Origin of the sequence: Riemerella anatipestifer (assembly GCF_009670965.2) — a bacterium.
In the GTDB taxonomy this organism is placed as follows: domain Bacteria; phylum Bacteroidota; class Bacteroidia; order Flavobacteriales; family Weeksellaceae; genus Riemerella; species Riemerella anatipestifer_B.
The window spans coordinates 576,715-634,385 of sequence record NZ_CP073239.1; the positions used below are offsets into that span (position 1 = coordinate 576,715).

General features: G+C 36.1%; 38 protein-coding genes and 1 pseudogene (2 of these 39 only partly in view). 8 read left to right on the plus strand and 31 right to left on the minus strand.

The genetic code is table 11. From position 1 onward, the window contains the following. From D1J36_RS02725 to rpoB, 4 genes are all read right to left on the minus strand, one after another. Nucleotides 1-2,725, minus strand: partial view of a T9SS type A sorting domain-containing protein gene (locus D1J36_RS02725; protein ID WP_154137863.1) — the 5' portion only. Its footprint begins 62 nt before the window's first position; only the first 2,725 of its 2,787 coding nucleotides appear in the window; the start codon lies at nt 2,723-2,725; its stop codon lies off the left edge, out of view. A gap of 81 nt (nt 2,726-2,806) precedes the next feature. Beyond that, nucleotides 2,807-3,115, minus strand: coding sequence for a DUF3467 domain-containing protein (locus D1J36_RS02730; RefSeq protein ID WP_004916801.1), 309 nt, complete (start codon nt 3,113-3,115; stop codon nt 2,807-2,809). A gap of 80 nt (nt 3,116-3,195) precedes the next feature. Continuing rightward, on the minus strand, nt 3,196-7,464 hold the full coding sequence (gene rpoC / locus D1J36_RS02735) for a DNA-directed RNA polymerase subunit beta' (RefSeq protein WP_154137862.1): 4,269 nt from the start codon (nt 7,462-7,464) through the stop codon (nt 3,196-3,198). Nucleotides 7,465-7,546: 82 nt separating this feature from the next. Next, the gene (gene rpoB, locus D1J36_RS02740; RefSeq protein ID WP_154137861.1) at nt 7,547-11,374 is read right to left on the minus strand and encodes a DNA-directed RNA polymerase subunit beta; all 3,828 of its coding nucleotides are present in this window, start codon (nt 11,372-11,374) and stop codon (nt 7,547-7,549) included. An 873-nt stretch (nt 11,375-12,247) separates the two neighbouring features. Between rpoB and D1J36_RS02745 the strand changes: the two genes are divergently transcribed. The 3 genes from D1J36_RS02745 to pth all read left to right on the plus strand — a co-directional run bounded on the left by D1J36_RS02745 (nt 12,248) and on the right by pth (nt 15,227). Continuing rightward, the gene (locus tag D1J36_RS02745) at nt 12,248-12,631 is read left to right on the plus strand and encodes an HU family DNA-binding protein (protein ID WP_154137860.1); all 384 of its coding nucleotides are present in this window, start codon (nt 12,248-12,250) and stop codon (nt 12,629-12,631) included. A gap of 162 nt (nt 12,632-12,793) precedes the next feature. Beyond that, complete coding sequence (locus D1J36_RS02750; protein ID WP_154137859.1) at nt 12,794-14,524, plus strand: hypothetical protein; 1,731 nt, start codon at nt 12,794-12,796, stop codon at nt 14,522-14,524. A gap of 139 nt (nt 14,525-14,663) precedes the next feature. Further along, nucleotides 14,664-15,227 (plus strand): aminoacyl-tRNA hydrolase, encoded by a 564-nt coding sequence (gene pth, locus D1J36_RS02755; RefSeq protein WP_154137858.1) that lies wholly within the window; start codon nt 14,664-14,666, stop codon nt 15,225-15,227. A 9-nt stretch (nt 15,228-15,236) separates the two neighbouring features. Here pth and D1J36_RS02760 read toward each other — a convergent pair whose 3' ends face one another. The 13 genes and pseudogenes from D1J36_RS02760 to D1J36_RS02820 all read right to left on the minus strand — a co-directional run bounded on the left by D1J36_RS02760 (nt 15,237) and on the right by D1J36_RS02820 (nt 28,850). Continuing rightward, entirely contained in the window at nt 15,237-16,361 is a 1,125-nt protein-coding gene (locus D1J36_RS02760) for a hypothetical protein (RefSeq protein ID WP_154137857.1), read from the minus strand. After that, nucleotides 16,346-17,236: a phosphatase PAP2 family protein gene (locus D1J36_RS02765; RefSeq protein WP_252339420.1), complete on the minus strand. Its 891-nt coding sequence runs from the start codon at nt 17,234-17,236 to the stop codon at nt 16,346-16,348. Before D1J36_RS02765 ends, D1J36_RS02760 begins: the two co-directional genes overlap by 16 nt. A 118-nt stretch (nt 17,237-17,354) precedes the next feature. After that, nucleotides 17,355-18,959, minus strand: coding sequence for a SulP family inorganic anion transporter (locus D1J36_RS02770; RefSeq protein ID WP_154137855.1), 1,605 nt, complete (start codon nt 18,957-18,959; stop codon nt 17,355-17,357). Nucleotides 18,960-19,099: 140 nt separating this feature from the next. After that, the gene (locus D1J36_RS02775; protein ID WP_154137854.1) at nt 19,100-19,396 is read right to left on the minus strand and encodes a hypothetical protein; all 297 of its coding nucleotides are present in this window, start codon (nt 19,394-19,396) and stop codon (nt 19,100-19,102) included. Nucleotides 19,397-19,407: 11 nt separating this feature from the next. Continuing rightward, entirely contained in the window at nt 19,408-20,091 is a 684-nt protein-coding gene (locus D1J36_RS02780) for a carbonic anhydrase (protein WP_154137853.1), read from the minus strand. A gap of 133 nt (nt 20,092-20,224) precedes the next feature. Further along, the gene (locus D1J36_RS02785; RefSeq protein ID WP_154137852.1) at nt 20,225-20,776 is read right to left on the minus strand and encodes a serine O-acetyltransferase; all 552 of its coding nucleotides are present in this window, start codon (nt 20,774-20,776) and stop codon (nt 20,225-20,227) included. Nucleotides 20,777-20,986: 210 nt separating this feature from the next. Then, the gene (locus D1J36_RS02790) at nt 20,987-22,135 is read right to left on the minus strand and encodes a glycosyltransferase (protein WP_154137851.1); all 1,149 of its coding nucleotides are present in this window, start codon (nt 22,133-22,135) and stop codon (nt 20,987-20,989) included. A 2-nt stretch (nt 22,136-22,137) separates the two neighbouring features. Further along, complete coding sequence (locus tag D1J36_RS02795) at nt 22,138-23,070, minus strand: hypothetical protein (RefSeq protein ID WP_154137850.1); 933 nt, start codon at nt 23,068-23,070, stop codon at nt 22,138-22,140. Nucleotides 23,071-23,075: 5 nt separating this feature from the next. After that, a pseudogene (locus D1J36_RS02800) lies at nt 23,076-24,522 on the minus strand (MBOAT family O-acyltransferase). Nucleotides 24,523-24,528: 6 nt separating this feature from the next. Further along, nucleotides 24,529-25,671: a glycosyltransferase gene (locus tag D1J36_RS02805; protein ID WP_154137849.1), complete on the minus strand. Its 1,143-nt coding sequence runs from the start codon at nt 25,669-25,671 to the stop codon at nt 24,529-24,531. Nucleotides 25,672-25,673: 2 nt separating this feature from the next. After that, the gene (locus D1J36_RS02810; RefSeq protein WP_154137848.1) at nt 25,674-26,594 is read right to left on the minus strand and encodes a glycosyltransferase family A protein; all 921 of its coding nucleotides are present in this window, start codon (nt 26,592-26,594) and stop codon (nt 25,674-25,676) included. A gap of 12 nt (nt 26,595-26,606) precedes the next feature. Beyond that, nucleotides 26,607-27,773, minus strand: a complete 1,167-nt coding sequence (locus D1J36_RS02815; protein WP_154137847.1) for a glycosyltransferase — start codon at nt 27,771-27,773, stop codon at nt 26,607-26,609. Next, nucleotides 27,774-28,850: an acyltransferase family protein gene (locus tag D1J36_RS02820; protein WP_154137846.1), complete on the minus strand. Its 1,077-nt coding sequence runs from the start codon at nt 28,848-28,850 to the stop codon at nt 27,774-27,776. 143 nt (nt 28,851-28,993) lie between these two features. Between D1J36_RS02820 and D1J36_RS02825 the strand changes: the two genes are divergently transcribed. The 3 genes from D1J36_RS02825 to D1J36_RS02835 all read left to right on the plus strand — a co-directional run bounded on the left by D1J36_RS02825 (nt 28,994) and on the right by D1J36_RS02835 (nt 34,279). Next, nucleotides 28,994-30,331 (plus strand): dihydroorotase, encoded by a 1,338-nt coding sequence (locus D1J36_RS02825; protein WP_154137845.1) that lies wholly within the window; start codon nt 28,994-28,996, stop codon nt 30,329-30,331. A 36-nt stretch (nt 30,332-30,367) separates the two neighbouring features. Next, the gene (locus tag D1J36_RS02830; protein ID WP_154137844.1) at nt 30,368-33,292 is read left to right on the plus strand and encodes a M16 family metallopeptidase; all 2,925 of its coding nucleotides are present in this window, start codon (nt 30,368-30,370) and stop codon (nt 33,290-33,292) included. 108 nt (nt 33,293-33,400) lie between these two features. Continuing rightward, nucleotides 33,401-34,279 carry an SDR family oxidoreductase gene (locus D1J36_RS02835; RefSeq protein ID WP_154137843.1) on the plus strand — a complete coding sequence of 293 codons (879 nt, stop codon included), beginning with the start codon at nt 33,401-33,403 and terminating at the stop codon, nt 34,277-34,279. 66 nt (nt 34,280-34,345) lie between these two features. On the opposite strand, the gene D1J36_RS02840 is transcribed toward D1J36_RS02835, so the two are convergent. Beyond that, nucleotides 34,346-36,337 (minus strand): hypothetical protein, encoded by a 1,992-nt coding sequence (locus D1J36_RS02840; protein ID WP_154137842.1) that lies wholly within the window; start codon nt 36,335-36,337, stop codon nt 34,346-34,348. Nucleotides 36,338-36,507: 170 nt separating this feature from the next. Beyond that, the gene (locus D1J36_RS02845) at nt 36,508-36,891 is read right to left on the minus strand and encodes an HU family DNA-binding protein (RefSeq protein WP_154137841.1); all 384 of its coding nucleotides are present in this window, start codon (nt 36,889-36,891) and stop codon (nt 36,508-36,510) included. Between the two features lie 697 nt (nt 36,892-37,588). Here D1J36_RS02845 and mtaB point away from each other — a divergent pair. Then, nucleotides 37,589-38,935 carry a tRNA (N(6)-L-threonylcarbamoyladenosine(37)-C(2))-methylthiotransferase MtaB gene (gene mtaB / locus D1J36_RS02850; protein ID WP_154137838.1) on the plus strand — a complete coding sequence of 449 codons (1,347 nt, stop codon included), beginning with the start codon at nt 37,589-37,591 and terminating at the stop codon, nt 38,933-38,935. 53 nt (nt 38,936-38,988) lie between these two features. Here mtaB and argS read toward each other — a convergent pair whose 3' ends face one another. The 3 genes from argS to D1J36_RS02865 form a co-directional block, all read right to left on the minus strand. Beyond that, nucleotides 38,989-40,752, minus strand: coding sequence for an arginine--tRNA ligase (argS, locus tag D1J36_RS02855; protein ID WP_154137837.1), 1,764 nt, complete (start codon nt 40,750-40,752; stop codon nt 38,989-38,991). 85 nt (nt 40,753-40,837) lie between these two features. Next, nucleotides 40,838-42,439: a SusD/RagB family nutrient-binding outer membrane lipoprotein gene (locus D1J36_RS02860; RefSeq protein WP_154137836.1), complete on the minus strand. Its 1,602-nt coding sequence runs from the start codon at nt 42,437-42,439 to the stop codon at nt 40,838-40,840. A gap of 7 nt (nt 42,440-42,446) precedes the next feature. Beyond that, nucleotides 42,447-45,371, minus strand: coding sequence for a SusC/RagA family TonB-linked outer membrane protein (locus D1J36_RS02865; RefSeq protein WP_154137834.1), 2,925 nt, complete (start codon nt 45,369-45,371; stop codon nt 42,447-42,449). 130 nt (nt 45,372-45,501) lie between these two features. Here D1J36_RS02865 and D1J36_RS02870 point away from each other — a divergent pair, with 130 nt between their 5' ends. Next, nucleotides 45,502-46,086, plus strand: a complete 585-nt coding sequence (locus D1J36_RS02870) for a ribonuclease HII (protein ID WP_154137832.1) — start codon at nt 45,502-45,504, stop codon at nt 46,084-46,086. A 103-nt stretch (nt 46,087-46,189) separates the two neighbouring features. Here the strand turns inward: D1J36_RS02870 and yidC are convergent, their stop codons facing one another. The 9 genes from yidC to D1J36_RS02915 all read right to left on the minus strand — a co-directional run. Next, nucleotides 46,190-47,980 carry a membrane protein insertase YidC gene (yidC, locus tag D1J36_RS02875; protein WP_154137830.1) on the minus strand — a complete coding sequence of 597 codons (1,791 nt, stop codon included), beginning with the start codon at nt 47,978-47,980 and terminating at the stop codon, nt 46,190-46,192. Nucleotides 47,981-48,064: 84 nt separating this feature from the next. Then, nucleotides 48,065-49,681 (minus strand): CTP synthase, encoded by a 1,617-nt coding sequence (locus D1J36_RS02880; protein ID WP_154137829.1) that lies wholly within the window; start codon nt 49,679-49,681, stop codon nt 48,065-48,067. 144 nt (nt 49,682-49,825) lie between these two features. Next, nucleotides 49,826-50,857, minus strand: a complete 1,032-nt coding sequence (gene recA, locus D1J36_RS02885) for a recombinase RecA (RefSeq protein WP_014938051.1) — start codon at nt 50,855-50,857, stop codon at nt 49,826-49,828. A gap of 96 nt (nt 50,858-50,953) precedes the next feature. Next, complete coding sequence (dinB, locus tag D1J36_RS02890) at nt 50,954-52,036, minus strand: DNA polymerase IV (RefSeq protein WP_252339421.1); 1,083 nt, start codon at nt 52,034-52,036, stop codon at nt 50,954-50,956. Nucleotides 52,037-52,119: 83 nt separating this feature from the next. Then, entirely contained in the window at nt 52,120-52,890 is a 771-nt protein-coding gene (locus D1J36_RS02895) for a succinate dehydrogenase/fumarate reductase iron-sulfur subunit (protein ID WP_004918231.1), read from the minus strand. A gap of 23 nt (nt 52,891-52,913) precedes the next feature. After that, nucleotides 52,914-54,926: a fumarate reductase/succinate dehydrogenase flavoprotein subunit gene (locus tag D1J36_RS02900; RefSeq protein ID WP_014938048.1), complete on the minus strand. Its 2,013-nt coding sequence runs from the start codon at nt 54,924-54,926 to the stop codon at nt 52,914-52,916. Between the two features lie 64 nt (nt 54,927-54,990). Beyond that, nucleotides 54,991-55,659 (minus strand): succinate dehydrogenase cytochrome b subunit, encoded by a 669-nt coding sequence (locus tag D1J36_RS02905; protein ID WP_013446918.1) that lies wholly within the window; start codon nt 55,657-55,659, stop codon nt 54,991-54,993. Between the two features lie 123 nt (nt 55,660-55,782). Further along, nucleotides 55,783-57,555, minus strand: coding sequence for a ComEC/Rec2 family competence protein (locus D1J36_RS02910; protein ID WP_252339422.1), 1,773 nt, complete (start codon nt 57,553-57,555; stop codon nt 55,783-55,785). An 88-nt stretch (nt 57,556-57,643) separates the two neighbouring features. After that, a protein-coding gene (locus D1J36_RS02915; RefSeq protein ID WP_154137826.1) for a hypothetical protein crosses the window boundary here: on the minus strand, nt 57,644-57,671 show its 3' portion. Its footprint extends 410 nt past the window's final position; the window shows 28 of its 438 coding nt (coding positions 411-438); its start codon lies off the right edge, out of view — the gene reads right to left on this strand; the stop codon is at nt 57,644-57,646.

Genomic DNA, 57,671 nt, shown 5'->3' on the forward strand with positions numbered 1-57,671 from the left:
AAGCACCCTTTGGAAGGTTTACATAAAATTCCACACCATTTTTTACACCATTTTGAGTGTATACTAATCTACCAGAGCCATCATATATTAAAACTTTAACATTATTATATTCCTGCTCATTAAACTGTAAATGAAGCTCTCCACGAGAAGGATTTGGATAAACTCTAGTATTATTTTTTAATGTATTTGTTTCCTTTGTGCTTAGCCCAACCTCTTCATTAACAGAAGTAAACACTCCTCTACCATAGGTAGAAGCTAATAATGTTTTGGTAGAAGGACGATAGTCTATATTTGTAACTCTTACATTACCAAGCCCATTAGAGTATTGCTCCCAAGTAGGTGTAGCCGATTGGAAATTAGTTGTTCCCCAAATACCCAACTCTGTACCCAATAAAACTTCATTGATGTTTTCTGGGTTCATAAACGCACATCTAACTGGTATATCTGGTAGATTGCCATGTTTATTGAGCCATGTTTGTCCACCGTCGGTAGTGTAATAAACTTTACTTACATCAGAGCCATAATTAGGTAGAGTTACTATTATATTATCTTCAGAAGTACCAAACTCTATATCTGATATACTTCCCACAAAAGGGGTTACCAATTTGGTTGAAGTAGGCTTAGTTGTATTTGCATTTACTACCTTGTAAAGATTACCAATATTTGACCCTACAAATAATTTTGTAGATGTTGTGGTATAAGGAGACACAGCTATTTTGCTCACTTCCTCTCCAGAGGCAGGTGTCCCCACTGTTACCGTTCCTTCAACTAATTTAAGAGGATTAGATTTTAAACCACTCACTCTATGAAGTTTAAGCCCTGCATTATAAGAGTAAAATATATCTAAGTTTTTATCTACCCCTATTTCATTTATAAAGTGTCCTGTTGTTTCTCTTTTTGTTTCTGTTGATAGTAAATAAACAAACTTATTAGTTGGGTAAGAGTAAAGGTAATGGTTATTATACACATATCCATTAATTACATACTGATTTTCGTCATCATAAGCTACCTGACCTCCATCACCACCAGTATACTCATAGGCTTCATAAAAATTATTAGACAATGGAGTCCCTGATAAAGCTTGAGTTCCATTATCTTGTGCTCCTGCTATAATCTCTTCATTAGCTGGATTAGCAACTGGATTTATAGCTGCATCATAAAACTGAGTTACATTATATCTTTTATTTCTCATTTCTATGCCTGTGCTAGCCCCAATCGCATTTTTATCTGAGGCAAAGTAAATACCTCCATCATTACCAAATAGAATTTGTGAACTATTAGCAGGATTGAACACTATAGCATGTTGATCTGCATGCATCGTAACTTTGTCTAATGCAATAGAAGAATGCCACTTCGTGAGTGTATTCCATGTTACAGCTCCATCAGTAGATTTATGAATATTGATACCTCCTGTATACACCACTTCATCATTATCAGGATCTGTTGCTATTACCAAATCATAAAAAGCTTGCCCTCTTGTAAAGTCATTGGCTTCTATTCCTGTATCAGGATCATCAGGTAAAGTTATAATAGCATTAGCATCATTAGTTGCTAACCAAGTTGTACCCCCATCAACTGTTTTAAGAATTCTTACAGGCTCTGTGTCTCCACCTCCTTCCATTAAAACATATGCTTTATTAGCGTCTTGTCTTGATAAAGCAAAGTTTACTCTAGAGTTAGGCAAAGAAGCATCATAAATATTAGTAAAATTGATACCATCTTCAGACTTGAATACTTTTCCTCCTGACAAAATACCACTACCAAACATTGACTGTCTAGTAGACACCCATACGGAGTTATCCACAGCAATTTCAATTTGCTGGATAGAGTACCCAATACTATCTCCTGCAATCAAACTACTTACTTTTGAGAAACTTTGTCCTCCATCTACAGATCTATACAAGCCCGCATCATAAAGCCCATGCCAGCCTTCATTATATCCTCCACTTACACCTACATAGACTTCAGATGCACCATTATTGTTTCTTACCTTAATGTCATTAATGTAAAAATTTCCTCTTCTCACATCTCCTGAATAGGATACAGGTTGAGTAAATATATTAGTCCATGTTTGGCCTCCATCTGTCGTTTTCCAAATCCCAGAACCTACATTATCATAAGTACAAGATTCTCCTGTACCTACATAAAAAGTATGAGTATCATTAGGATCAAAAGTCATACATACCACCGAGGTATTTTCCCAAAAATCATTTACAGGTGTCCACTCAGAATTTGGATCAGTAATATCATTATTTACCCATAAACCTCCCGAAACACCTCCTGCAAAAACTTTTTTACCCGTAGCATCATTAGGATCAAACATTATAGCTCTTGTTCTTCCTCCCACCTCATAAGGTCCTCTTTCTGTCCAAAGTTTATTATTAACAGAAGCCGACAATGTTTCTAAATTACTAGACGTACTAAGTAATCCTATCTCTTTTTTAGCACTAAACTTTCCTTTTCTCAGTTCTTGCCATACTTTTTTCAGCTGTTCTCTATTTACTTCTCCAGATAGTGGATTCATAGTAAGCTTATAATCTTGCTCAAAATATTTATTGGGCGGTATCTGACCATAAGAGTTTGAATTAGCACGACGTTTAGCTATTTCTTGACTGAACTTATTTAAATTTTTCTGAAGAGCAACTCTCTTCTCCACAGTTTTAGATTCCTGTGCATTAGCTATTAGCACTGTAAATGAACCTATAATGAGTAAATATTTTTTCATATATCTTCTTGTTAAAATACAAAGAATCTCACTCCAACTAAAGAGTGAGATTCTTTTTTTATTAAAGGTAATTTAACTTTATTACGCTTGAGGCGTATTGTTACCACCTAATACAAAAGGCTCAACCTCTTTAATTTCTCCAAACTGTTGCTCATAGTTAGCAATATTTTGCTGTAAAGCATTTAGAACTCTTTTAGCATGTAATGGTGCTAAAATTACCCTAGATCTTACTTTAGCTTGTTGAACACCTGGCATTAACTGAATGAAGTCTAAAACAAACTCAGATGGAGAATGGTTTACCAAAGCTAAGTTAGCATATACACCAGCTGCTACCATTTCGTTAAGTTCAATGTTAATGTTGTTTGGATCTTGGTTTTGATTGTTGTCCATAAAATTATTATTTAGTTATTATTTAGTTTGAAAGGTATAAAGATAATAAATATCTTCTACCTTTCAAACTGTTTTTTAAATTAGTTTAAGTCTTCAAATTCTTTGTTAGAACCTACGATAAAGTTTTGATAATCTTTAAGACCTGTTCCTGCAGGAATTCTGTGTCCTACAATTACATTTTCTTTAAGACCATTCAACTCATCTACTTTACCTGATACCGCTGCTTCGTTAAGCACCTTAGTAGTTTCTTGGAAAGATGCCGCAGACATAAATGACTTAGTTTGTAGAGCCGCTCTTGTGATACCTTGTAAAACTGGGTGTGCTGTAGCTGTAAGTGCTTCGCGAACTTCTACCAGTTTCAAGTCTTCTCTCTTAAGCTTAGAGTTTTCGTCTCTTAATTCTCTCGCTGTAATCATCTGACCTGCTTTAAGCACTTGAGAATCTCCTGGGTCGGTAACCACCTTCATACCAAACACTCTTTCGTTCTCTTCGATAAAGTCTTGCTTATGTTCTAGACTACCTTCTAAGAACTGAGTATCTCCACCATCTACAATCTCTACTTTCGTCATCATTTGGCGAACGATGATTTCAAAGTGCTTGTCATCAATCTTCACCCCTTGTAAACGGTATACCTCTTGGATTTCGTTTACCAGATATTCTTGTACCGCTGTAGGACCTTTAATTGCTAAAATATCATTAGGCGTTACAGAACCATCTGACAATGGAGAGCCTGCTCTTACGAAGTCGTTTTCTTGAACTAAGATTTGGTTAGATAACTTCACCAAGTATTTCTTAATTTCTCCTGATTTAGACTCTACGATAAGCTCACGGTTACCTCTCTTGATTTTTCCGTAAGATACTACTCCATCAATTTCGGTTACTACCGCAGGATTAGAAGGATTTCTAGCTTCGAAAAGTTCCGTTACTCTAGGAAGACCTCCCGTGATATCCCCTGCTTTTGCAGATTTTCTTGGGATTTTAATTAAAATCTTACCAGCTTTAATCTTCTCTCCATCATTTACCATTAAGTGAGCTCCCACAGGTAAGTTGTAAGATTTTTGCTCTACTCCTTTAGAATCTACCACTCTAAGGGTAGGTACCGCTTTTTTATTTCTAGATTCAGAGATTACTTTTTCTTCAAAGCCTGTCTGTTCGTCAATTTCTAATTGGAAAGACACTCCTTTGATAATATCTTCGTACTCTACCTTACCAGAAGTTTCAGCAATGATTACCGCGTTATACGGATCCCATCTTGCGATAAGGTCTCCTTTCTTCACTTTATCCCCTGGTTTCACAGAAAGTATTGAACCGTAAGGTAAGTTAGCCACCATAATAGGTGTTCTATTAGCATTATCTGCTACCAAACGGAATTCGGTAGAACGAGATACCACAATTTCAGCTTGGTTTCCTTCTTCATCTTCAGAAGTTACCGTTCTAATTTCGTCCATTTCTACGATACCATCTCTCTTAGCTACGATAGATGGATTTTCGGAAACGTTACCCGCTGTTCCCCCTTGGTGGAAGGTTCTCAAGGTAAGCTGTGTACCTGGCTCCCCGATAGACTGTGCTGCAATAACACCCACAGCTTCTCCCATATGAATCATCTTACCTGTAGCTAAGTTTCTACCGTAACATTTAGCACAGATACCTCTCTTAGATTCACAAGTTAAAGGTGAACGAACCTCCACAGACTCTATACCAGCCTCTTCTATCTTCTTAGCTAATTCTTCATCTATAAGAACATCAGCTTCTACGATTAACTCGTCTGTTTCTGGATCATATATATCATGTAAAGAAATTCTACCTAAAATTCTTTCAGATAATCTCTCTACTATTTCGTCATTCTTTTTAAGTGGTGTTACTTCTACACCTCTTAGTGTACCACAATCGTCTTCAGTAATGATAACATCTTGAGCTACATCTACCAACCTTCTCGTTAAGTAACCAGCGTCCGCCGTTTTAAGAGCCGTATCCGCAAGACCTTTACGAGCACCGTGAGTAGAGATAAAGTACTCAAGGATAGAAAGCCCCTCTTTAAAGTTAGCTACAATAGGGTTTTCGATAATCTCCGCACCTACTGAACCTGCTTTTTGAGGTTTTGCCATTAGACCACGCATACCTGATAACTGACGAATCTGCTCTTTAGAACCCCTCGCACCAGAATCTAGCATCATATATACAGAGTTGAAACCACCTTGATCGGTCTTCATTCTCTGCATAATCATTTCGGTAAGGTTAGCGTTAGTATTTGTCCAAACATCAATTACTTGGTTATAACGCTCAGTATCAGTGATAAGACCCATGTTATAGTTAGCCTTAATATCATCTACACTTTCTACCGCCGAAGCTATCATTTGTTTCTTCTCTTCTGGCACCACAATATCAGCTAAGCTGAACGATAGACCTCCTTTGAATGCGTTAGAGTATCCTAAGTCTTTCATTCTATCCAAGAACTGAACTGTAGTTGGGAAATCAGTTTCTGCTAAGATTCTACCAATTACATTTCTTAATGATTTCTTCGTTAAAAGTTCATTGATGAATCCTATTTGTTCAGGTACTATCTGATTGAATAAAATTCTACCAACAGTAGTTTCAATCAGTTTAGTTACTAATTCTCCGTTTTCATTTTTTACAGGAAGTTTACACTTAACTTTAGCATTAAGCGTTACTTGTCCTTCGTTGTAGGCGATTTCTGCTTCCTCTGGAGAGTAGAAAGTTAAACCTTCTCCCTTCACTTTATAATCCTCCGTAGAGTGAGCTTCTTTAGTCATAAAATAAAGCCCAAGTACCATGTCTTGAGAAGGTACCGTAATTGGAGAACCGTTAGCAGGGTTCAAGATATTCTGAGAACCTAACATTAAAAGTTGAGCCTCTAAAATAGCCTCTGGACCTAAAGGTAAGTGTACCGCCATCTGGTCACCATCAAAGTCAGCGTTGAATGCCGTAGTTACCAATGGATGTAATTGTATCGCTTTACCTTCAATCATTTTAGGTTGGAACGCCTGAATACCTAAACGGTGAAGCGTAGGAGCACGGTTAAGAAGTACTGGGTGACCTTTCATTACATTTTCTAGAATGTCGTACACCACAGGTTCTTTTCTATCTATAATTCTTTTCGCAGATTTTACCGTTTTTACGATACCTCTTTCTATTAGTTTTCTGATGATGAACGGCTTATAAAGCTCTGCCGCCATATCTTTAGGGATACCACACTCGTGTAATTGTAAAGTAGGACCTACCACAATTACCGAACGAGCAGAGTAGTCTACCCTTTTACCAAGTAAGTTCTGACGGAAACGCCCTTGCTTACCTTTTAATGAATCAGAAAGAGATTTCAATGGTCTGTTAGACTCAGATTTAACCGCAGAAGATTTTCTTGTATTATCAAATAAAGAATCTACCGCTTCTTGAAGCATACGCTTCTCGTTTCTTAAGATAACTTCAGGAGCTTTAATTTCTAGAAGTCTCTTAAGACGGTTGTTTCTGATAATTACTCTTCTGTAAAGGTCGTTAAGGTCCGATGTCGCAAAACGCCCACCATCTAGTGGTACTAATGGTCTTAACTCTGGTGGTATTACAGGAAGCACACGCATTACCATCCACTCTGGGCGGTTAATCATTCTCGTATTAGCATCTCTAAGAGCTTCTACTACTGATAATCTTTTAAGTGCTTCTGTTCTTCTTTGCTTAGATGTTTCGTTGTGAGCCTTGTGTCTTAAATCATAAGAAAGAGCATCTAAATCTATTCTCTTTAATAATTCTTCCACTGCTTCTGCTCCCATTTTAGCGATAAACTTATTAGGGTCAGAGTCATCTAAGTATTGATTTTCCGCAGGAAGTGTATCTAAAATATCTAGATATTCTTCCTCGGTTAAGAATTCCATTTCCTCGAAATCAGAACCATCTAATTTTTTAGCGATACCTTGCTGAATTACCACATATCTTTCGTAATAGATAATCATATCTAGCTTCTTAGATGGTAATCCTAGAAGATAACCTATCTTATTTGGTAAAGAACGGAAGTACCAAATATGAGCTACAGGAACTACCAAGTTGATGTGCCCTATACGCTCTCTACGCACTTTTTTCTCCGTTACTTCTACACCGCATCGGTCGCAGACAATGCCTTTATAACGGATACGCTTATATTTTCCACAAGCACACTCGTAATCCTTTACAGGACCGAATATTTTCTCACAGAAAAGCCCGTCTCTTTCAGGTTTGTGCGTTCTATAGTTAATGGTTTCTGGTTTTAATACTTCCCCTCTTGAATCTTGTAAAATAGACTCTGGTGAAGCTAAACCTATCGAGATTTTATTAAATCTACTTGTTTTATTTTTATTTGACATTTTGTTTCTTTTAAAGATTAAGAGAACCGAGAACCAAGAGAAGATGGTATTCTTTTATCTTGTATCTCATATCTCGTGTCTATTATTCCTCTAACCTTACATCTAATCCTAAACCTTGTAACTCGTGAAGCAATACATTGAAGGATTCTGGAATACCAGGCTCTGGCATTGCCTCTCCTTTCGCAATAGCTTCGTAAGTTTTAGCTCTACCAATCACATCATCTGACTTCACTGTTAGGATTTCTCTCAAGATGTTAGACGCACCGAATGCTTCTAGTGCCCAAACCTCCATCTCTCCGAAACGCTGACCACCAAACTGAGCTTTACCTCCTAATGGCTGCTGCGTGATGAGAGAGTAAGGACCAATAGAACGAGCATGCATCTTATCATCTACCATGTGACCAAGTTTCAACATATAAATCACACCTACAGTAGCTGGTTGAGTAAATCTCTCCCCTGTACCACCATCATACAGATAAGTGTTTCCGTAGATAGGTAGCCCTGCTTTTTCGGTGTACTCTGTAATTTGGTCTAGTTTAGCACCATCAAAGATAGGCGTTGCGAACTTCAAGCCTAACTGCTTACCTGCCCAACCAAGTACCGTTTCGTAAATCTGACCAATGTTCATACGAGAAGGTACCCCTAGTGGGTTAAGAACGATGTCAACCGGCGTACCGTCTTCTAAGAAAGGCATATCTTCCTCACGAACGATTCTAGATACGATACCTTTGTTACCGTGACGCCCTGCCATCTTATCTCCTACATTTAGCTTTCTCTTCTTAGCGATGTAAACTTTAGCTAACTTAATGATTCCTGAAGGAAGCTCGTCTCCGATTGAAATAGCGTATTTCTCACGGTTTTTAACTCCTTGTAAATCGTTGTACTTAATCTTATAGTTATGAATTAATTGCTTAATTAACTCATTTTTATCTGCATCTACTGTCCAGTCAGAACCGCTTACATTTACGTAATCTTCTACTGACTGAAGTAGTTTCATAGAGAACTTAGCACCTTTACCAATGATTTCTTCTCCTAAGTCGTTTTTAACTCCTTGAGATGTTTTACCATTAACAATAGTGTTTAATTTATCTAAAAGAACCGATCTAAGCTCGTTGAACTTAGTCTTGTATTGGTTTTCTATTTCTTCTAGCTTGATTTTCTCTTCTGTTCTCTTCTTCTTATCCTTAATGTTTCTAGAGAATAGCTTTTTATCTATCACTACCCCTCTTAATGAAGAATCTGCCTTTAAAGAAGCGTCTTTTACATCTCCTGCTTTATCTCCGAAGATAGCTCTTAATAACTTCTCTTCTGGAGTAGGATCAGACTCTCCTTTAGGTGTGATTTTACCGATAAGAATATCACCAGGTTTTACCTCTGCTCCGATTCTTATCATACCGTTTTCATCTAGGTCTTTTGTAGCATCTTCAGAGATATTAGGAATATCTGCTGTAAGCTCTTCCATACCTAGTTTGGTATCTCTTACCTCTAATGAATACTCATCTACATGGATAGAAGTAAACCAGTCCTCACGAACTACTTTTTCGTTGATTACAATCGCATCCTCGAAGTTATACCCTTTCCAAGGCATGAATGCTACCACTAAGTTTCTACCTAATGCTAACTCTCCGTTTTCTGTTGCGTAACCATCACAAAGCACTTGTCCTTTTTCTACTCTATCTCCTACTCTTACAATAGGTTTAAGAGTAATAGTAGTAGATTGGTTGGTTTTTCTGAACTTAGTTAAATGATAAGTCTTAGTAGCTGATTCGAAGCTTACAATATCTTCATCTTCAGTTCTATCGTATTTTATAACAATTCTCTCAGCATCTACATACTCTACAACACCAGTTCCTTCAGCATTGATTAAAATTCTAGAATCTCTAGCCACTTGCTTCTCTAGACCTGTACCTACGATAGGTGCTTGAGGTTTTAATAATGGTACTGCCTGACGCATCATGTTAGATCCCATCAAGGCACGGTTAGCATCATCGTGCTCTAGGAAAGGAATAAGTGATGCCGAAATACCAGAAATCTGGTTAGGGGCTACATCTATTAAATCTACTTGCTCTGGTTCTACCACTGGGTAATCTCCATCTAAACGAGCAATAATTCTCTCTGTTTCAAACTTACCATCATCAGCAAGCTCCACGTTCGCTTGAGCAATAATTTTAGCCTCCTCATCTTCTGCATTAAGATAAATAGGTGCCGCATCTAAATCTACTTTACCATTTTCTACCTTACGATAAGGCGTTTCTATGAAACCTAGATTATTGATTTTAGCATAAATACCTAACGAAGAAATCAAACCAATGTTCGGTCCTTCCGGCGTCTCGATTGGACAAATTCTTCCGTAGTGTGTATGGTGAACATCTCGAACCTCAAAACCTGCTCTTTCTCTAGAAAGACCACCAGGTCCTAAAGCTGATAATCTTCTCTTATGTGTAATCTCAGAAAGTGGATTGGTTTGATCCATAAACTGAGAAAGCTGGTTAGTTCCAAAGAACGAGTTGATTACCGATGTTAATGTTTTAGCGTTAACTAAATCTGTTGGACTAAACAATTCGTTATCACGAACATTCATTCTCTCACGGATTGTTCTTGCAATTCTAGAAAGACCTACACCAAACTGACCTGCCAACTGCTCTCCTACCGTTCTAATTCTTCTGTTAGAAAGGTGGTCTATATCATCTACCTCTGCTTTAGAGTTAGCCAACTCTATTAAGTGTTTTACAATACTAATGATGTCCTCCTTAGTAAGCACCTCTACACTTTCGTCTACGCTAAGACCTAGTTTTTTGTTCAATCTGTAACGACCTACCTCTCCTAAAGAATATCTCTGCTCCGAGAAGAATAGCTTTTCTATAATTCCTCTTGCAGTTTCTTCATCAGGTGGATCTGCGTTTCTCAACTGACGATAGATGTACTCTACCGCTTCTTTTTCTGAGTTGGTAGGGTCTTTTTGTAATGTATTCTGAATGATAGAGAACTCCTTAGTGTTTTCATTATGGATTAAAATGGTTTTAACACCAGCCTCCAAAATCAAGTCTAAATGTTCTTTTTCAAGAACGGTTTCTCTATCTAAGATAATTTCGTTTCTTTCTACAGAAACTACCTCACCTGTATCTTCATCTACGAAATCTTCAAACCAAGTATTAAGAACTCTAGCTGCTAAAGTTCTACCTTCTACTTTTTTAAGAGCCGCTTTAGACACTTTAACCTCTTCTGCCAAGTCGAATATCTGAAGAATTTCTTTATCAGATTCGTAACCGATAGCTCTAAGTAAAGTGGTTAATGGTAATTTTTTCTTACGGTCTATATAAGCGTACATTACGCTGTTGATATCCGTAGTAAATTCCATCCAAGACCCTTTAAATGGGATAATTCTAGAATAGTATAATTTAGTACCATTAGCGTGGTAAGTCTGCCCGAAGAATACCCCTGGAGATCTATGTAACTGTGTTACTACCACACGCTCTGCACCATTGATGATAAATGAACCACTAGGCGTCATATAAGGTACTGTACCTAGATATACATCTTGGATTACCGTTTGGAAATCATCGTACTCTGGGTCTGTACAGTATAGTTTTAATCTTGCCTTTAATGGCACAGAATAAGTAAGCCCTCTCTCTACACACTCATCTATAGAATAGCGAGGAGAATCTACTAAGTAATCTAAAAACTCTAGTACAAACTGGTTTCTAGAATCTGTAATTGGAAAATTTTCTTGGAAGGTTTTGTAAAGTCCTTCGTTCACTCTCTGCTCCGGAAGTGTGTCTAGCTGAAAGAACTCCTTAAAGGATTGAATTTGGATATCCAAAAAGTCTGGCGTCTCCACTCTTCCTTTAGCCGACGAGAAATTAATTCTTTGATTTCCCTGAGCTTTTTGTGTCGTCTTTGATTTACTCATAAAACTTTTAGAAGATTGCTGGTTTAAAAATATTTTGTTACTCTTTTTAAAAATATCAGAAAGCTATTCAGGCATCATTTCCTAAAAAACTTTCTAACTGCAACTCCGGTATATCTTTTCACGGCGTAGTGCAAAATATTTTCAATTTTCTCATCAGACAGATAACCCTTTGAAACACAACAGAACAAAACCCTAAATCCCTAAGGATAAGAGTTTTGTATTCTTATTTTATATTTCAGAAGTGTATATCACTCAAAATGAACTGCAAAGATATATTTTTTTATTAAACCTCACAAACCTTCTACCCTCTAAATTATCACCTTATAAAATTTGCATATCTAAAAAATAGCTTATACATTTGTCTCGTCTTTATGCAATACGCTATCAACAACATACAAGAAAATGTGAAAAAGTTACAGAATTATTTGGCTGTTCCAAATAATTTCGTAAACACACACACACACAGCAGGTAGTTTCGTGGGTATGTGCTGTATTATCTAGAAAATTATTTCAACTTTTATCGTTAATTATAAATAGAGTTCCGCTAACTTTTGTTGGGGGCTTTTTGTGTCTATACCATTCTAATTTTAGCTTTCATCAATATTTACTAAAAGCACCATTGTTTTGTCTTAAAACATGGTCGTTCTTGTTGGGTGCTTTTAGTATTCAGAGAGGGTATTCTATTCTCTCTGTTTTAGCCTTCCTCCTCATTTTGTGTGTGTTTAGAGGGGGGAGGCGTTTTTTAAGGTTAGAGGTTAGATATGAGAGATTAGAACTTAGTATAGCCTCATCAGCCCTTAAGACCAACCTCCAACCTCTAATAGCCATCAACCATTTAACAACTAACATCTAATATCTAAAAACTAAATCTTTATGTCAATTAAGTACAAAACCATTCAGAAAGCCCAGCCAGGTGTGGCGGGCGGAGGCGACAAAAAATTCTATGCATCGCCTGTGTATCAAGGAGAGAAAACCCTAGAAGGTCTTACTAAAGACATCGAGAAAATCTCTACCGTAAGTGGAGCGGACATCAGAGCGGTGCTTTATGCCCTCGTAGATGTGATGCAAACCTCATTATCAGAAGGACGAATTGTAAGGCTAGGCGAACTCGGCAGTATGAGAGTGAGCCTTAGCAGCGAGGGCAAAGCTAAGGAAGAGGAAGTAACTTCAGCAGTGATTAGAAATACAAAGGTGCTGTTTACCCCAGGAGCTGACCTTAAAAAGATGTTACAAACGCTGAAGTTTGAGAAAGCCTAGCTACCCACAAAAAATTTCCTAGCTAGGGAATGGTAATTCTCAAGCTAGGAAATCTTAATTCCCTAGTTAGGAAATTCTAAACGCCACGCTAGGGAATTTTAACACAAAGAACAACAAAGGAAAAATTAAACAAAATCATTAACAATTTTAAAATTAAATTTTATGAAAACAAAGACTACAAAATTAAGTGTACTTGCCTTTTTAGGCTTGGGATTAGCGGTTTATGGGCAAAGTGGAAAAGTAGGGGTTAATATCTCCTCACCTAGAGCTACTTTAGATGTTCAGCCTAGTGCAACCAATAGCCAAGGTGACGCCAAAACTAACGAAGGGATTTTAGCTCCCCAATTAAGTAAAACTCGTGTGGCAAGTATCGAAGCTCCTGTAGAAGGGACTCTAGTGTATGTAATAGATGACGCTACTAAGACCAATGGGGCTATAAGCAATTATACAGGTAATGATACCAAAGTAGCTAAAATCACAGAAAAGGGTTATTACTATTACAATGGTACGGAGTGGGTAAAGAGTGCTGCAAACAGCCTAGACCAAGAATGGGTATATAATTCTTCAACCAAAAATATAGAATTAAAAAGAAGTGGCACTTCTCCTTTTAATAACAAAGTCTACTTTGATGAAAATGGAGGATTTAAACTCATAGACAGTCCTGACACATCCGTACCTTACTTTAATTCAAAAGATTTAGTAGAAGAAACTGCTACTTCTCAGTCAGGAATAAATAAACACACTATAGGTATTAAAACATCTACATTAACACTTCCTGCAAGTGTTACCCCTTCAGTTTGGGGAGATATTTTTGCTACTGGTAGCAGTATTTCAAGTTTTATTGATACCGTTCCAGATAGAGCAACTTCTTTTAATGGGACTTCATCAACAGTATATGCTCCTACCACTCTCTCATCATTAAAATCATTGAAGAATATTACGGGTAATAGCGACGGTGTAGATTACCACGCTTCACAGAGCTTATCTACACTAACAGGAAATTATTCTAAAGCTCTTATTGGGATTAATGCCGAAGTAACTACAACTTACGCCAAAAGAAACCAAGCTTTTTCTTACTCTAATAAAGCAATAGGCTCTATTAGAGCATTAGATAATTACACCTATCTAAGAGGTAATGGTAGTATAAATACTGCTTCAGGCTCTATGGATTGGGTTGTATTTCAAAACGCATCTACCGCTACCGTTGAAAAACTTACAGGGAAAACCATACTCCTCCGCTCGTGGCAAGGGTCTAATCCTACTATAAAGCTAGTGAGAGGAATTGAGCTATCTAGCTTTATCAATGATACTGCGACCAACTCTACAGTTCCTAACATTGAAGACAATACAGGTTTATACATTGGAGGTATAACAGGAGGAACCACTGCCAATAGAGGTATCTACATAGGAAATGTTACAGGAAATACTTCTATACCTGACCAAAACTTTGCTATTTACACTAACGCTGGAACCGTTCGCTTTGGGGATAAAGTTGGTGTAGGTGTAGATACTCCAACCGAAAAACTAGACGTAGCAGGTAATGTAAAAGCTACAGGTTTTATAGGTGCTAATGCCGCTATCTTCCCAGACTATGTGTTCCAAAAGTATTATACAGGTACTTCTAGTCTCAAGGCAGATTATAGCTTTAAAACCCTAAGCCAAGTAGAAGACTTTGTAAAAACTAATGGGCATTTGCCAGGGTATTTGTCGGCTTCTAAAATCAAAGAGCAAGGTTATATAGACCTTATGGCTACCCAACTTACCAATGTAGAGAAGATAGAAGAACTTTACTTGCACAGCATAGAGCAAGACAAAGCCCTAAAAGCTAAAAATGCCGAAATTAAAGAACTCAAAGAAAGGTTATCTAAAATAGAAGCTCTATTATCTAAGTAAATTTTTTGATAAACCCATCCCTCCAAATCTACTGGAGGGATTTTTTGTTGCTTCTCATAAAGGCTTTATTAGATAGTAAAACTTTTTTAAAACCAATTATTACTCTAAATTTGCACCGCATTAAAAATAAAGTAAAACCATGAAATACCTTATCGTAGGGCTGGGCAACAAAGGAGATGAGTACACAGAAACTCGCCACAATGTAGGCTTTAAAGTTGTAGAAAAAATTGCAGAAAGCATAGAGGCTTCTTTTAAAACAGCTAACTTTGGCTGGGTAGCAGAGGGTAAATATAAGGGTAGAAAAGTAATATTACTAAAACCCGACACCTATATGAATTTAAGCGGTAACGCCGTGAAGTTTTGGCTAAAAAAAGAGAACATTCCGCTAGAAAATTTGCTTGTCATCACCGATGATTTAGCCTTGCCTTTCGGTACGCTTAGAATGAAAATGAAAGGCTCAGACGCAGGACACAACGGACTAAAAAATATCCAAGAACTCCTGCAAACGCAAAACTACCCAAGATTAAGGTTTGGCATTTCTGCCAATTTCTCCGAAGGTAAGCAAGTGGACTATGTACTCGGCAAATGGACTGAAGAAGAACAAAGCAAACTCCCAGAACGCCTAGAACAATTTACTAAGGCTTCTTTAGCTTTTGTATTTGCAGGTATCCAAAATGCGATGACGGGCTTTAATGGAAAGTAATCCGCTTTGCTAAATTTTCTTTTTATAGATAGTGTACTCTTTGTACATTCTGTGGTTAGGCAAACGCTCTATCTCTGCACGCATCTTATGGTTTTCTCTCATAATCAAGTGGCTATCTACCGATTTAAAGCCTAGCTTAATTGCAGAACCAAAAAGGTGCGTTGCCAAGACCGCATCTAGACCTTTGTTTTGATAATCTGGTGCTATACCGCCTAACAAAAGTACCAATCGTTTAGATGTTTTAGACGCTCTCAAAATATGAAACCAACCCAATGGCAATAGCCTCCCTTTAGCCTTTTTAATCCCTTGGCTTAGGTCTGCCATCGCTATCACAAACGCCACTACTCTCCCCGAACCATCACTAATGATTTTAATTAACTTAGGATTTAGTAATGGGAGAAAACGGTTGGCGAATTCGTCCATTTCTTCCTCTGAAATAGACGTAAATCCATAGATTTCTTGATAAGTAGCATTGATAAGATTAAACACCGACTTCACAAAAGGCTTCACCTGTTTCGTAGAAGTGAACTGATGTACCGTGATGTTCATTCTGCTTTGTATTCTTTCTGTAAAAGCCTCGTAGCGTTCGGTAATTTTAGAAGTTAGCGGAACATCATATTGGCACAACTCCACAAAAGAACTGTACCCCGAAGCCAAAATCATTCTAGACATATACTCAAAGCTAGAATTGGTAATCATCATCGTAGGTTTAGAGAATCCTTTGGTAAGAAACCCTTGAGGCTCTTTGTCGGAAAATCCCATCGGTCCGATAAGCTCTTCGCAACCTTTAGACTTCGCCCATTGCTCTACCTCTTTTAGTAACGCCAAGAATATGGTTTCGTCCTCATAACATTCAAAATAGCTAAATCTTGCTGTTTTAAGGTTTTGCTTTTTGTTATACTCATGTGGTATAATCCCCATAATTCTACCCACTGCTCTTCCATTTTGGTAGGCTAATAACAGAATGGTGTCGTTATGCTGAAATGCAGGGTTTCTCTTAGGATTAAAAAACTGCTCTTCATCCATATAAAGAGGCGGTAGCCACTCCTGATGATTATGGTGTATCTTCTCTGGAAGGTAGATAAAAGTATTAAGTTCTTTAGCACCTTCTACTTGTTTTATAATGATTTCCATTGTCTTCGTTTTTTTATAAAAAATAAAGTAATACTTGAACTAAGCAAGTAAACCAATACTCCTGTAACTCCTCCCGCCAAAACATCTACCGCATAATGTGCTTTGATATACACCGTAGAGAAAACAAGAATAAATGTAAATGGCAATATTAAGAAAAATAATTTTCTGTAATGTTTAAATAGCCAAATCAGAACCACCACACTCACACCCACATGAGAGCTAGGAAATGCCGCCGTAGGAGCTTCGCCCATCAATTGTATTTGTTTTACTGCCATTCCAAAAAGACCATAGGCTTCTACCGTATTGCTAGGATATGGGAAATAAAACTGTGGTCCTTCCGCTGGAACAAAAATAAAAATAGTGTAATAGATAACAAAAGCAGTTATCAATAAAGAACCAAAAAATTCCAGTAGATGAGGCTTGTACTTGAAAAGCATTCCAATCACAATGAGAGGCATTAGGTAATAGAAGAAATACCCTAAGAACATCAACTCACTAAACCAAGGATAATCAAAAACCTTAGAAAACTCTAGCGAAGGCTGAAAGCCAAACAAAAGGTGGTCTATCTCGACTAGCCAACTATCTATTTTATCAAAAAACATAAGATTGAGTTGTGCCGTCTCCTTATAAACCATACCTAAAAAGGCATAGGCTAGCAACCAGCTTACCAGTACTTTTATTTTTGGATAGTTTTTAAGTTGATTATCAAAAAATAAAGCCCCTAAAAACACTGCAAAAAAATAAAATCTTCCTTCTAATATTGGTATAAGAAAAAAGCCATCGGGTTTTACCAACAACACCAAAACTAGCGTAACCAACATATAAAAGGTTAAACTAAACCAACACAACGAAATCCCCCCTAATATTTTCTTCATAGATAAAAAAGCCCCCAAAGATACAAGATTTATGTTTAAGGACAATTAAAAATAAAAGTTGGGCTTCAGCTTTATAAACTGACGCCCAACTTCCTAGTGAAAAACTTATAAAATGAAATTAAATTGCTTTACCATGACCAAGCTCTATATGAGAGTGTTGGTCTTTTTCATAATCTTTATAAGATGTTCTAAACCCTAGTAACACTACTTCTATACCTTCCTCCTTAGCTCTTACATTAGCAAAGTCTTGTATCAGTTCTAATACATCTGTAGTAATATAAGAGGTATTTCTAGCATCTATAGTTACTTTAGAATTAGGTTTAATATTTTTTAAAGTCTTCTTTATAGCCGCTTTGTTAAGAAACGACACCTCTTCTGCTAATCTGATAGTAACTTCATCAGCTTCGTCTAACTCTTCACGGCTAAAATAGTACGCTCTTTTCATATTCCCTTGTAAAATATAGAATATAGAAATCGCCATACCTACACCCACTCCTTTCAGTAAGTCTGTAGCCACAACTGCTACTACCGTAGCGATGAAAGGAATGAATTGATACTTCCCTTTATGCCAAAAATGAGCAATTGTAGATGGTTTTGCTAATTTATATCCTACCAAAAGAAGTACTGCTGCTAAAGTAGCCAAAGGTATCTTATTAAGGATAATAGGTATAGATACTGCACAAACTAATAACAATACCCCATGTATAATAGCCGAAACTTTAGATGTAGCTCCCGCATTGGCATTAGCTGAAGAACGAACCACTACTGAAGTCATTGGAAGCCCCCCAATAAAGGCACTCACCATATTACCTATCCCTTGAGCTCTAAGCTCTAAGTTTGTATCTGTTATTCTTCTTCTCTTATCTAATCTATCTGCCGCTTCAATACACAATAATGTTTCTATAGAAGCTACAATAGCTATAGTAGCACCAGCTACCCAAACTTTAGAATTTAAAAAGCCTGAGAAATCAGGAATTACAATCATATTTTTAAAATCTTCAGCAGATTGAGGTACTGGCAGATTAACTAAATGTTCTTCACTTATCGCTAAAGAGCTTCCACTAGCTTTGAAAAACTCATTTAATAAAATACCTACCGCTACCGCCACTAATGCTCCTGGTAACATTTTAAGTTTTCTGAGTGCTGCCACATTGTCCCACAACAAAAGAATTGCAAGAGAAACTAATGTTACTATAATTGCCCCCATATGAACCGATGAGCTAAGATTTTGAAGATAGCTAGATATAGAATCAAGATTATAGCCGTTGTCAAAAATGGTCTCATTTCCTTCAAAATCACTATCATATCCTAGTGCATGAGGAATTTGCTTCATAATAATGATGACCCCAATACCAGCAAGCATACCCTCTATCACATTAGTAGGGAAATAATTAGAAATACTACCTGCACGCACAAACCCTAAAATCAGCTGTATTACACCTGCTATAATACCCGCACAAAGGAAAAGCTCAAACGCTCCTAAATCTGTAATCGCTGTAAGGATAATAGCTGTTAAACCAGCAGCAGGCCCTGATACTGATATATGTGAATTACTAATATAACCTACCACAATACCACCTATAATACCAGAAATAATACCAGAAAGTGGTGGTGCTCCAGATGCTAATGCAATTCCTAAACACAATGGTAATGCTACCAAGAACACAACAAGTCCTGAAGGAAAGTTTTCTTTAAAACCTCCTAATAAAGATGTCTTTTTCATTTTAAATATTGAAATAATTAGAACTCTCGTTTCTACAATAACCAATAACCTCTCTAAGAGAATTTACCGTTATTTCAAACGACTAAAAATTGATAAAATATCAAGCTGAACCTCCTCAGATAAGAAGAGGTATAGTAATATTAAGCTTCTGGAGGCGTATAATGCACCGATAAGAACGGTGAGAGATGAGCCACATCATCAATACCTACAAACACTCTATTGTTGTGTTTATAAGTAGACAGCGAGGAAAAACCTTGCAAGCTCATAGGCTCCGAAATCATCTTTTCTGAAAACAAAGTGGTTTCTCCAGAATGCGTTTCTTCTTCAGAGATTGTAAAAGTAACGGTTGAAATATCTTCACCAAACACCTTAGCGATACTTGGTAACGCCATAAAGTTTAGGAAAATAATCAATAATAAAATACTTTTAAACCTCATCTAAAAAACTTTTAAGGGTTTAGATTTTTGTTATTTCTTCTACTCATTACCCAATCAGAATCTGTTAGATTGTAGATTTTTTGAATATCCTTAAGCGTCTTAGCAAAATCAAGATTCAAATCTATCAACTTCCCAGTTCTTAAATCAAACACCCACCCGTGTACAATAGGAAACTCCTCTAAAATGTATCTTTCTTGCACACACGCCATTTTAATTACATTGATGCATTGCTCTTGAACATTCAGCTCTACCAATCTATCGAAACGCTTATGTTCGTCTTCGATAGCGTCTAGCTCTGCTTGGTGTAATCTGTAAACATCTCTAATGGTTCTCAACCAAGGATTAAGCAATCCTAAATCCTGAGAAGACATAGCAGCTTTTACACCTCCACAGTTATAATGCCCACATACCACAATATGCTTTACTTTAAGATGCTCTACGGCATATTGTATAACAGCTGTAGAACTCATATCTAAAGTATTTACCACATTAGCTATATTTCTGTGAACAAACACTTCGCCCGGCTGAGCCCCCATTAACTCCTCTGCTGTTGCTCTACTATCCGAACACCCAATGTAAAGAAAATCTGGAGTTTGATTTTTAGCTAAATTTTTGAAAAAATCAGCATCTCCACCCAGTTTACTTTCTACCCACTTTTTGTTGTTTTCGAAAATTACTTCATACGAATTTGGCATAATATATAAATTTTAAAATTAGTCTCCTCGTTTTAAATAATTTTCAAACTACCGTCAACACCCTAGGGTATCAAGAATTATGCAAATATAATGTTTTTGAACCAATTAAAGTATTTTTTAACACTTTTTATAATTAAACTTTATGGTTAATATAACCCTCCGTTGCTTGGTCGTTAGGAATAATTTGTGCTGGATTCCCCATAACTACAGAACCGCTAGGCACATCGGTATTCACATACGCATTAGGAGCAATAAGTACATTATTCCCTATGGTTACTCCACCTACAATTACTGCGTTAGCCCCAATCCAAACTTCATCTCCAATGGTAGGCACCCCCTGTTTTTTGCCTCGGTTCTGCTGACCTATGGTAACTCCTTGTGCTATATTACAATTTTTACCAATAGTGGTTTTCGGATTGATAACCACCGCTCCCCAATGTCCCAAATAAAAACCTTCGCCTATTTGAGTTTCAGGATAAATCTGAAAACCGTATTTTATTTGATAGTGCCTGAGAATAAGCCGTACAACACTACCCAAGAAAGGAGTACTTCTATATTTCTGAGCTTTACGAAACCAATAAATATAATGCAAATTAGGGCTGAAACATTTTTTGAATATCTGAATCCCAGAAAGCCACTTTCCGCTCTCTCGGTAGAAGTCTTTTTGTATAGTAGTGTAATTCATCTAAGATAGCTTGATAACAATTATGGCAAAGATAGAGAAATATCTCTATAATATGCAGACCGTGCGTGAGGGCGAAGGGCATTGTGGGAGCTCATCTTATAAAAAATGAAAGGAATTAGCCTTTGGATTTTATAAGATAGCGACTGCCCGAAGACCGACCCAAGCCTAAGCCACTGCAAGGACTAGGGGCACGCCCTATAAAAAATGGCTCTAACTATCTAGTATTTGCATTATCTTCTCCACAGAATTGGTAAGACTGAATGGCATTTGATAATCTTTTAGCTTTTCTTGATAGGTTTGAAAATGCTGTGGATTGGTAAGTGCTTTTTTCATCCCATGGTAAATGCCTTCTTCCGAATTATCTACCACAAGCCCCAAATCACCGTCTAAAAGCATCTCCCTAACCCCAGAAACCTCTGTTGCAATAATGTTCTTTCTCAAAGTAATCGCTTCAAACAATACGGTAGGATAGCCCTCGTACCGCGAACTTAGAACATAGAAATCGGCATTTTTGAAATACGGATATGGGTTATCTATAAAGCCTAACATATCTACTGTATCATCTACCCCAAGTTCTGTTTTGAGTTTTTGGATATTATCAAAATCATAGCCATCTCCTAAAATTTGTACACGATGTAGCAAACCTTCGTCCAAAAGCCTTTTGTGGACTTTTAGAAGTCTATCAAACCCCTTTTGTGGAAACACGGTACCCACGGACACAAAAGTTGGAAACATTGGTTTGGATAACTCTTCTACCGTGCTTTTATTGAGAATTTCTTGTGTGTCTAGTGGATTGTAAATCCTAATGATTTTATTTTTTTCTGTCTCGTTTTGAGCTAAACCGTCAAAGTCTTTCTGTATATATTCAGATATGACCATAATCTTATCGTATCCAAAAAACTTTCTAATTTCAGCATCTGTATAATTGTGAAATCCGGTTTTTCTTAAATCATTATGTATCCAAATGATTTTCTTAGATTGTTTCAATGGTGAATTTAACACCTCATCTCTAAAACCATGTATGGCGGCTAATTCTACATCATACTTTTTGCCTTTGAGAATGAAATGATAAAGCAATTTTGGAAACTTTTTTAATATTCCTTGATAAATAACTCTAAACGCTTTTTGAGGAATATCCTGCAAACGATTAGTGGTTATCATTTCCCCTTTGTTTAGATACAAAACATTAACCCAGCTAGGAACTTCTGGCAAATATTTACCTGAGTATAAATTGAGTAACAAATCCACCTCATACTTATCTGGCGGAAGGTTTTTAAGAAAAGTTACCAGTACCTTCTCCGCTCCACCATGTCTCAATGAACCTATACGAATGAGAAGTTTCTTTTTTTTATCACTCATACTTATTGCTTTAAGGTTTTTAAATAAGTAATAAAACTTTCGTTAAACTTAACGACTGCCTTTTGATTAAGATGATTACTATCGTAAAAGTCTATGGTATCGTTTAAAGGTAATTCGCCATAAAAATTCTTATAAGTCCCAATAGTTGACAGAAGACTATCCACCGATTTGTTATTCGTTTTAGACTCATAAAGTTTCTTAGTAATAGGAGCTTGAACTAAAATATAGGGTATATTTCTTTTCTTGATATAATCTAAGTTTTCCTTCAGAGCCTCAATTTGTTTAGGGTTAAGTTCCCACTTGCCTCTTGCTTCTTCTAGCATTGGATTTTTTCTAAACTTTGTTTCCACAAAACCACCTCCCTGCACATAAACATCATCATTCTGTATACTTGGTTCAGAAAATGTTTTATTTAAACCTAACACTTGTCTATATAAACCATAAATGGCCGTATTAAAAACCGCTAAGTGTCTAGTACGCTGTACCATTTCAATAGCATTAGCATCTATTTTATTGTTACTTAACATATCTAAAGAAGATTCTACACCGTCAGCCGAAAGCGTTCCTGCATACACTTCGTAAACTATCATTTTAGGTTTTATCCTATCTAAATATTGCTTGAGTAACACCTGCGTATTGATAGGAGATTGCGAACTAGAACCTAAATTAAATGAAGAAATACCATTTTTACTAAACACTCTAGTATCAAAACCTCGATAAGCGTGTGATGACCCTAAAAATAAAATATCTGGACTTTTTTCTAGATTGCCAACATCTCTGGTTCTGGAAAACAAATGACCATAGCAACCCACACAGTTTCTCACATTTTTAGCCATAAACGGTGGCATTATCTGGCTCCATATTGGCAAAACTACCACATAAAACACACTCCCAAAAATGGAGAAAAATATAATCTTTTTTATAAATGATTTCATATCTATTAAAACTGAAAATAAATAAATGGGGTCTCATTAGTTTGCATAAACAAACCTATCAAAAGAATAACAAACGCATAAAAACTCCATCTTAACAAACGAGGCTTTTTGAGCCAAAAACTTTCTAATGCAAACTCTCCTCTTCGTCCTTGCCATTCCATTATCAATAAAAAGCCAACTAGAATCAGAGTAGCTAATGCAGCCTTATTAAGACTAGGAAAACTGAATAATGATGGTTTAAATATATTAGTAATATAAGAAATGGCATGAGCCATATTTTCTGCTCTGAAAAAAATCCACGCAAAAACCATCAATCCAAATGTAGTAAGCATATTAAAAACATCTCTTAAAGAAGGTAATAGTCTATCGTGAGCCACCACTTCTATATTATTTCTATTCGTTTTCAATATAATGGACGGCATTATGAAAAGGGCATTTAGAAATCCCCAAGCAATAAATGTCCAATTTGCTCCGTGCCAAAATCCACTCACTAAGAAAATAATGAAGGTATTTCTAATTCTCATCCAATTTCCGCCCTTGCTCCCGCCCAAAGGAATGTACAGATAATCTCTAAACCACGTAGAAAGAGAAATGTGCCAACGTCTCCAAAATTCTGCTACATCACGAGAAAAGTAAGGATAAGCGAAGTTCTTCATCAAATCAAACCCAAATAAACGAGAAGTACCTATGGCAATATCCGAATAGCCAGAAAAATCTCCATAGATTTGAAAAGTGAAAAATATAGCTCCAAGCACTAGCGTACTTCCCGAAGAGGTATCCGAATTTGCAAAAATCTGATTAGCATAAACCGCACAGTTATCCGCTATTACCATTTTCTTAAATAGTCCCCAAAGAATCTGACGCATACCGTCCACCGCCTTAGTATAATCAAATTCCCTCTTTTTATAAAATTGAGGTAACAAATGCGTGGCTCTCTCAATAGGTCCTGCTACTAACTGCGGGAAAAAGCTCACAAAGGCACTAAATGCAATAAAATCTTTGGTTGGCTCTAATTTTTTCTTATACACATCTATGGTATAGCTTAATGTTTGGAAAGTATAAAAACTAATCCCCACAGGAAGCAAAATATTAAGCGTATGAATAGATGGCTTCTGCCCCAAGAAGGTAAATGCCGCTATAAAATTATCTATAAAAAAGTTGCAATACTTGAAGAATCCTAAAAACCCTAAATTAACTACCACGCTAACAACAAGATACATCTTTCTTTTTTTTAGGCTTCTCATCTAAAGCTAGTAACCTTCCTAAAGAATAGTCTAACACTGTACTAAATAGGATAAGAAAAAGGAAACGCCAATCCCACCAACCATAAAAAATATAACTTACAACTACTATAAAGAAGTTTTGTAATTTTATATTTTTTTGAAAAACAAACCAATAAAGTATAAAAACTATAGGTAAAAATATCGCAAATTCTATTGAGTTAAAAAGCATAGTCTACTATATTATCTTTTTCCATTGTTCTAAAATTTTATCTTTTTTCCATTTTTGTGCCTCCATGTAGGAGGAGTGTGATAAACGCTCTAAATCCGCTGGATTATCGAACAGATATTGTAGCTTTTCTCTGAATAAATCTTTATTTCTAAGCGGAATTAAAAATCCATTATTCTCATTGATAATATCTGACGGTCCATAATTACAATCGTAAGCTATTAAAACATTTGAACAAAACATAGCCTCTACCAATACCAACCCAAAGGCTTCTACAGTAGAAGTAAGAGCGAAAATTTTAGATTCTTGTAAAATATGGATAATTTCATCAGTAGATTTTTTGCCTAAAAAAACAACCTTATCCTTCAACCCTAAATTTTCCACTTGTGCTTCTAGCGGATACCTCAATACCCCATCACCAATAATTTGTAAAACCCAATCTTTTTTATCTTTTATTTCGGAGAATATATCAAGAAGTTCAGTTACATTTTTTTCAATTTCTAATCTACCAACAAACGCAATATGATTTTTTTTATCTAAATGGTTTTTATACTTTAATTTTTCAAAATCATCACCCATTAAATTAGGAATAAAATCCGTATTATTAAATTGCCTATAATGAGTAATAGAAGGAGTATTAATACATACAATCGATTTTAGATTTTTATAGTATTGTCTTAATTTTTTAGCATATACAAACCCTCCTACACCATAATATATATGCTCCCAAGCAATAGTTTTTTTTGCTATTTCTCTACCCATTACCCCAATAAAAGAAGACAATTTATACCAACAAGAGATAATAGTATCGTAATTCTGATGATTTTTTTCCAACCAATTTTTCAACATTAAATAAACCCCTATATGATGAATATAAGCATTAATATTCTGTATTTTAGGAACAAACCTAAGCCACTTTACATTAAATTCACATATTTTCCAAGCCCAATGTGAAAAAGTATCTATATGATGTATTTTGACATTTTCATTTAATGGATAAAAATTAGGTCTGGGCGACATTAACAATAGAATTTCTACATTATACCCTTCCTCCACAAGCTCATTGGCTAATGTTGTCATTACCTTAGCCACGCCACCCGGTTTAAATAGCTTATAATACACCAATAGTACCTTTTTACCTTTCCCGTCCATAATTACCTCACTTTATGATATAAAAAACTAAAGGGTAAAAGTCCCCAACTTAATACCTTTATCAAAGACGGTTGAATATCCATCAAAATATTTCTAAAAGAACTTCCATTTTTAAATGAATAGTACTGATAGCCTACAATATTTCTTAGTAATGCTTTAGGATACGCCGATAACCTAACCCCATAGCTATTGAGAAAAGACAAATGACCTTCCTTTAAGCCATAAACATTCTTTCCCGTCCATCTAGTATTAGAGACGGAGGCAGCATCATCTTCGTCTTTATGATAAACCCTCACTACTTTATTAACAAACCTAGTTTTAATTCCCTTAGCATCATATTCGTTAAAAATCACCGATTGCGGAATGTAGCCTTTCCCTTTATAGGAGCTATAATCCTTCCCAAGGATTTGACGATGGTAAGTTGGTGTAATAAAAATTCCAAATTTATCTCCTCTAACCTTGTACTTATAACGCATATCGAAAATACTTCCGTCAAACCCACCGTGAGGATATTCATCGCCCACTATTTTTCCACTTTCATCTACGGAAAGTCCCATCACACCAATATAATCGTCAGGATTGTTAATAGCCTCTACCTCATTAAGGAGAATCTCCAAAGCATCATCAGGATAAGAATCATCAGAATCTACCACCATATGATAAGGTGTAGCAACCTTCTTTATACCATCTAACACCGTTAAAAACTTATGTTGGTTAGGCTGATAACAATACTCTATCTCAAATGGACTTTCCTCCTTAAATCCTTCCACCACTTCCTTAGTGTTATCGGTGGAACCATCATCCATAACCAGCCACTTAAAGCCTAAAAAACTCTGCTTTTTTAAAGAGTTAAACACCCGTGGCAAAGTGTGAGCTCGGTTATAGGTTGGGGTAACTATCGTAATTTTTATATCGTTGTTCATTTTTAATTACATTTACTTGGTAGCTACCAATCTCTCAAACACTTCCGTAACTTGAGCATATATCTTTCTCTCATCAAACTTTTCATCAGCTCCTAAAGTTCCTTTCTTAATTCTCTCCACCAATTCTGGATTGGTAAGGAATGATTTCATTGCTTCAAAGAGTTCATTTTCATCGTAATTAACTAAAATACCGTCTTCCCCATCGTCTATCATCTCTGGTATACCGCCTACATTGGTGGAAATAATTGGTTTCCCCAAAGCCATAACTTCGCCTATCGTCAGTGGATAACTCTCTGATTGAGAAGGTAACACAAAATAATCCGACGCTTTAACATAAGGCCAAGGATTTTTTTGAGTATCCAAAAGTAAAAAAGTTTTTTCTACGGATAATGCTTTCACTTGATTTTTCAGATTTTCCATTTCATTCCCTCCACCTATAACGGCAATGGAATGTAGTAGACCTTCGTCTATCAATCGTTTATGGACTTTTATTAAAGTATGATAACCTTTTCTACTATGCAATCTTCCAATTGAGGTAAAGCACGGACGGACATCAAAATCTACTTTAAAAGCTTCTGCTTTCTCTCTCGCTTCATTGATTTTAATAACATTGTAAATAACTGAACTCTTTGGGTAAGTTACACCATACAAATCTTCTATCACTTGTCTGGTTTGTGCAGCCCCAAAAATCATCCAGTCAAACCTCTTCATCAAATCAATGCGTTTTTTTACCCTTGCCTCATCTTTATCATAGCTAACATCGGTATGAAACCACCCTACTTTCTTGGATTTTTTGTTAGGTGAATTGAGCACCATCTCAAATTCCGCATAGCCTGGTGATACCTCTATATCATATTCTTCCTTTACTTTAGATGCATACAACAAACTCGGAAATTTATCGTAGAATTCTAACTTCAGTCGCCTTAGTCCCAGTTGTATTTTTTGAACAAAAGCATTTCGAGACATCTGCTCTCTCCCTTTTTCCACAACGATAAGCCTAATATCTTTAGGTATTTCGGAGACCAATTCACCTTGATACAAATTAAGCATTAAAGCCAAATCAAACTTATCCTTAGGAAGGTTCCTCAACAAGTCTAAAACCACTCGTGGCACACCTCCCATTTCTAAAGATCTAAGTCTAAATAATACTTTTATTTTTTGTGATTTATTATTAATCATCTAATTATTATTTTTACTGTAGTACTTTCTAATCCATAGATTGGCAGGTTCTTCAATATACTTAAACAGTACAATTGATATAATATTTAAGACAACAAAAATAAATAACTTATTGCTCCAAATATTATCATTAATAAATATTGGGATAAAGCCTTTATGTATTAGGTAAAATATATATGAGCTTTTTCCCAGTAACACCATAAAAGGAGTAGATAAAATTTTACTAATAAAAGTTCTTTCATGGATAAGCCCCCACAACAGAGGCGCTATTCCTAATAAAGATAAGGCTCCCATAGAGACGAACACAGCGGGATCATACTTTAAGTCGAAAACCGCACGGAAAAACTGCATTCCTATAAGATATACGAGTATAAAACCTATCCCTACATAGGTAACCTTATTTTTTAATATTTGTATACTCTTAGATTGGTTGTTAATAAATAAAGCTAGACCTATCCCTACAAAAAACTCTATAATATAAGTAGCTATATTCTTTTGCAAAAAGCCTCCTAGATTGGAAAAGTTAGAAAAAACTTCCTTCATTCCAAAACCAAAAATGAAAATAAGAATTGGCAATAAATAGAGCCAAATTTTCCTCTTCCTAATTAAAATAAAATAAAGCGGTGCTGTTATATAGAACATTTCTTCTAAAGTAAGCGTCCACCCTTGTGCCACTCCTCCCAAGAAATACTCTTTAAAAAGTGCCTTCGTCATTGTAAAACTCAATAGAGCCTCTATTGTTTTTTCTTGAGTCCAAATACCAGAAGTAAGATAACCACTTATAAAAACCGCTACTGTAATCAAAAAATACATGGGATATATCCTTGCAAACCTATTTACCATATACTTCTTGAAATCTATAGGGTTTTCATTAAAATACCTATAAGTTATTAGAAATCCGCTCAATACAAAGAACATATCTACTCCTATATGAAATTCCCATATAATCTTTGCTATCCACTCTGGGTAAGAGTGTGATTCATTTTTAAATGGAAAAAAATGATATATAAAAATCATCCAAGCAGCTATTGCTCTATACCCTGTAAGAGCTGGAAAAAAAAGTTTATTATTACTCATAGAAACTATTCTCTCTATAATTCTCAGCAAAGATAAACAAAGTAATTATGTTTTTTTTAACAAGTTAAACTCATACTTTGTTTATTTACAAAATAATAAATAAATTTACGCTCTAATGAATCCTAAAAAGTAATTTTACCAAAATGAAAGTACTCATTAAAAACGCCCAAATCGTTAATGAAAACCAAATTTTTCAATCAGATATTCTTATAGAGAATAGTTTAATCACTAAGATAACTCCCTCAATATTAGAAACCGAGGCCGACCAAACCATAGACGCTAAAGGATTATACCTTCTGCCTGGGGTAATAGACGACCAAGTTCACTTTAGAGAGCCTGGGCTTACCCACAAAGGAACTATTGAAACCGAAAGCCGTGCTGCCGTTGCTGGAGGTGTTACGAGTTTTATAGAACAACCCAACACTGTTCCTAATGCGGTTACCCAAGAGCTTTTAGAAAATAAATATCAGATAGCTTCACAAACTTCCCACGCTAACTACTCTTTCTCTATGGGTGGAACCAATGACAATTTAGACGAAGTCCTAAAAACCAACCCTAGAAATGTAGCTGCAATAAAACTTTTCTTAGGTTCTTCTACAGAAAATATGCTGGTGGATAATCCAGAAATTTTAGAAGAAATTTTCTCCAAAGTTAAAATGCCTATTTGTGTGCATTGCGAAGACGAAACTACCATTCGTAAAAATACAGAAGACTATAAAAGCAAATTTGGCGATGATATTCCTGTAAAATACCACCATCTCATCAGGAGCGAAGAGGCTTGTTTTATTTCATCAGCTAAAGCCGTAGAACTCGCTCAAAAAACAGGTGCAAGACTACATATTTACCACTTATCAACCGCTAAAGAGACCATATTATTAGATAATATGACTCCTCTAAAAGACAAAAAAATAACTTCAGAAGTTTGTGTGCATCATCTTCATTTTACTAATGAAGACTATGAAACTAAAGGTAGCCTTATCAAATGGAATCCTGCCGTTAAAACTCAACAAGATAAAGATGGCTTATGGGAAGCACTACTTGATGGTAGAATAGATGTGATAGCAACAGACCACGCCCCACACACCTTAGACGAAAAACAAAAACCTTACACACAATGTCCTTCGGGAGCACCTCTTGTACAGCACTCTTTGCAAACGATGTTAGAGTACCATAAAAAAGGAAAGGTAAGTCTAGAAACGATTGTGGAGAAGATGTGCCACAATCCAGCCATCATTTTCCAAATAGAAAAGAGAGGCTTTATAAGAGAGGGCTATAAGGCAGATTTGGTATTGGTAGATTTAAACACTGAACAAACAGTTTCCAAAGAAAATATACTTTACCATTGTGGCTGGAGTCCATTAGAAGGCGAAACCTTTCATTCCAAAATCACACATACTTTTGTTAATGGGCATTTGGCTTATCACAATGGAGAAGTTTCCTCTACTAAACACGGAGAAAGACTTTTATTTGATAGAAACTAAACTTTAATAAAAAACAATAAAACTAAATTATTCATTATGAGATTAAAAAAATCATTTATCCTTTTGATGCTTTTCCTATCGTTAGGGGTATTTGCCCAAAATTACGAATGGAAAAGTGCTTCGTCTGCTGGATACGACTATAAGTATGTTACCAGCGACCCAATGAAAGCCCGTTTCTACACTCTAAAAAACGGACTGACGGTAATTCTTAGCCCTACGCCTAAAGACCCTAGAATCCAATGCTACATTGCGATAAAGGCAGGAAGTAAAACAGACCCTGCTACCAACACAGGTCTAGCTCATTACTTAGAACATATGATGTTTAAAGGAACTGATAAATACGGCTCGTTAGACTGGGCAAAAGAAAAAGTAGAGCTTGACAAAATAGATGCTTTGTACGAACAGTACAATAAAACAACTGATGAGGTTAAAAGAAAAGCCATCTACCGAAAAATAGACTCTATTTCTGGAGTAGCTGCCAAGTTTGCCATTGCCAATGAATACGACAAAATGATGTCTGCTATGGGAGCTCAAAATACAAATGCCTTTACAAGTTTTGAACAGACGGTTTACACAGATGATGTACCTAGCAGTTCATTGGACAAATATTTAAAGGTACAAGCGGAAAGATTTAGAAACCCTATTTTAAGGATATTCCACACAGAGTTGGAAGCTGTTTATGAAGAGAAAAACCGAAGCCTAGACAGCGATGGCAGTAAAGTTTTTGAAACTCTTTTCGCTAACTTGTTTAAAAACCATAACTACGGTAAACAAACCACTATCGGTACCGTGGAACATCTTAAAAACCCTTCTTTAGTAGAGATTAGAAAATACTTTAACACTTACTATGTGCCTAACAATATGGGTATCATTATGTCGGGAGATTTTAACCCAGACGAAGTGATTAAGAAAATAGACCAAAGTTTTGGTTATATGAAATACAGCCCTGTACCTAAGTACACTTTCTCTCCAGAAACACCTACCAATCAACCTATTATTAAAGAGATTGTAGGTCCTGATGCAGAAGGACTTACTATGGGCTTCCGTCTTCCAGGTAATAAGGATAAAGATGTTCTGTTAGCTGATTTGGTAGGACAGATTTTAACTAATGGTAAAGCAGGACTACTAGACCTCAACCTTGTGAAAAAACAAAAGCTTCTTTCCGCAGGAGCATTTACTTTTTTGCTTATAGACCACGGTGTGCTTTACATTAGTGCTAAACCTACCTCTGGACAATCTTTAGAAGAAGTAAAAGATTTGGTACTTAACGAAATCGATAATTTGAAAAAAGGAAACTTTGATGACCAGCTCATCACTTCTATCGTTAATAATATGAAGAAGATGAAAATCAAAGATTCTGAAAACTACGGCGACCGTGCTAGTGTTCTAATGGACGCCTTCACTTCCGAATTAGACTGGAAAGACCAAGTGGCTTATGTTAACAACCTTTCTAAAATCACAAAACAGCAGGTGGTAGATTTCGCTAATAAATATTTAGGAAATAACTATGTTGCAGTACTCAAAAGAAAAGGAGAAAAATCTGAAAGCATTAAGATAGAAAAACCTGAAATCACTCCAGTAGAAACCAATGCTGATAAACAAAGTGATTTTGTGAAGATGGTTGCATCTATGCCGAGCAATAGTTCTAAACCTGTATTTTTAGACTACAACAAAGACCTTAAAAAGTCTAAACTTGCACAAGCAGAAGTGCTTTATGTGCCTAACCAAGACAATAGTCTTTTCAGATTGATGTACCGTTATAAGATAGGAAGTCTTAACGATTTAAAGCAATCTATCGCTTCACAATACATTCAGTTTTTAGGAACAGATAAAAAATCTTCTGAAGCTATTTCTAAAGAGTTTTACAAAATTGCTAGTAGCTTTAAAGTATCTACAGGAGAGGAATACACCACCGTTACAATAGAAGGTTTACAAGAAAACTTTGACCAAGCCGTGAGCCTGTATGAAGATTTAGTTCTTAATGCTAAACCTGACGAAACTGCCCTTACCAATCTAAAAGCGAGGCTTATGAAAGGTAGAAAAGATGCTAAACTTAACAAAAATGTCATCTTACAAGGGCTTACTAGCTATGCTACTTATGGAGCAGACAACAAATTCAATTATGTGCTTTCAGACGATGAACTTAACAAAATCACCGCTGATGAACTTGTGGCGAGAATTAAACAACTCAACAACTACGAGCAGACCATTATTTACTACGGTCCTGAAAAACTAAATGTACTTGTAAACAAATTGAGTAAACTCCACAAGATGCCAAGCACTTTGGCAAAACCAAACCCTGCAAAGGTATTTACACAAGTAAAACAGGATAAAAATCAAGTTTTATTTGCTGACTATGATATGGTTCAAGCCGAAACTAGATGGATTAGAAATACAGACCTCTACGACCCTAACAAAACCGCATTAGTAAAGGTATTCAATAATTACTTTGGTGGTGGTATGGGTGCCATTGTGTTCCAAACCATTAGAGAAAGTAAGGCTTTAGCTTACAGCACCTTTGCTTACTATGTTCAGCCAAGCAAAAAAGAAGAGAAGTATACTTTATTAGGATATGTAGGTAGCCAATCAGACAAGTTTAATGAAGCAACCGCTTCTATGAACGAGCTACTTAACAAGCTCCCAGAACTTCCGGAAAATCTCAACCTAGCTAAAGGACAAACCAAAAAAGATATAGAAACCGAACGCATTACACAAGACGGTATCATCTTTAACTATTTGGAAGCTCAAAGACTAGGCTTAAAAGAGGATATTAGAAAAGTTATCTACCAAACTGTTGATAAAATCAACTTTGCAGATTTAAAAAATTTCCATCAAAATTATCTTGCTAACCAACCTTACACCTATGCTATCGTAGCGTCTAAAGATAAGGTTAAAGAAGAAGATATGAAGAAATTAGGCGAACTTAAAAAGTTAAGTTTGGAAGAAATCTTTGGATACTAAACCAATCCTCCGCTTAAAGCAAAAGAAGTCGAAACATAATTGTTTCGGCTTTTTTTGTCCTTTACTCTAAAAGATTTTATTTAACTTTAGACCTAAATTTAATTCAAAATGAACTATACAGATTCTATGCTCAAAGAGAATGCTCTTAAAGATAAAGTAGCCATTGTAACAGGTGGCGGTAGCGGATTAGGGAAAGCCATGTCAAAATATTTCTTAGAATTAGGGGCTAAGGTTGTCATTACTTCTAGAGATTTAGACAAACTAAAAAGCACAGCTACAGAACTAGAAAACGCCACTGGAGGTACAGTATTACCACTCGCTTGTGATGTCAGAAATTATGATGAGGTAGAAGCAATGAAAGCGGAAGCCCTAAAAACTTTCGGAAAGATAGATATTTTAGTAAATAATGCTGCGGGGAACTTTATCTCGCCTACCGAAAGGCTATCTGCCAATGCCTTTGATGTCATTATTGATATTGTATTAAAAGGAACTAAAAACTGTACTCTATCTATTGGCAAACATTGGATTGAAGAAAAACAAAAAGGAACTGTACTTAATATTGTTACCACTTATTCTTGGACAGGCTCTGGCTATGTAGTACCTTCGGCTTGTGCAAAGGCAGGGGTTTTAGCAATGACAAGAAGCCTTGCTGTGGAATGGGCAAAATATGGCATTAGATTTAACGCGATAGCTCCAGGACCTTTCCCTACCAAAGGAGCGTGGGAACGCTTACTCCCAGGAGACCTTGCCGAGAAGTTTGATATGAGAAAAAAAGTTCCTCTAAGAAGAGTAGGCGAACACCAAGAGTTGGCAAACCTTGCGGCTTATTTGGTTTCTGATTTCTCGGCTTACATCAATGGAGAAGTAATTACCATAGACGGTGGCGAATGGCTACAAGGTGCTGGGGAATTTAATATGTTAGAACAAATCCCTGCCGAAATGTGGGACGCCCTAGAAATGATGATAAAAGCGAAAAAAGGCAGTTAACGCTAACCTTTTTACAATAATAAATCCCCTCCGTTTGGAGGGGATTTTGGTTTTGAACCTATAAACTTACTTAGCCAATAGGTCTTTTACTAAAGATTTAAGCTCTGTAATCTCTGCTTTGAGTGCTTTTACCTCTTTGTCCTTTTCTAATAGGTGTAAGTAAAGCTCTTCTATTTTCTCTACATTGGTAAGCTGAGTTGCCATAAGGTCTATATAACCTTGCTTTTTAATTTCTGCGGCGGACTTATACCCTGGCAAATGCCCATTAGTTTTTACAAAATCTTCTACTTGACTAAGGGTTTTAAAGCTATAGTCTGCTTTAATGCTAGAAGTACCTGTGTAATACTTTTGGAATACATAGTCTGGGAAGATAGCGGCATTAGCTCCTATAAAGCCTGTAGCTTTTACATTACCCGCAACTTCTAGTTTTTCCGCTGGAGCTGTAGTTCCAACACCTAGAGAACCTTCTAAAAAATTTATTTTGTTATCTCCTTGTATATAAAAGCCATACTTATTTTTCGCTTGAGTAGGTGCTGATGATGTATAAAAATCATAATAATTATCTATTGATCCTTGTAAATTTATAGCTCCTGTAGATCCAAGATCTGAACGAAATGCCATATAAGCACCAACCGATTGATTAACTTTCTGCGACAACAACCTTGAAACTACTCCCGACAAATTAGTCACGGCACCAGTACCTGCTAAAACATTTTCAAACATTCCACCAAACACAAAATTATGAGGGGTAGTATTTTTAATTTCATTCCTATTAAGCGAAGCTATCATTCCTGTTGATACAGTTGCATCATTCTCAACGATATTAACTGTATGAGTTCCAAAAATACTATTATAAGTTGCATTTGCTCTAGCTGCAGATACAAAAACCCCTCCTGCCATTCTATTAGTTACATTGGCAGTACCTTCAATTTGACCAGGGTATAGACCTTTCTCTTTACTGTTTGAAGCTTCAGCATATACACCTATAATTTGTTCGGTTGGGTTAGATGTCCATCGAGAAAGACCATAAAAATGACCTCCTTTAATAATATCTGCACTAGCATTATATTGCTGATAACCTGCACCGTACACCCCTCTCAATTCTCTTGCGGTAGCACCTACTTCTCCACCAACACTAGCATCTGAATGAACACCTGATATAACATATCCATGTCCAGAAGAATTATTACTTGCTTGAGCAAGAACACCTCTTAACTCATCAATACGCCCTGTTGAACTTCTACCCATTGAAGATGAGAAAAAAACTGCAGATTGCCTAAGTATACGGGAAGTTAAATCGTTATTAATCAAACTATATGACGACCCTGTGTAGGATTTTAAATTACTCACTCCATCAGAAGAGGTAGTATGATTCTCTTTCAATATAGAAGTCAATGAATTAAAAACATAACCCCTTCCACCACTATTGTTATAATCAATTCCTAAAGTGTTTAAGGGGAGTATGTCACTACTTTGAAAAACAGAGTTAAGATTATTTCCTCTTGGATTTGCGGATAAAGCAGGCTGCCCACTATCATTTACAAGTGTAGTCCAATCGACTCCTCCCTGATTAATATAAACCTTGCCATTATCTAATATTTCAAAAATGTTAGAAGGGTTATTACCTTTTGCTTTTTTCGCATAAATAGCATCTATGCCATTATGTATCCACTCTTGGTCTAGGCTTCCTGATGCACTTTTCACCCATTCTGTACCGTTGTAATAGTAATACCCTTTCTCTGTTATTTTGGCTACTTTAGTATCATTGCCTGTATAATTACTTATAGCCCCATTCGTCTTAGTAGCGTCATCTATTACGTACACTAAAGTCCCTTCTATAGGAGCTTCGATACTTGCCACACGAGTTTTACTTAATTGGGGGGCTAAAATCCCTTCGTTAGTTTTGGCGTCACCTTGGCTATTGGTTGCACTAGGCTGAACATCTAAAGTAGCTCTAGGCGAGGAGGTATTAACCCCTACTTTACCACTTTGCCCATAAACCGCTAATCCTAAGCCTAAAAAGGCTAACACACTTAATTTTGTAGTCTTTGTTTTCATAATATTTAATTTTAAAATTGTTAATAATTTATTTTTCTTGTAACTGTTTTTTTACTTGATTTCCTTTGGGCTTAAAACCGCAGGCGTCTCGTTTAAATTTGCACGCCTGTGGTTACCCAACCGAACGCCTGCGGATTTTTTTTTCACGCGTGCGGTTTTGTCGCCCTCTGCTAGAGCTTTTCGTAGCTTAGCGTGGCGAGCATCTTTTTCAGGTCAGAACCTGGGGTAAATACCACCTTGGCATTTTTAATAACTGCTGAGGTTACTTCCTCTTCTTTGGCTTTACCCTCGCTACTGATACTCACCCTCATACTACCGAGTTCTCCTAAGCGGATAATTTGTCCTTCGGCTAGAGAAGACTGCATTACATCTACCAAAGCGTAAAGCACCGCTCTGATGTCCGCTCCGCTTACCGTTGAGATTTTCTCAATGTCTCGGGTAAGTCCTGCTAAAGTTTTTTCGCTGACTACATTGGCAGAAGCGTAGTATTTTTTCTCGCCTCCACCGGCAACTCCTGGTTGCCCTTTCTGAATGACTTTGTACTTAATTGGCATAAAGATTTAGTTTTTAGATGTTAGATATTAGATGTTAGTTGTTAAATGGTTGATGGCTATTAGAGGTTGGAGGTTGGTCTTAAGGGCTGATGAGGCTATACTAAGTTCTAATCTCTCATATCTAACCTCTAACCTTAAAAAACGCCTTTCCTCTCTAAACACACACAAAACGAGAGGAAAGGCTAAGGCAGAAAGAAAGCAAAAACTCCCTTTCTGAACACTAAAAGCACCCAACAAGAACGACCATGTTTTAAGACAAAACAATGGTGCTTTTAGTAGATATTGATGAAAGCTAAAATTAGAGTAGTATAAACACAAAAAGCCCCCAACAAAAGTTGGTGGAATAATATTTTGTTTTAACGATAAAAGTCTAAGTAATTTTCTAAATAATCGGACACATACCCACGAAACTACTTGTGTGTGTGTGTGTGTGTGTGTGTGTTTACACAATTATTTGGAAGTACCAAATTTTTGTGTAGGTTTTTTTCACTTTTTTGTATGTCGCTGATAGTGTATCGCATAAATATGAAGCAAACTTATAACCTTTTGTTAAAGTACACAAGTTTTTAGAGAAATTTTATTCTCTAAAAATTGACCACACCTCAAGTTAAAACCTCACTACTCCCTTAAAGTATCCCAGCTGCGGATAGTTTTTATCTATATAAAAATCACTAAATTTGCAGACTTAATTTTTGTCATGAGTACTAATTCTAAAACAGCGGCTTACCATACTTTAGGCTGTAAACTTAATTTCGCTGAAACTTCCACCATCGCTAGACAACTGTCTGATGCCGGTTACCAAAAAGTAAGCTTTGATGACAGAGCCGATGTCTATGTAATCAATACCTGTTCGGTAACAGAAAATGCCGACCGTGAGTGCAAAATACATGTAAAAAGAGCTATGAAAGCCAACCCCGAAGGATTGGTGGTGATTGTAGGTTGTTACGCTCAACTCAAGCCCGAAGAAATTTCTAAAATAGAAGGGGTGGATTTGGTATTGGGAGCCAAAGAGAAGTTTAATATTTTAAGCTACTTAGAAGATTTAGAAAAAACCCACAACGAGGGTATCGTTCATTCTTGCGAAATAGAAGAAGCCGATTTTTTCATCGGTTCTTATTCCATAGGAGACCGCACGAGAGCCTTTTTAAAAGTGCAAGACGGCTGCGACTACAAGTGTACTTACTGCACCATACCTCTAGCACGAGGTATTTCTAGGTCTGACACTATAGAAAATGTGATTAAAAACGCTCAAGAAATCGCCGCTAAAGACATTAAAGAAATTGTTTTAACAGGAGTGAATATTGGGGATTATGGCAAAGGAGAATTTGGTAATAAGAAACACGAGCATACTTTTCTAGACCTCATCACAGAATTAGACAAAGTTGAAGGGATTGAACGCATTAGAATTTCGTCTATAGAACCCAACTTATTAAAAAATGAAAGTATAGAGCTTGTTGCCCAAAGTAAAAGGTTTGTGCCTCATTTTCACATTCCGTTGCAGTCTGGTAGTGATGAACTCCTCAAAAGAATGAAACGCCGCTACCTCACTAAGCTGTATAAAGATAGAATAGACACCATAAAATCTGTAATGCCTAACGCTGCCATTGGGGTAGATGTGATAGTGGGCTTCCCTGGAGAAACGGAAGAGCGTTTTTTAGAAACCTACCATTTTCTAAATGAGTTGCATATCTCTTACCTCCATATTTTCACTTATTCTGAAAGGGAAAATACCGAAGCCGTAGCAATGGACGGTGTAGTGCCTATCTCCGAAAGAAAAAAGAGAAACAAAATGCTTAGGATTCTATCCGAGAAGAAAAAGATGGCTTTTTATCAGTCTCAACTTGGGAAAACATTGCCTATCCTTTGGGAACACGAAAATAAAGACGGTATGATGTTCGGATTTACGGAAAATTATGTAAGGGTAAAGAAGCCTTTTGACCAAAGTTCCGTTAATCAAGTAGAAACATTAAAGCTCAATAAAATAGAAGCAGACGGTACAGTATCGGTCAGTTCTTCTTTTGAACAGTTTTTAGAGAATGCCTAAAAAACAAAAGCCTCACAAATTTGTGAGGCTTTATTGTTGGTTTTAATTCTAATTTACATTCTATTTACCACACCAATGCCTAGTAATTCTAAACCTCTCTTAATGGTTTTCGCCGTAAGAGAAGAGAGTTTCAGACGCAAGTTTTTAACCGCTGCATCTTCCTGATTAAGGATAGGATTATTCTGATAGAAAGAGTTATATAACTTTACTAAATCATAAATATAATTAGCCAATTGTGCTGGACTAAGCGTTTCTGCCGCCTTAGAAACTACTGTTTTAAAGTTACCCAAATGCGTTATAAGCTCTTTTTCATAAGCATTGATTTCTATATCCTCTGCTAAATCCTGTGGTTCATAACTAGCTTTCTCTAACAACGATTGGATTCTAGCATAAGTATATTGGATAAATGGTCCTGTGTTACCATTAAAATCTATACTCTCCTCTGGATTAAACAACATCTTCTTCTTAGGATCTACTTTGAGCATATAATACTTAAGAGCTCCCTGCCCTACAATTTCGTAAGAACGCTCCTTATCCTCTTCTGGCAAATGTTCTAGTTTCCCTAGTTCTTGAGCTTTTTCTTTAGCCGTGAGGTACATTTCCTGCATTAAATCGTCTGCATCTACCACTGTTCCCTCTCTTGATTTCATCTTTCCATGTGGCAATTCCACCATACCATAAGAAAGGTGATACAGATGCTCTGCCCAATCGTATCCTAGTTTTTTCAAGATTTTAAATAGCACTTGAAAGTGATAATCTTGCTCGTTTCCTACGGTATAAATCAGTTTTTGTATATCATTCTGTTTGAAGCGTTCCACCGCTGTTCCTAAATCCTGCGTCATATAAACGGAAGTACCATCACTACGCAATAATAACTTTTGGTCTAAACCTTCATCAGATAAATCACACCATACTGAGCCGTCCTCTTTCTGATACAATACTCCTTTAGAAAGTCCTTCTTGTATTAAATCCTTGCCTAGTATATAGGTATTACTTTCGTATTGGATTTGGTCAAAATCAACACCTAATCTTTTATAAGTTTCTCCAAAACCATCGTAAACCCATTGGTTCATCTTCTGCCACAATTCACGCACTCGAGGATTTTCTTTCTCCCAATCTAGAAGCATCTTTTGTGCTTCCACAAAAATCGGAGCTTGCTTTTTAGCTTCATCTTCTCCTAAACCATTTTCTACAAGATTTTGGATTTCTTTCTTGTACTCTTGGTCAAATTTAACATAGTAATTTCCTACTAGCTTATCTCCCTTCAGCCCTGAATCAGCAGGAGTTTCTCCATTACCAAACTTTTCCCACGCCAACATAGACTTACAGATATGGATTCCTCTATCATTAACAATTTGAGTTTTGATAACGTCGTACCCTGCTTCTTTCAGTATTTGAGCAACTGAATAACCCAAAAGAATATTTCTAATATGCCCTAAATGAAGTGGTTTATTAGTATTAGGAGAAGAATACTCCACCATTACTGTTTGATTCTTTGGTGTAACTGTTCCAAAGTTTCGCTCTTCTGCTTTAAAACTTTCTATGAAGTATTTATTTTTAACTTTAAGATTAAGAAAACCTTTGACTACATTAAAGCCTTCTACAAAATCACTAGAATTTATTATAGCCTCGCCTATCTCTTGCCCTAATGCATCTGGGCTCTTCTTAAGCTGTTTCACCAAAGGAAATATTACCACCGTAAAATCTCCTTCAAAATCTGTTTTATTTTCTTGTACTTCCAAAGTTATATTTGGAAGACCATACACAGACTCCACAACTTGAGCAATACTTTCCTTTATATACTCTTTAATATCCATTAATCATTTTGTTTTAACTCTGCAAATATACACAAATAAAAAACCACCCCGAAGAGTGGTTTTTATGAATGTGAGAAAACACTATCTAGTTTTTGTCCCAAATTAACTTAGTCGTTAATTTATCTCCTCCTACTGTTGTTTGTGCTGCTTTATAATTTTCTGGATTTAACGTAGCTAAATTTGTAGGGTATGTTACTCTATATGGTACATCTGTAAGACCTGCAACCAAGCTTTCAAATGTATAAGTCATATTCCCATCTTTATCAGGAGCTAAATATTTATTGGTCTGCCCTGGTTTTAGTAAGAAATTAGGATACCCCGTTCTTCTATATTCAGACCACGCTTCAACTGGTTGCATATAAAGCGCTATATATTTTTGTGTTATAACATTTTCTTGATTTGGAGCTGGTAAATTGCTTACAAAAGAATCAATATCAGAAGTATTTACACCCCAGTTTTCCATAGAAGCCCTAACTCCTTTTTCATAATGTGTTCTATCCCATCCGTTAACTTCACTCAGTAAAAACTCTACTTCTGCATACTCCATAAAAGTAAGCGTTGCATCAGGTCTCATCACATTATACCCAAATATAGATGTTTTTCCATTTTCCGCCTGTTGTGGAGCAGATTCACTAGCAACACCATAAGGCATACCAACATAGTTATTTATATCACTTGACGGAGTATATCCATTAGTAGAAGTTAAGTCTACTGAAGTTCCTTTTGGTGCTGCCATCTGTTGTAATCTCGGGTCAACCCCAAAATTACCCTTTTCCCCTTTTAGAGCCTTTATAAAAGTGTCTGAAACATGAAAATCTTCCCTTGCATCAACTACAAAGGCCGTGTACAAAGGAGCAGCATATGTAGGGTCTGACTGGTAAGTTAATGTAGCATTATCTGCATTAGAGGTCATCACTCCAGAAGCTATAGCGTCAGTAATATGTGCCTCTGCTCCAGAAACTACTCCTTTGACTCTGTTTGCAATCCTAAGTCTTAATGAATTAGCAAACTTTTTCCACTTCTTAGAATCACCTGAAAATATTCTATCACCACTAGCATGAGAAGATACGAAAACAGGTTTCGATGTATCCATCATCTCTGATGCTTCTTTCAGCTCCTTAAGTATGTCTGCATATATCTTTTGCTGAGAAGCAAACTTAGGATTTGGATATTTCAAAACATCTAGCGCTTGAAAATCAGAGTCTTTAGAACCATAGGAATAATAAGGTACATCTCCATAAGTATCTACTAATTGAGAAAATATGTAGCTTAACATAATACGGGACATTGCTACCTGATTTTGATTAATACCATAAGCACTAACTGTATTAGCAGTTTCTGGATTTGTATTCAAATCTATAATAAATTTAAAATCTTTAGCTACTAGGTAATAATCTCTATAAAGGGACTGGTTGACATTTTCTCTAAAGCGATATCTATCCTCTTCAGTATAGTTTGTCTGAGCAGAATACTGCATCCACGGTAAGAAAAATCTACCTGAAGAAAATGCTCCCCTAGTAGCGTCCATAAGCTCCTTAACAGCAGAATTAAGAACAGCGGATGTAGGTGCTTGTGATGGATTATTAGGATTTTTATTTATTTCTTCAAAGTCCTGTCTACAACTAGTAAGAATAGTAACAGCCGACAATGAAGAAAGAATAGTTAAGTTATATAATATTTTTTTCATGATTTAATTAAAATTTAAATTGTACATTAACTCCATATGTTCTTGTAGAAGGAAGAGAACCTCCTTCGATCCCTTGTATATTTCCAGAAGAGTAAGAAGCCATTTCAGGATCAAAGCTTTTCCAAGCTAACCCCCAAGTTAACAGATTTCTTCCAAATGCAGATACTGTAACACCTTGAAATGGTCCTATCATACTTTTAGGTAATGAATATGATAATGTTACCTCTCTTAATTTCCAATAACTTGCATCAAACACGTTCATCGCAGCTACCGTACCATAATGAGATGTTCCCCAATCTTGTGCAGAAATAACAATATCATTAGGAGTTCCGTCTGCCTTCACACCAGGGTTAATAACTCCTGTTTCTCTAACTCCATTAGCTGCTGTTTCCTCCAGCATACCTGAGTACATTCCCCACATATGAGAAATAGAATAGTAATTACCTCCTTTTTGTCTATCTACCAAAGCAGAAAGAGTAAACGATTTATACTTGAACGTACTTCTAATACCCATATTATAATCTGGAATAATTGACCCTAAAGATTTAATTTCAGACGGCACATAATAACCATTTTCATCTACAACCTTATTTCCTTTTGCATCATAAGTAAAATCTGTACCATAAATTTGGCCATATCTTTCTCCTTTTACAGCCTCAATACTTACTAAACCAAAAGGAACATTAGAGATTCTAAGAATATTATTGTCTCCATAAAGAGATAATAATTTATTATTATTCTTAGCAAAGTTCCATGTCAAATCCCAACTAAAGTTTTCTGTTTTGATAGGTGTAAGGTTAACAATTGCTTCTATACCTTTATTTTCCATACTACCTGCATTTCTTATTATAGATGTATTACCTGAAGATGGGTCAACCTGTACAGGTGTTAGCAAGTCTGTTGTAACAGATCTATAATAAGTAACATCAAAGCCAAATCTTTTCTTGAACATACTCACTTCCAAACCTATCTCCTTAATCGTTCTCTGTTCAGGAATCAAATTTGGATTATTCTGAGTTCCAGGATACGAAAATCTAGGAAAATAAAAAGGTTGTCTTGTATCCAAGTATGTCTCCAAGGAATAAGGTGACGTATCATTAGCTGTTTTCGCCCAACCAGCTCTCAACTTACCGTAATTTAACCAACTAGCTTTAAGTAAGTCTGAAAAAACAAAACTTCCTGTCAAAGATGGATATGTTTCTCCTTTAGACACTGTAGAAAAATCATCTCTTCTTAGAGTTCCATCTATGAATAATAAGTTTTTATACCCTAAAGATACAGAACCAAAAATACTATTTACTCTTCTTCTCTCTTGATAGTTGGTTACAGTAGAAGGCGTGTAACCATTACCTAAATTATACAAACCAGGAACAACTAAACCTCCATTGGTTTGCCCTGCTAAAGAAGAGTATTTATTTTCTCTTCTATTTACACCAACAAAAGAACTAACACTAAAATCATTCAAAAACTTAGTATCATAGTGAAGTCGTCCTTCATAATTAAATTCTGTAAAATTTCTTTGAACTATTTGGTAATAAGATTGTGCTTGAGAGCCTACTGCTTGTCTTTGTTGTATTTCCAAACTATACGTATCACCATAGACATTTCCTGTCGCATATAAGCCTTTAGCTATCTCATATTTTAATCCAAAATTACCATAGAATCTATTTCTTCTATCATCAGCTGTATTTTCATAAACAGTCCAATAAGGGTTATCTGAGTATTTTGGTGTTGGATTTAAATATGATGTTCTATTCCAAGGTCTTTGTCTTCCATTTGGCATTTTGTAGTCTCTAAGAGCAGCCATATCCAGCTGCCTTTGCCCCCATTGGAAAAACTTTTGAGCAACCGAATTATCTGAATACCCTTGTTCAGGTCTATTAAAACCATTAGTAATAACATAATTGAATGTTCCATTCATACTAAGATCCTCTGTTAACTTGGAATCCATATTAAAACCTAAAGTAGATCTTTCTAACTTGGAGTTAGGTACAATCCCCTCTGTTTTAACATTAGCCAAAGACAAACGTACATTAGTACCACTAAAAGATTTAGATAAAGATATGGAATTGTTATATGTAACACCTGTTCTAAAGAAATCTTCAACGTCATGCTGAGGAGCAACCCATGGAACTTCCTTTAAATATTGATTTGGAAATTCGGGATCAAAAGCATTCCAAGGTAAATACATCAAATTAGGATTATATTTAGGTCCCCAAGATTCATCTACTGCATAACGAGCAATATTATACTGTCTACCGTTTATGGTAACTTTCGGTAGAGTAGCACCTACGCCACCCCCGTACTCTTTTTGTAACCTAGGCATCACATTAATAGACTCCAAAGTAAGCCCCGTATTAAAGGTTATACTCGTTTTCCCAGACTTTGCTCTCTTTGTAGTATACATTATAACTCCATTTGCTGCCCTAGATCCATACAAAGCCGAAGCAGGCCCTCCTTTGAGGACGGTTACAGATTCTATATCGTCAGGGTTAATATCTGCAGAAGCATCTCCATAATCCCTACCTCCATATCCAGCTGCCGTATTACTTCCATTATAGTTTGAGTTATCCAAAGGGATTCCATCAACGACAATTAGTGGCTTGTTATTACCTGTAACAGAATTAACTCCTCTTATACTAATTTTTGTAGATCCTCCCATAGAAGACGGCGCAGTAACTTGAACCCCAGCAACGTTTCCAGATAATGCTCCTACAGCATTCGTCTGCCTAGAGTCCGTTAACAAACCTCCACTGACCTCTTGAGCTTGATACCCCAAAGCTTTTTTCTCTCTTTTAATACCTAAAGCAGTTACTACCACTCCTTCAATTTCAGTAGTTTTAGTAGAGTCTTTTTTCACCTTCTGTGCATCTACTGTTACAAAAGATGAAGTAAGAACTACAGCTAAAACGCTTGTTGTTAATTTCTTCATATCAAAATAAATTTTTCACGGAACAATTTTATAACATTATCTTAACATATACAATAAGTAAGTTAAATTTTCTTAAAAAAAGCTAATTTTGTAGTACTTATCATTATATCTCAATATTAAAATATGTTTTATGGAATTGATAAAAAAATGGTCTAAAAATTATATAGAAGCAGGTTGCGATGAAGCAGGTAGAGGTTGCTTGTGTGGACCTGTGGTTGCTGCAGCAGTTGTTTTAGATGAAAGTTTTGAGCAAAACCTTATCAATGACTCTAAGAAACTTAGTTTTAAAACAAGAAATGAACTGGATTTATACATTAAAGATAACGCTTTAGATTATGCTATAGCAGAGCTTCCACCTACTTTTATTGATGAACATAATATCCTAAACGCAAGTATACACGCTATGCATCTTGCTTTGGATAAACTAACCATTCGCCCAGAACTCATTTTAGTAGATGGCAATAGGTTTAAGCCCTATCCTTTCACGCCACACGAGTGTATTATAAAAGGAGATTCTAAAGTTTTATCCATTGCTGCAGCTTCTATTTTAGCCAAAAATTACAGAGACCATGTTATGATTAAACTCCATGAAGAGTATCCAGAATACGGCTGGAACAAAAACTTTGGCTATGCTACCAAACAACACCGAGAGGCACTTAATAAGCTAGGACCTACCATACATCACCGAAAATCCTTCAGGTTAGACTATAATTAAATATATGATAAAAATCATATTTTTTATTTAACAATTTGTTAACAAAAAAATAGCCTCAAAACCGATGATTTTGAGGCTATTTATATTATTTCTAAATTTATTTTTACTTGCGTTTAGCTCTCTGTTGCTCCTGTAATCTTTGCTGTTCTTGAGCTTTTTCCATCATTTCACGCATCCTTTTTTGGAACTTACCTTCCTTTTTAGGCTTCGCTTTGTTGGCTTGAATCTGTGCGTGAATGGTTTTTTCATCTAAAATCCAATACTTAATCACTAGAATAATGATAATATTGATACCGTTAGACACAAAATAATACCAAGATAATCCAGACGCCGCAGAGTTCAAGAAAAATAAGAACATTACTGGGAAAATATACATCAAAGGCTTCATATTAGGCATACCTTCCTGCGTTGGTTGTTGCATATTACCTGCTGTCATCACTGTATATATCAATAGTACCGCCGTACAAGCCAAAGCAAAAATACTGATATGCTCTCCTAAAAATGGAATATGGAATGGTAGCTTTATTAAATCATCATAAGCCGTTAAATCGGTTGCAAACCAAAAACCTTTCCCTCTCAAATCTAACATATTAGGGAAGAAACGGAATAATGCATAGAATATAGGAATTTGTAACAATGCTGGTAAACACCCTGCTAACTGATTAACACCAGCCTTTCTATACACCTCCATCACTGCTTGTTGCTTCTTCATTGGGTCGGCGTCTTTGAGTTTGGCGTTTACTTCTTCTATTTCAGGACGAATCACCTTCATCATTGCACTCAACTTATGTTGTTTGTACATAATTGGAGAAAGTACCACTTTAACCAAAATCGTCATCAAGAAAATTACCCAACCAGCAGCTATTCCCCAAGATGAAATCATATTATACATCGGGATAAATATCCAACGGTTCATTGTTCCTATAAAAGACCAACCAAGAGGAATAATTTCATCAAAGTTCTTATCAAATGTCTTTAATAATTTTAAATCCAATGGTAAAAAGTACCACGAAAAACTTTGATTAAACTCTCCTCCCGTAATTTCTAACTCTCCATTGAAATCAAATTTCTTAAGGTATTCACCTTCCTCTATCATGTCTTGATGACCTGTGGAGTTTTTAAACCCATTCTTGGCTTCTATAATAGGCGTAAAAAACTGCTGTTTAACCGCTAACCAATTTAAAACTTCTTTGGTTTCGTCCATAGAAGTTCTAGCATCATAATCGGTGCTTTTATAGTTATTAAAAGCATAAACAAACTCTGTATGTTGTTGTTCCTGAGCTCTACCTTTCTCCTGTTCTTTAGGCGTGTAATTCCAAACAAAACTTGCTTTATCTCCAGAAACGATAGACGACAACCCTTTAGTTGCCACTTGAAAATCAACCTGATAATCTTTTAAAGTATAAATAAACTGCACAACAGCACCACCGTTTAAAGCACTCGTCATGGTTACTGTATTCCCATTAACTTGAGGCGTAAACACTAAATCTTTGGTATTAATTTCTTTGCCTGATTTATCTTTAAATTTAAAACCATACGAAGAATTATTACGCTCTATAAGATATAGTGGCAAGTCATTTTGGTTAGTTTTCTTATTGTAGGCTTTATAATTATTCATCAATAGAGAAGAAATCTGACCTCCAAGTCCACTAAACTCTACCGAGATTTTATCATTTTTAAGACTTACTTTTTGTATTTCGTTAGCTTTAACAGGAAGATTGGTTGCTTTTACAATATTGTTAGTAGTTCCTGCCTTCTGCTCTGTGGCAACTTGTTGTTGCTCCTGCTCAGTCTGTTGCTTTTGAAAGTATAGCATTACTCCTAATAAAAATAGAGTAAATACCACAAAACCAATCAACTGATTTCTGTCTAATCCATTATTCTGTTGCATCATCAATAAATATATTTTTCAGTTAGAAATTTTACTAAAGGAATGTTCCTTTTTTTTCAGACTGCGAATTTAAGTTTTTTAATTTAATTACTTCCCTTTATGTTCAACCGCGGCTTTTACCAAGGCTTTAAACAATGGATGCGGTGTTGCTACAGTACTCTTATACTCTGGGTGATACTGCACTCCAACATAGAACGGATGCCCGTTAAGTTCTAATGCTTCCACTAGACCTGTATCTGGATTGAATCCTGTAGGAACTAGACCTTTGTCTTCATAGTCTTTTTTGAATTCACTATTGAACTCATAACGATGACGATGACGCTCCGAAATGTTTTTGCTATCATAAATCTCCGCCAATTTAGAACCTGATTTAAGTGTACATTTCCAAGCTCCAAGTCTCATCGTACCACCTTTTTCCACTACATTCTTTTGTTCTTCCATTAGAGAAATCACAGGGTAAGCCGTAGTAGTATCAAACTCCATAGAGTTAGCCTTTTCGTAGCCTAGTACATTTCTAGCAAATTCAATCGTCATAATCTGCATTCCTAAACAAATTCCCAAAAGAGGAATTTTATGTTCTCTTGCATATTGAGCTGCAAGAATTTTTCCTTCTATACCTCTATCTCCAAACCCAGGAGCTATCAGCATCGCATCTACTCCTTTAAGGATTTCTGAAACCTCGCCTTCCTCTAAATCTCCACTATATACCCAACGGATATTGACCTCCGTTTCCAAATCCGCTCCAGCGTGTATAAATGCTTCTGCTATAGATTTATAAGAATCTTGTAAAGACACATACTTACCTACTAATGCTATCTCTACCGATTTTTTAGGATTTTTATATTTCTTCAAAAATGTTTTCCAGCTTTTTAAATCAGCTTCAGTATCGTTTTTAAGGTCTAGAGCTTTTAGAACCACCTCATCAAATTTTTGTTTCTGTAGTTCTATTGGAACTTGATAGATAGTTTCAGCATCCATACACTCTATCACATTGTCGCTAGGCACATTACAAAATTGAGCTAGCTTAGCACGAACATCTTTCGGGATTTTATGCTCCGAACGACATACCAACACATCTGCCTGAATACCACTTTCCATAAGTTGTCTCACGGAATGTTGGGAAGGTTTAGTTTTAAGCTCTCCACTCGCTGCTAAATAAGGCAAAAGTGTTAAATGGATTACCATTGAATTATATTCTCCTAACTCCCACTTGAGCTGTCTTACAGACTCTATGTAAGGTAAAGACTCTATATCTCCCACAGTACCACCTATTTCGGTGATAATAATATCGTAGTTCTTTTGAGCAAGGATTTTAATTCTGCGTTTAATTTCATTGGTAATATGCGGAATTACCTGCACTGTTTTACCTAGGAAATCTCCCTTTCTTTCTTTCTCTATAACGGTCTGATAAATACGCCCCGTGGTTACATTGTTATTTTGAGAAGTTGGTGCATCTAAAAATCTCTCATAATGTCCCAAATCTAAATCGGTTTCTGCACCATCTTCGGTTACATAGCACTCGCCGTGTTCATAAGGGTTGAGAGTACCTGGATCTATATTGATGTAAGGGTCTAACTTTTGAATAGTTACTTTAAAGCCTCTGGATTTTAGTAATAAGCCTAGTGATGCGGATATAATGCCCTTTCCTAGTGAAGATGTAACACCTCCTGTAACAAAGATGTATTTAGTATTTTTTTTACTCATTAGTTTAGGTTTGTGCAAAGTTATAATAAATGAATGATGTGGACAATCTTAATGAAAGATTTATCCTAAATAAAGTCCTCATCAAACATAAAAAAACTCCGATGATTCTACTATCGGAGTTTTTAGCTTTATTTTAATTAGATGCTATTTTGCTTGTAATTTTTCTCTGATTTTTGCTTCTAGCTCTTCTGCAAGTTCAGGATTATCTTTGATGAGTTCTTTTACCGTATCACGCCCTTGTCCCAGTTTTGTATCTTGATAACTGAACCAAGAACCGCTCTTTTGGATAATATCTAAATCTGTAGCCACATCTAAAATTTCACCAACTTTAGACACACCTTCCCCATACATAATATCAAACTCAGCACTCTTAAATGGTGGAGCTACTTTGTTTTTAACCACTTTTACTTTAGTTCGGTTTCCTATAACTTCGCCAGACTTGTCTTTAATTTTACCTGTATCACTCAACGAACGTCTGATATCTATCCTTACCGAAGCATAGAATTTAAGAGCGTTACCTCCCGTTGTTGTTTCAGGGCTACCAAACATTACTCCAATTTTGTCTCTCAACTGGTTGATGAAAATTACCGTACATTTTGTTTTAGAAATAGAAGAGGTTAACTTTCTAAGTGCTTGAGACATCAATCTTGCGTGAAGCCCCATTTTAGAATCTCCCATATCTCCATCAATCTCTGCTTTAGGCGTAAGTGCTGCCACAGAGTCTACCACCACAATATCCACACCTCCAGAACGGATAAGGCTATCTGCAATTTCTAATGCCTGCTCTCCATTATCTGGTTGAGACACGATAAGCTCTTCTAGGTTGATGCCTAATTTTTCGGCATAATGCATATCAAAAGCATGTTCTGCATCTATAAATGCAGCAGTTCCTCCTGCTTTTTGAGCCTCTGCAATTGCGTGAAGCGTTAATGTAGTTTTACCAGAAGATTCTGGACCGTAGATTTCTACAATTCTCCCCTTAGGATAACCGCCTACTCCTAAAGCCAAATCTAGCCCTAAAGAACCTGACGGAATCACCTCTATATTATGGTCTACCGTACCATCACCTAGTTTCATAACGGTACCTTTACCGTAGGTTTTATCTAGTTTTTCTAATACGGCTGCTAATGCCTTCTTTTTATCATCGTTAGGACTTGTTGTTTCAGTCTTTGCCATTGTTAATATAATTTACCCCAAAAATACAAAAAAGAATTAGACTACAATAACATCATATTCATCATCTTGTTTTACAAATATAACCAAATATTTGATTTACAAATCCTTAAATGGAATTTTAAGCTGCACATAAACTTTTTTATGTGATGGCGTATTCAAACTAGACAAAGATAATCCTAAAAGCCGAATAGCTTTATCATAAGGACGAAGACTCCACAAAAATCGAGCAGTTTGATACATTTTTTCCTCTGTTTCAAAATACAAATCTTGAGTTTTGGAGCGCGTAAAAAGTGAAAAATCTTTGTACTTTATTTTAAGTGTTAGTGATTTACCTTTGACTTGCTTTTTCTCTATTCTTTCGTATAATTCTTGGGTTAATCTCATCAATTGCTTATCTATATCTTGCTCGGTATCAATATCATCTGCATAAGTATGCTCTACCCCTACACTTTTGGCAATCCTATGAGGTTTAACCTCACTTCTATGTATGCCCCTCACAATATCATAATAATGCCCTCCCATTTTTCCAAAATGAGTTACCAAATACTCCAAAGTCTTTTCTTTTAAATCTTTGCCTTTGTAAATTCCCAATTGATACATTTTGTTTGCCGTTACATTTCCTATCCCATAAAACCGCTCTATGGGAAGGTTTTCTAAAAAGGAAAGCACTTTAGTTGGATGAATTGTTTTCTGTCCGTTAGGTTTATTGATATCAGAAGCTACCTTAGCCAAAAACTTATTTACCGAAATCCCCGCCGAGGCTGTAAGTCCAGTAGTTTCAAATATCTTTTGTCTTATTTCTTTAGCTATTAAATTAGCCGAAACTATACCCTTTTTGTTATGGGTAACATCTAAATATGCTTCGTCTAGCGAAAGAGGCTCTACCAAGTCGGTATATTCAAAAAAGATAGCTCTTATCTGTTCGGAAACTTCTTTATACCTATGAAATCTAGGTTTAACAAAAATTATCTGTGAGCATTTTTTCTTTGCTACAACACTAGACATCGCCGACCTTACGCCGTACTTTCTCGCTTCGTAACTTGCCGCAGCCACAACTCCTCTATGCTCTCCTCCTACCGCCACAGGTTTCCCTTTGAGTTCAGGAAAATCTCGTTGCTCCACAGAGGCATAGAAAGCGTCCATATCTATGTGTATGATTTTTCTGTAAAACTGCTCCACAAAACAAATATAATGGATAACAATAAAAAAAATCGCTTTTTGTTATAAAAAGCGATTTTTCTTTTATTTTAAAAAGCGTAGTCTTATTCTGCACTAGAAAGCGTTGCACATAGGAACTCCCTGTTCATTCTTGCAATGTTTTCAAGAGAAATTCCTTTAGGACATTCTACTTCACAAGCTCCAGTGTTAGAACAGTTACCAAAGCCTTCCTCGTCCATAGCTGCTACCATTTTAAGAACTCTTCTCTTAGCCTCTACTCTACCTTGTGGCAATAGTGCATACTGAGATACTTTAGCCCCTACAAATAGCATCGCAGAACCGTTTTTACAAGTTGCCACACAAGCACCACATCCTATACAAGCAGCTGCATCCATTGCTTTATCTGCATCTTCTTTAGGCACAGGGATACTGTTAGCATCGGTAGTGTTACCAGAAGTATTTACAGAGATAAATCCTCCTGCAGCCATAATTCTATCAAAGGCACTTCTGTCTACTACCAAATCTTTAATTACTGGGAAAGCAGCACTTCTCCATGGCTCTATATGAATAGTCTCACCATCTTTAAACATTCTCATGTGTAACTGGCAAGTTGTAATCCCTGTATCAGGACCATGAGCTCTACCATTGATGTATAACGAACACATACCGCAAATACCCTCACGGCAGTCGTGGTCAAAAGCTACAGGCTCTTTACCTTCGTTTACTAAATTTTCATTGAGCATATCTAACATCTCCAAGAATGACGAATCAGGAGAAACATCAGAAATCTTATAAGTTTCAAATTGCCCTTTTGATTTATTATTTTTCTGTCTCCAAATTTTTAGAGTCAGGTTTAATCCTTTTTTTGCACTCATTTTATTATCGTTTTTATTGGAGATTATTTATAACTTCTTGTTTTCACTTCTATATTCTCGTAAACCAGTTCTTCTTTGTGTAAGACTTCCTGATTGATGTCTTCTCCTTTGTATTCCCAAACTGCAGCATACTTATAATTCTCATCATCTCTCTGTGCTTCTCCGTCTGGAGTAGAGTATTCCTCACGGAAGTGTCCCCCGCAAGATTCGTTTCTGTTAAGTGCGTCCATCGCCATAAGCTGACCTAACTCTAAGAAATCTGCTACACGGAATGCCTTTTCTAGTTCAGGGTTCATACCGTTAGCTTCACCTGGAACTCTTACATTTTGCCAGAAATCTTTTCTAATTTCTTCAATTTCTTGGATAGCTTCCTTCAAGCCTTGCTCGTTTCTAGCCATACCCACCTTATTCCACATTACATTTCCTAATTTCTTGTGGAAATAATCTACAGAGTGAGTTCCGTTATTATTGATAAAGAAATTAACTTTCTCCTGTATTTCTTTCTCTGCTTGTTCAAAAGCTGGTGTATCTGTAGGGATTTGCCCTGTTCTAATATCCGCAGAAAGATAATCTGCGATTGTATAAGGCAATACGAAGTACCCATCAGCTAAGCCTTGCATCAGAGCAGAAGCTCCAAGTCTGTTAGCACCGTGGTCTGAGAAGTTAGCCTCACCAATTACGAAACAACCTGGTATTGTAGACATCAAGTTATAATCTACCCAAACACCCCCCATAGAATAGTGCACCGCTGGATAAATCTTCATTGGTGTTTTGTACGGATTATCCGCTGTAATCTTTTCATACATTTGGAATAAGTTTCCGTACTTCTCTTCTACCCAAGCTTTACCTAAATCGTAGATTTGTTGCTCTGTAGGATTATGAAGGTTTCTTTCTAAAGCCGCTTCTTTACCTTTCTTCATGATTTCAGTAGAGAAGTCTAGGTAAACACCTTCTTTAGTTTCGTTATTTTCGATACCAAAACCAGCATCACAACGCTCTTTAGCCGCTCTAGAAGCCACATCACGAGGCACTAGGTTACCAAACGCTGGATATCTTCTCTCTAAGTAGTAGTCTCTATCTTCTTCTTTGATATTTTCAGGTCTTAGTTTACCTTCTCTGATGGCTACAGCATCTTCTATCTTTTTAGGAACCCATATTCTACCAGAGTTTCTTAAAGACTCAGACATCAACGTCAATTTAGATTGCTGTGTCCCATGAACAGGAATACAAGTAGGGTGTATCTGAACGAAACAAGGGTTTGCAAAGTAAGCTCCTTTCTTATGGATTTTCCAAGCGGCAGAACAGTTAGACCCCATAGCATTTGTAGAAAGGAAATAAACATTACCATAACCTCCAGAAGCAATGACTACTGCGTGTGCAGAGTGTCTTTCTATCTCCCCAGTTACTAAGTTTCTCGCAATAATCCCTCTTGCTTTTCCGTCAACAATTACCAACTCCATCATTTCATGACGGTTGTACATTTTAATTCTACCTTTACCTATCTGACGGCTCATCGCAGAATAAGCTCCTAGTAGAAGTTGCTGACCTGTTTGTCCTTTAGCATAGAAAGTTCTCTTTACCTGAACCCCACCAAAAGAACGGTTATCCAATTGACCTCCGTAATCTCTACCAAAAGGAACCCCTTGTGAAACACATTGGTCTATAATATTAGCAGAAACTTCCGCTAGACGATAAACATTAGCCTCTCTAGCACGATAGTCTCCCCCTTTGATAGTATCGTAGAACAATCGATAGATAGAATCTCCATCACCTTGATAATTTTTAGCAGCGTTAATCCCTCCTTGAGCCGCAATAGAGTGAGCTCTTCTAGGAGAATCTTGGTAACAAAATGCCTTCACATTATATCCCTGCTCTGCTAAAGTAGCAGCGGCAGAACCACCTGCTAACCCTGTTCCTACCACGATAACATCTATCTTATCACGGTTGTTAGGGGCTACTAGGTTCATGTGATTTTTATGATTTTTCCACTTGTCCGCTAATGGACCTGCTGGAATTTTAGAATCTAATATACTCATTTTTAGATATTTTAAATTAAATGATTTAAATTTTAAATTATGATAAAAACTTAAAATCTAAATTTTATTGAGTTACGAAATGAAATACTGCCACAAATATAAAACCTAGTGGAATAAGGATAGAATACCACTTCCCTAAAGCCATAATACAAGGTGTATATTTAGGGTGTCTAGCTCCTATAGATTGGAACGAAGATTGGAAACCGTGTGCTAAGTGTAACCCTAAAAGCACAAAAGAAACCACATAAAAAGCCACTCTAACAGGGTTAGAAAACTTCTCGTGTAATTCTTCCCAAAAACGAGCAACATCGCTAGGATCTCCTTCTCCAGGAATGTACTTGTAAGTCATCTCGTGCACCCAAAAATCATACATATGAAGTGCTAAAAATGCCAAAATAACTGCTCCAGAAATAATCATATTTCTAGACATCCACGAAGAGTTAGCCTTAGCACCATTCACTGCGTATTTCACAGGTCTAGCTTTGTTATTTTTAGCTTCTAATACAAACCCCATCACAAAGTGAAAAAACACAGCAAAAATCAAAATTGGCTGCATTAAAAATTGTACAAAAGGATTGTATCCCATAAAATAAGACGCTTGGTTAAACGCACTCTCGCTAAAAACGGAAAGCATATTAACCGAAAGGTGCATCACTAAAAACACTAACAAAAATATTGCTGATAGTGCCATTGCATACTTTCTACCAATCGTAGAACTTGTTAAACCTGCCATATTGAGTTTATTATTTTAAATTTTCACAAAGTTAAAAAAATGTTAAGTTTCTTAAAAATGAGAAACATCAGAAATACATAGTTTATAATCTTTCTAAATAAAATATTTAATACACCATAAAGGCTATTGAGACGGATATCTTTTTCCATTAAAAATAACCTCATTTACTTCTTCAGACATCATCTTTTTTACTTTATAGCTTTCAGCTCTTTTAGAAATCACATAAGGCTTTATGAGATAACTTTCTAACATCTCTAAATTGTCTTTATCTGACACCCAAAAATACACTTTTCCTTTATCCAAAACAGAAAACACCTTAGTGTGATAATGATAATGCCACCTCGCTTCTTTATCATGATAAGCTCTAACATCTAGCCCCATTTTAATCCCGAAAAATAAAAGTACAGAAAACATCAACTTCATAAAACCTCTCCATCTAAACCGAACCAATATTTCTCTTAGAAAATAAAGTCCTACCGCCAAAGCTCCCATCTCCCAAATACTCAACGGTATATCTTGAAAATACCCTAACTCTATTTTACCAAAGAAGCCTATCAGCCATAGCAAGGCTTTAATTAGCCAATCATAAGCAAAAGATAGCCACCCCCAATAAATTCCTAAACCAAAAACAATTGTCATTAAAAATGATAGTATCATCACAATTTCCATCAAAGGAAGTACTACAAGATTAGCCAAAACAGACCACGCCGAATACTGATGAAAATAGTAAATCACAATAGGTAGCGTCCCAAGTTGTGCCGCCGTGGACACAGTAAAAGTATAAAGTAATAGTTTTTGAATTTTGTTTTTAGGATTTGGAAAAAGACGAATGATAGGTTTATTAAACCAATAAATCCCCAACACCGCAGAAAAACTCAACTGAAACCCTACTGAAAACAGTTCTTGTGTATCTACCATCAGAATACCCAGCCCTGCTAAGGCTAAAGCGTCCAAAACTTGAGGTTTTCTTTGTAGAAGCACAAAACCAAAATAAACGGTGAGCATAATACAAGACCTAACAACAGAACTCCCCCAACCGATAAACCAAGCAAAAACCCAAATTAATATTAAGCTAAACAATATTACGCCTGTCCTAAATTTTGCTGGCACAATTAAACTCAGTAGCATATAAATCACCCCAAAGATAATTGCAATATGCGACCCAGAAATGGCTAAAACATGCGTCAAACCACTTCTCCTAAAATTGGTATTAGTTTCCGCATCTACCTCTGTTCTATCAGCTAAAACAATTCCTTTTAGGAAAGCTCTAGTTTGTTGTGAAAGTTTTTCGTTTTTATCTATATTACTAAGGAGTTCCAGTCGCCATTGTTTCATTTTTTCGGAGAAAGTAAGCTCTGATTTTGGTGCTTTGTGTAAATCCTTAGCATAAGCCCTGTAATAAACACCTTTCCTTGCTTGATATTTAGCATAATCAAACTGATAATTATTCTTAGAAGACTCTAACGGATATAAACTAAGTTGAGATTGATAATAGTGCTTATAATCCAATTCTTCCAAATCTTTTGGAACAGATAAAACCGCTTTGAAAGGTTGATTTTGATGAAATGCTGTTATTTCATAGCGTTTATTTTTAGCCGTTGAATTCAGCTTTTGTTCAACTTTAAAAACAAGTTCTTCCTTTTTAGAAACACTTGGTAGAACTGACTTTTCCGAATTAAGGTAATGAGTAAATACTCCAAAACAGAGAAAAAAGATATTGAGCAACCAAATTCTACCCCAAACTAACCAATCTGCTTTTACCCAAATCAATCCAAGGCTAATAATTCCTAATGTAGCTATAAGATCGAGCTGTTGCCACGAGAACCCATTAAGGTCTTGCAAGAAGACACCTAATGAAAAACTTATAAAGAGGCTAAAAAGAATCTGCTTTTTCACTTTGATAAACAAACTGATACAGGATACCAAATTAAGCAAAAAATCAATTCAACCAAACAAAATATCACTTAATTATCCAGTAATGAATTCAGTACACCTCACCATTAAAAGTATGA

What these genes read in the sequence shown, in the direction of transcription:
- D1J36_RS02825 (WP_154137845.1), top strand. Translation starts at nt 28,994, where the DNA reads ATGAAAGTACTCATTAAAAACGCCCAAATCGTTAATGAAAACCAAATT.
- D1J36_RS02900 (WP_014938048.1), bottom strand. Translation starts at nt 54,926, where the DNA reads ATGAGTATATTAGATTCTAAAATTCCAGCAGGTCCATTAGCGGACAAG.
- D1J36_RS02895 (WP_004918231.1), bottom strand. Translation starts at nt 52,890, where the DNA reads ATGAGTGCAAAAAAAGGATTAAACCTGACTCTAAAAATTTGGAGACAG.
- mtaB (WP_154137838.1), top strand. Translation starts at nt 37,589, where the DNA reads ATGAGTACTAATTCTAAAACAGCGGCTTACCATACTTTAGGCTGTAAA.
- D1J36_RS02795 (WP_154137850.1), bottom strand. Translation starts at nt 23,070, where the DNA reads ATGAAATCATTTATAAAAAAGATTATATTTTTCTCCATTTTTGGGAGT.
- D1J36_RS02790 (WP_154137851.1), bottom strand. Translation starts at nt 22,135, where the DNA reads ATGAGTGATAAAAAAAAGAAACTTCTCATTCGTATAGGTTCATTGAGA.
- rpoB (WP_154137861.1), bottom strand. Translation starts at nt 11,374, where the DNA reads ATGAGTAAATCAAAGACGACACAAAAAGCTCAGGGAAATCAAAGAATT.
- D1J36_RS02770 (WP_154137855.1), bottom strand. Translation starts at nt 18,959, where the DNA reads ATGAAAAAGACATCTTTATTAGGAGGTTTTAAAGAAAACTTTCCTTCA.
- D1J36_RS02810 (WP_154137848.1), bottom strand. Translation starts at nt 26,594, where the DNA reads ATGAACAACGATATAAAAATTACGATAGTTACCCCAACCTATAACCGA.
- D1J36_RS02760 (WP_154137857.1), bottom strand. Translation starts at nt 16,361, where the DNA reads ATGGAAATCATTATAAAACAAGTAGAAGGTGCTAAAGAACTTAATACT.
- D1J36_RS02865 (WP_154137834.1), bottom strand. Translation starts at nt 45,371, where the DNA reads ATGAAGAAATTAACAACAAGCGTTTTAGCTGTAGTTCTTACTTCATCT.
- D1J36_RS02745 (WP_154137860.1), top strand. Translation starts at nt 12,248, where the DNA reads ATGTCAATTAAGTACAAAACCATTCAGAAAGCCCAGCCAGGTGTGGCG.
- D1J36_RS02730 (WP_004916801.1), bottom strand. Translation starts at nt 3,115, where the DNA reads ATGGACAACAATCAAAACCAAGATCCAAACAACATTAACATTGAACTT.
- D1J36_RS02845 (WP_154137841.1), bottom strand. Translation starts at nt 36,891, where the DNA reads ATGCCAATTAAGTACAAAGTCATTCAGAAAGGGCAACCAGGAGTTGCC.
- D1J36_RS02830 (WP_154137844.1), top strand. Translation starts at nt 30,368, where the DNA reads ATGAGATTAAAAAAATCATTTATCCTTTTGATGCTTTTCCTATCGTTA.
- rpoC (WP_154137862.1), bottom strand. Translation starts at nt 7,464, where the DNA reads ATGTCAAATAAAAATAAAACAAGTAGATTTAATAAAATCTCGATAGGT.
- argS (WP_154137837.1), bottom strand. Translation starts at nt 40,752, where the DNA reads ATGGATATTAAAGAGTATATAAAGGAAAGTATTGCTCAAGTTGTGGAG.
- D1J36_RS02840 (WP_154137842.1), bottom strand. Translation starts at nt 36,337, where the DNA reads ATGAAAACAAAGACTACAAAATTAAGTGTGTTAGCCTTTTTAGGCTTA.
- D1J36_RS02815 (WP_154137847.1), bottom strand. Translation starts at nt 27,773, where the DNA reads ATGATTAATAATAAATCACAAAAAATAAAAGTATTATTTAGACTTAGA.
- pth (WP_154137858.1), top strand. Translation starts at nt 14,664, where the DNA reads ATGAAATACCTTATCGTAGGGCTGGGCAACAAAGGAGATGAGTACACA.
- D1J36_RS02905 (WP_013446918.1), bottom strand. Translation starts at nt 55,659, where the DNA reads ATGGCAGGTTTAACAAGTTCTACGATTGGTAGAAAGTATGCAATGGCA.
- D1J36_RS02775 (WP_154137854.1), bottom strand. Translation starts at nt 19,396, where the DNA reads ATGAGGTTTAAAAGTATTTTATTATTGATTATTTTCCTAAACTTTATG.
- recA (WP_014938051.1), bottom strand. Translation starts at nt 50,857, where the DNA reads ATGGCAAAGACTGAAACAACAAGTCCTAACGATGATAAAAAGAAGGCA.
- D1J36_RS02785 (WP_154137852.1), bottom strand. Translation starts at nt 20,776, where the DNA reads ATGAATTACACTACTATACAAAAAGACTTCTACCGAGAGAGCGGAAAG.
- D1J36_RS02820 (WP_154137846.1), bottom strand. Translation starts at nt 28,850, where the DNA reads ATGAGTAATAATAAACTTTTTTTTCCAGCTCTTACAGGGTATAGAGCA.
- D1J36_RS02805 (WP_154137849.1), bottom strand. Translation starts at nt 25,671, where the DNA reads ATGGACGGGAAAGGTAAAAAGGTACTATTGGTGTATTATAAGCTATTT.
- D1J36_RS02750 (WP_154137859.1), top strand. Translation starts at nt 12,794, where the DNA reads ATGAAAACAAAGACTACAAAATTAAGTGTACTTGCCTTTTTAGGCTTG.
- D1J36_RS02780 (WP_154137853.1), bottom strand. Translation starts at nt 20,091, where the DNA reads ATGCCAAATTCGTATGAAGTAATTTTCGAAAACAACAAAAAGTGGGTA.
- D1J36_RS02870 (WP_154137832.1), top strand. Translation starts at nt 45,502, where the DNA reads ATGGAATTGATAAAAAAATGGTCTAAAAATTATATAGAAGCAGGTTGC.
- D1J36_RS02835 (WP_154137843.1), top strand. Translation starts at nt 33,401, where the DNA reads ATGAACTATACAGATTCTATGCTCAAAGAGAATGCTCTTAAAGATAAA.
- D1J36_RS02765 (WP_252339420.1), bottom strand. Translation starts at nt 17,236, where the DNA reads ATGAAGAAAATATTAGGGGGGATTTCGTTGTGTTGGTTTAGTTTAACC.
- D1J36_RS02880 (WP_154137829.1), bottom strand. Translation starts at nt 49,681, where the DNA reads ATGAGTAAAAAAAATACTAAATACATCTTTGTTACAGGAGGTGTTACA.
- D1J36_RS02860 (WP_154137836.1), bottom strand. Translation starts at nt 42,439, where the DNA reads ATGAAAAAAATATTATATAACTTAACTATTCTTTCTTCATTGTCGGCT.
- yidC (WP_154137830.1), bottom strand. Translation starts at nt 47,980, where the DNA reads ATGATGCAACAGAATAATGGATTAGACAGAAATCAGTTGATTGGTTTT.